The organism is Pseudomonas sp. JBR1, assembly GCF_028198185.1.
In the GTDB taxonomy this organism is placed as follows: Bacteria; Pseudomonadota; Gammaproteobacteria; order Pseudomonadales; family Pseudomonadaceae; genus Chryseomonas; species Chryseomonas oryzihabitans_E.
On the sequence record NZ_CP116340.1, the window covers coordinates 2,319,695 to 2,376,264 of the forward strand.

General features: G+C 64.6%; 47 protein-coding genes, 2 tRNA genes and 3 rRNA genes (2 of these 52 running past the window's edge). 21 read left to right on the forward strand and 31 right to left on the reverse strand.

Annotation, left to right across the window (positions count from 1 at the left end; all coding sequences use genetic code 11):
• Positions 1–285, forward strand: the final stretch of a protein-coding gene (locus PJ259_RS10740; RefSeq protein WP_271655734.1) for a PhoX family protein. 1,752 nt of this gene lie to the left of the window's left edge; the window shows 285 of its 2,037 coding nt (coding positions 1,753–2,037); its start codon lies off the left edge, out of view; it ends in the stop codon at positions 283–285.
• Between the two features lie 256 nt (positions 286–541).
• Here PJ259_RS10740 and gspK read toward each other — a convergent pair whose 3' ends face one another.
• From gspK to PJ259_RS10780, 8 genes are all read right to left on the reverse strand, one after another.
• Entirely contained in the window at positions 542–1,561 is a 1,020-nt protein-coding gene (gspK, locus tag PJ259_RS10745) for a type II secretion system minor pseudopilin GspK (protein WP_271655735.1), read from the reverse strand.
• A 490-nt stretch (positions 1,562–2,051) separates the two neighbouring features.
• A complete protein-coding gene (locus tag PJ259_RS10750) occupies positions 2,052–2,267 on the reverse strand; it encodes a TOBE domain-containing protein (protein WP_010795839.1) in 216 nt (71 codons plus the stop codon).
• A gap of 23 nt (positions 2,268–2,290) precedes the next feature.
• Positions 2,291–3,100: an aliphatic sulfonates ABC transporter ATP-binding protein gene (ssuB, locus tag PJ259_RS10755; RefSeq protein ID WP_271655736.1), complete on the reverse strand. Its 810-nt coding sequence runs from the start codon at positions 3,098–3,100 to the stop codon at positions 2,291–2,293.
• Positions 3,097–3,885 carry an aliphatic sulfonate ABC transporter permease SsuC gene (ssuC, locus tag PJ259_RS10760; protein ID WP_059315908.1) on the reverse strand — a complete coding sequence of 263 codons (789 nt, stop codon included), beginning with the start codon at positions 3,883–3,885 and terminating at the stop codon, positions 3,097–3,099. Before ssuC ends, ssuB begins: the two co-directional genes overlap by 4 nt.
• Positions 3,886–3,896: 11 nt before the next feature.
• Complete coding sequence (gene ssuD, locus PJ259_RS10765) at positions 3,897–5,045, reverse strand: FMNH2-dependent alkanesulfonate monooxygenase (protein WP_271655737.1); 1,149 nt, start codon at positions 5,043–5,045, stop codon at positions 3,897–3,899.
• A gap of 23 nt (positions 5,046–5,068) precedes the next feature.
• Positions 5,069–6,034 carry a sulfonate ABC transporter substrate-binding protein gene (locus tag PJ259_RS10770; protein WP_271655738.1) on the reverse strand — a complete coding sequence of 322 codons (966 nt, stop codon included), beginning with the start codon at positions 6,032–6,034 and terminating at the stop codon, positions 5,069–5,071.
• Positions 6,035–6,049: 15 nt separating this feature from the next.
• The gene (gene ssuE / locus PJ259_RS10775; RefSeq protein WP_271655739.1) at positions 6,050–6,637 is read right to left on the reverse strand and encodes an NADPH-dependent FMN reductase; all 588 of its coding nucleotides are present in this window, start codon (positions 6,635–6,637) and stop codon (positions 6,050–6,052) included.
• Positions 6,638–6,799: 162 nt separating this feature from the next.
• On the reverse strand, positions 6,800–7,438 hold the full coding sequence (locus tag PJ259_RS10780) for a peroxiredoxin (RefSeq protein ID WP_271655740.1): 639 nt from the start codon (positions 7,436–7,438) through the stop codon (positions 6,800–6,802).
• Positions 7,439–7,735: 297 nt separating this feature from the next.
• Here PJ259_RS10780 and PJ259_RS10785 point away from each other — a divergent pair, with 297 nt between their 5' ends.
• Both PJ259_RS10785 and mnmC read left to right on the forward strand, forming a co-directional pair.
• Entirely contained in the window at positions 7,736–7,951 is a 216-nt protein-coding gene (locus PJ259_RS10785) for a DUF6316 family protein (protein ID WP_059315913.1), read from the forward strand.
• Positions 7,952–8,006: 55 nt separating this feature from the next.
• Positions 8,007–9,944 (forward strand): bifunctional tRNA (5-methylaminomethyl-2-thiouridine)(34)-methyltransferase MnmD/FAD-dependent 5-carboxymethylaminomethyl-2-thiouridine(34) oxidoreductase MnmC, encoded by a 1,938-nt coding sequence (mnmC, locus tag PJ259_RS10790; RefSeq protein ID WP_271655741.1) that lies wholly within the window; start codon positions 8,007–8,009, stop codon positions 9,942–9,944.
• On the opposite strand, the gene PJ259_RS10795 is transcribed toward mnmC, so the two are convergent.
• Positions 9,941–10,774, reverse strand: a complete 834-nt coding sequence (locus PJ259_RS10795; RefSeq protein WP_059315914.1) for an aldo/keto reductase — start codon at positions 10,772–10,774, stop codon at positions 9,941–9,943. The two genes, mnmC and PJ259_RS10795, sit on opposite strands and share 4 nt — an antisense overlap.
• 168 nt (positions 10,775–10,942) lie before the next feature.
• Between PJ259_RS10795 and PJ259_RS10800 the strand changes: the two genes are divergently transcribed.
• Positions 10,943–11,926, forward strand: coding sequence for a DctP family TRAP transporter solute-binding subunit (locus PJ259_RS10800; protein ID WP_059315915.1), 984 nt, complete (start codon positions 10,943–10,945; stop codon positions 11,924–11,926).
• Here the strand turns inward: PJ259_RS10800 and PJ259_RS10805 are convergent.
• Entirely contained in the window at positions 11,923–12,234 is a 312-nt protein-coding gene (locus PJ259_RS10805; protein ID WP_271655742.1) for a hypothetical protein, read from the reverse strand. The two genes, PJ259_RS10800 and PJ259_RS10805, sit on opposite strands and share 4 nt — an antisense overlap.
• Between PJ259_RS10805 and PJ259_RS10810 the strand changes: the two genes are divergently transcribed.
• Complete coding sequence (locus PJ259_RS10810) at positions 12,233–13,342, forward strand: alpha/beta hydrolase (protein ID WP_271655743.1); 1,110 nt, start codon at positions 12,233–12,235, stop codon at positions 13,340–13,342. The two genes, PJ259_RS10805 and PJ259_RS10810, sit on opposite strands and share 2 nt — an antisense overlap.
• Positions 13,343–13,393: 51 nt before the next feature.
• On the opposite strand, the gene PJ259_RS10815 is transcribed toward PJ259_RS10810, so the two are convergent.
• From PJ259_RS10815 to PJ259_RS10835, 5 genes are all read right to left on the reverse strand, one after another.
• Positions 13,394–13,831: a DNA methylase gene (locus PJ259_RS10815; protein ID WP_271655744.1), complete on the reverse strand. Its 438-nt coding sequence runs from the start codon at positions 13,829–13,831 to the stop codon at positions 13,394–13,396.
• Between the two features lie 78 nt (positions 13,832–13,909).
• Positions 13,910–14,338, reverse strand: a complete 429-nt coding sequence (locus tag PJ259_RS10820; protein ID WP_271655745.1) for a group I truncated hemoglobin — start codon at positions 14,336–14,338, stop codon at positions 13,910–13,912.
• Positions 14,338–15,189, reverse strand: coding sequence for a DUF3034 family protein (locus PJ259_RS10825; protein WP_271655746.1), 852 nt, complete (start codon positions 15,187–15,189; stop codon positions 14,338–14,340). Before PJ259_RS10825 ends, PJ259_RS10820 begins: the two co-directional genes overlap by 1 nt.
• Positions 15,186–17,504 carry a putative bifunctional diguanylate cyclase/phosphodiesterase gene (locus PJ259_RS10830; RefSeq protein WP_271655747.1) on the reverse strand — a complete coding sequence of 773 codons (2,319 nt, stop codon included), beginning with the start codon at positions 17,502–17,504 and terminating at the stop codon, positions 15,186–15,188. The genes PJ259_RS10825 and PJ259_RS10830 overlap by 4 nt, the downstream gene beginning before the upstream one ends.
• Positions 17,488–18,153: a methylamine utilization protein gene (locus PJ259_RS10835; RefSeq protein ID WP_271655748.1), complete on the reverse strand. Its 666-nt coding sequence runs from the start codon at positions 18,151–18,153 to the stop codon at positions 17,488–17,490. Before PJ259_RS10835 ends, PJ259_RS10830 begins: the two co-directional genes overlap by 17 nt.
• 228 nt (positions 18,154–18,381) lie before the next feature.
• Here PJ259_RS10835 and lon point away from each other — a divergent pair, with 228 nt between their 5' ends.
• From lon to cmoB, 4 genes are all read left to right on the forward strand, one after another.
• A complete protein-coding gene (gene lon / locus PJ259_RS10840) occupies positions 18,382–20,772 on the forward strand; it encodes an endopeptidase La (RefSeq protein ID WP_271655749.1) in 2,391 nt (796 codons plus the stop codon).
• Positions 20,773–20,833: 61 nt separating this feature from the next.
• Positions 20,834–21,226, forward strand: coding sequence for a protease inhibitor I42 family protein (locus tag PJ259_RS10845; RefSeq protein WP_059315921.1), 393 nt, complete (start codon positions 20,834–20,836; stop codon positions 21,224–21,226).
• 63 nt (positions 21,227–21,289) lie between these two features.
• The gene (gene cmoA, locus PJ259_RS10850) at positions 21,290–22,027 is read left to right on the forward strand and encodes a carboxy-S-adenosyl-L-methionine synthase CmoA (RefSeq protein ID WP_059315922.1); all 738 of its coding nucleotides are present in this window, start codon (positions 21,290–21,292) and stop codon (positions 22,025–22,027) included.
• The gene (gene cmoB / locus PJ259_RS10855) at positions 22,024–22,992 is read left to right on the forward strand and encodes a tRNA 5-methoxyuridine(34)/uridine 5-oxyacetic acid(34) synthase CmoB (protein WP_271655750.1); all 969 of its coding nucleotides are present in this window, start codon (positions 22,024–22,026) and stop codon (positions 22,990–22,992) included. The genes cmoA and cmoB overlap by 4 nt, the downstream gene beginning before the upstream one ends.
• Positions 22,993–23,467: 475 nt before the next feature.
• Here the strand turns inward: cmoB and rrf are convergent.
• The 6 genes from rrf to PJ259_RS10885 all read right to left on the reverse strand — a co-directional run bounded on the left by rrf (position 23,468) and on the right by PJ259_RS10885 (position 29,598).
• A 5S ribosomal RNA gene (gene rrf, locus PJ259_RS10860) occupies positions 23,468–23,583 on the reverse strand.
• Between the two features lie 159 nt (positions 23,584–23,742).
• Positions 23,743–26,635: ribosomal RNA gene (locus PJ259_RS10865) — 23S ribosomal RNA — on the reverse strand.
• A gap of 278 nt (positions 26,636–26,913) precedes the next feature.
• Positions 26,914–26,989 (reverse strand) — tRNA-Ala (locus tag PJ259_RS10870).
• Positions 26,990–26,995: 6 nt separating this feature from the next.
• Positions 26,996–27,072 (reverse strand) — tRNA-Ile (locus tag PJ259_RS10875).
• Positions 27,073–27,169: 97 nt separating this feature from the next.
• Positions 27,170–28,706, reverse strand: a 16S ribosomal RNA gene (locus PJ259_RS10880).
• Together the 16S, 23S and 5S rRNA genes with 2 tRNA genes alongside form the textbook arrangement of a ribosomal RNA operon.
• Before the next feature lie 508 nt (positions 28,707–29,214).
• Positions 29,215–29,598 carry a hypothetical protein gene (locus tag PJ259_RS10885; protein WP_059315924.1) on the reverse strand — a complete coding sequence of 128 codons (384 nt, stop codon included), beginning with the start codon at positions 29,596–29,598 and terminating at the stop codon, positions 29,215–29,217.
• Positions 29,599–29,787: 189 nt separating this feature from the next.
• On the opposite strand from PJ259_RS10885, the gene PJ259_RS10890 reads away from it, so the two are divergent.
• The 7 genes from PJ259_RS10890 to copD all read left to right on the forward strand — a co-directional run bounded on the left by PJ259_RS10890 (position 29,788) and on the right by copD (position 36,657).
• Positions 29,788–30,585: an outer membrane protein OmpK gene (locus PJ259_RS10890; RefSeq protein ID WP_271655751.1), complete on the forward strand. Its 798-nt coding sequence runs from the start codon at positions 29,788–29,790 to the stop codon at positions 30,583–30,585.
• 121 nt (positions 30,586–30,706) lie between these two features.
• A complete protein-coding gene (locus PJ259_RS10895; protein WP_271655752.1) occupies positions 30,707–31,363 on the forward strand; it encodes a TetR/AcrR family transcriptional regulator in 657 nt (218 codons plus the stop codon).
• Positions 31,360–31,944, forward strand: a complete 585-nt coding sequence (locus tag PJ259_RS10900; RefSeq protein ID WP_271655753.1) for an IMPACT family protein — start codon at positions 31,360–31,362, stop codon at positions 31,942–31,944. The genes PJ259_RS10895 and PJ259_RS10900 overlap by 4 nt, the downstream gene beginning before the upstream one ends.
• A 195-nt stretch (positions 31,945–32,139) precedes the next feature.
• Positions 32,140–33,351 carry an ammonium transporter gene (locus PJ259_RS10905; protein WP_271655754.1) on the forward strand — a complete coding sequence of 404 codons (1,212 nt, stop codon included), beginning with the start codon at positions 32,140–32,142 and terminating at the stop codon, positions 33,349–33,351.
• Positions 33,352–33,562: 211 nt separating this feature from the next.
• Positions 33,563–35,353, forward strand: coding sequence for a SulP family inorganic anion transporter (locus PJ259_RS10910; protein WP_271655755.1), 1,791 nt, complete (start codon positions 33,563–33,565; stop codon positions 35,351–35,353).
• Between the two features lie 33 nt (positions 35,354–35,386).
• Positions 35,387–35,758: a copper homeostasis periplasmic binding protein CopC gene (copC, locus tag PJ259_RS10915; protein ID WP_271655756.1), complete on the forward strand. Its 372-nt coding sequence runs from the start codon at positions 35,387–35,389 to the stop codon at positions 35,756–35,758.
• Positions 35,759–35,760: 2 nt separating this feature from the next.
• Complete coding sequence (copD, locus tag PJ259_RS10920; protein WP_271655757.1) at positions 35,761–36,657, forward strand: copper homeostasis membrane protein CopD; 897 nt, start codon at positions 35,761–35,763, stop codon at positions 36,655–36,657.
• Positions 36,658–36,694: 37 nt separating this feature from the next.
• Here copD and PJ259_RS10925 read toward each other — a convergent pair whose 3' ends face one another.
• The 4 genes from PJ259_RS10925 to PJ259_RS10940 form a co-directional block, all read right to left on the reverse strand.
• A complete protein-coding gene (locus PJ259_RS10925) occupies positions 36,695–37,300 on the reverse strand; it encodes an outer membrane protein (RefSeq protein WP_271655758.1) in 606 nt (201 codons plus the stop codon).
• A gap of 161 nt (positions 37,301–37,461) precedes the next feature.
• Positions 37,462–38,472 (reverse strand): class 1 fructose-bisphosphatase, encoded by a 1,011-nt coding sequence (locus tag PJ259_RS10930; protein ID WP_059315932.1) that lies wholly within the window; start codon positions 38,470–38,472, stop codon positions 37,462–37,464.
• A gap of 164 nt (positions 38,473–38,636) precedes the next feature.
• On the reverse strand, positions 38,637–40,733 hold the full coding sequence (gene glgX, locus PJ259_RS10935; RefSeq protein WP_271655759.1) for a glycogen debranching protein GlgX: 2,097 nt from the start codon (positions 40,731–40,733) through the stop codon (positions 38,637–38,639).
• A gap of 234 nt (positions 40,734–40,967) precedes the next feature.
• Positions 40,968–43,409: a glycogen/starch/alpha-glucan phosphorylase gene (locus PJ259_RS10940; protein WP_059315934.1), complete on the reverse strand. Its 2,442-nt coding sequence runs from the start codon at positions 43,407–43,409 to the stop codon at positions 40,968–40,970.
• Between the two features lie 316 nt (positions 43,410–43,725).
• Between PJ259_RS10940 and PJ259_RS10945 the strand changes: the two genes are divergently transcribed.
• Entirely contained in the window at positions 43,726–44,472 is a 747-nt protein-coding gene (locus PJ259_RS10945; protein WP_271655760.1) for an SDR family oxidoreductase, read from the forward strand.
• 3 nt (positions 44,473–44,475) lie between these two features.
• On the opposite strand, the gene PJ259_RS10950 is transcribed toward PJ259_RS10945, so the two are convergent.
• The 4 genes from PJ259_RS10950 to ptsP form a co-directional block, all read right to left on the reverse strand.
• Positions 44,476–45,831, reverse strand: coding sequence for a chloride channel protein (locus tag PJ259_RS10950; RefSeq protein WP_059315936.1), 1,356 nt, complete (start codon positions 45,829–45,831; stop codon positions 44,476–44,478).
• A gap of 73 nt (positions 45,832–45,904) precedes the next feature.
• On the reverse strand, positions 45,905–47,662 hold the full coding sequence (locus PJ259_RS10955; RefSeq protein WP_271655761.1) for a PTS fructose-like transporter subunit IIB: 1,758 nt from the start codon (positions 47,660–47,662) through the stop codon (positions 45,905–45,907).
• Positions 47,659–48,627, reverse strand: coding sequence for a 1-phosphofructokinase (gene pfkB / locus PJ259_RS10960; protein WP_271655762.1), 969 nt, complete (start codon positions 48,625–48,627; stop codon positions 47,659–47,661). The genes PJ259_RS10955 and pfkB overlap by 4 nt, the downstream gene beginning before the upstream one ends.
• A complete protein-coding gene (gene ptsP, locus PJ259_RS10965; protein WP_271655763.1) occupies positions 48,624–51,506 on the reverse strand; it encodes a phosphoenolpyruvate--protein phosphotransferase in 2,883 nt (960 codons plus the stop codon). The genes pfkB and ptsP overlap by 4 nt, the downstream gene beginning before the upstream one ends.
• A 280-nt stretch (positions 51,507–51,786) precedes the next feature.
• Here ptsP and cra point away from each other — a divergent pair, with 280 nt between their 5' ends.
• Together cra and PJ259_RS10975 are read left to right on the forward strand one after the other, a co-directional pair.
• On the forward strand, positions 51,787–52,779 hold the full coding sequence (gene cra / locus PJ259_RS10970; RefSeq protein ID WP_059315940.1) for a catabolite repressor/activator: 993 nt from the start codon (positions 51,787–51,789) through the stop codon (positions 52,777–52,779).
• Positions 52,776–53,573: a TatD family hydrolase gene (locus PJ259_RS10975; RefSeq protein ID WP_059315941.1), complete on the forward strand. Its 798-nt coding sequence runs from the start codon at positions 52,776–52,778 to the stop codon at positions 53,571–53,573. Before cra ends, PJ259_RS10975 begins: the two co-directional genes overlap by 4 nt.
• Here the strand turns inward: PJ259_RS10975 and ampD are convergent.
• Together ampD and PJ259_RS10985 are read right to left on the reverse strand one after the other, a co-directional pair.
• Positions 53,570–54,130, reverse strand: coding sequence for a 1,6-anhydro-N-acetylmuramyl-L-alanine amidase AmpD (gene ampD, locus PJ259_RS10980; protein WP_271655764.1), 561 nt, complete (start codon positions 54,128–54,130; stop codon positions 53,570–53,572). The two genes, PJ259_RS10975 and ampD, sit on opposite strands and share 4 nt — an antisense overlap.
• The gene (locus PJ259_RS10985) at positions 54,130–54,606 is read right to left on the reverse strand and encodes an FAD/FMN-containing dehydrogenase (protein ID WP_174523147.1); all 477 of its coding nucleotides are present in this window, start codon (positions 54,604–54,606) and stop codon (positions 54,130–54,132) included. Before PJ259_RS10985 ends, ampD begins: the two co-directional genes overlap by 1 nt.
• A gap of 83 nt (positions 54,607–54,689) precedes the next feature.
• Here PJ259_RS10985 and PJ259_RS10990 point away from each other — a divergent pair, with 83 nt between their 5' ends.
• Positions 54,690–55,169 (forward strand): MOSC domain-containing protein, encoded by a 480-nt coding sequence (locus PJ259_RS10990; protein ID WP_068383365.1) that lies wholly within the window; start codon positions 54,690–54,692, stop codon positions 55,167–55,169.
• Between the two features lie 256 nt (positions 55,170–55,425).
• A protein-coding gene (locus PJ259_RS10995) for an NAD(P)/FAD-dependent oxidoreductase (protein ID WP_059315945.1) crosses the window boundary here: on the forward strand, positions 55,426–56,570 show its 5' portion. It continues 148 nt past the right edge of the window; 1,145 of the gene's 1,293 nt are visible here — the first part of the coding sequence; the start codon lies at positions 55,426–55,428; the stop codon falls past the right edge of the window.

Consider the following 56,570-nt stretch of genomic DNA (forward strand, 5'->3'; position numbering starts at 1 on the left):
GCGGTCATCCCGGCCCAGGTGGTGGACAGCAGCGGCAAGCAGGTCGCCATCTCGGCCAACAATCAGACCGCGTTGCGTCGCTTCCTGGTCGGCCCCAATGGCTGCGAGCTTACCGGCATCACCTGGACCCCGGACCTGACAACCATGTTCATCAACGTCCAGCACCCGGACAACTGGCCCTACAGCGAGGTCGCCACCGAGGCCACCCCGTCCGGGACCAAGGTCCGCCCCCGCGCCTCTACCATAGCGATCCAGAAACTCGACGGCGGCCCCATCGGCGTCTGATCGAGTCGGCGATAGCCAGGCTCCCCGGTCGGCGACGACCGCGGGAGCCTTTTACTTTGTAGCGGATTCGAAATCCGCCCTGTGGCGTTTTCACCTCCTGCCGCCAGATTGACCGTAGGTTGGGCTGAGACTGCTCCATCGTCGAAGCCCAACATTGCCGGCACCCAAGCCCCGCTACGTTGGGCTTCGCTACGCTCAACCCAACCTACGACGAGCTGAGAGAACGGCCGCTTCGGCACGCGCTGGCCGCGATCAGCTACTGCAACACCTCCGCCGCGCCCGGTCCAGGGACCCAGAGCGTAGTGTCCCGCGTCGCCAGCCAGCGCACCCGTTGCGCCGGTACCGCCGCGTGCCAGCGACTCACACCCTGGGCCGCCAGCTGCCGTACCTGGCGAAAGACCTGACCATCGCGTCGCACCTCCACCCCGAGCAGAAAATCCCCACTGTTGAGCATCAGGCGCGGGGTCAACAAGGTGAAGGTCTCCTCCCCTACTCCGGGCAGGGCCTCACGCAAGGCTTCGACGTTGGCGTACCCCTGCGCAGGCCGCGCGGTGATCAGCAGCTGCAGCGTCTCCCGCGGCACCTCGCCGAGAAACAGCGCCTCCAGCAGCGGCAGTTGACCCATCCCCAGGGCATTGGCATTGAGTCGCCAGCCACCGGTGTCGGGCAGCGCACAGAGTTCGCGCAGCTGCAGATGCCGTCCGGGCCGCGCCGGCACGATCAGATCCAGCTCGCCAATCTCGGCCAGCGGCAGATTGGGCACCAGCACCGGCGGCGCCAGCCGCAGAGCCTCAGCGGTCTCCAGACCGAATTCGTGGGCTTCGCCATCGGCATCGACCCAATCAGCGAGTCGCTCGGCAAAGGCCTGGGCCGTCAGCCCCGGCTCGCCCAATCCCCCAGGACGTTGCTCCAGCAACCATTTCAGCTGCCGCAACGCCAGATCGCGTTCCGGACCGGCCAGGGCGTTGATGTTGAAGCAGCCATGCAGATCGCGTAGCTGGGCGCGGACCGTAGCGCCCTCCACCTCATAGGCCAGCACCTCGCCTCTCAGGCTCTGCCAGAACTCCGGTCGCTGCCGCGCCCCGGCCTGCACCAGCCCCTGCGTGACCACCTGCTCGGCGCTCGCCGCCAGCGCCCGCGCCAGGGTCTCGTGCTCCAGTAACCGCGCTCGCTGCAATTCGGCTCGCCCTTCGGCCAGCAGCACCGGCAACAAGGCCGCCACCAGCGCCAGCGCCCAGAGCGCCATCAGCAGCGCCACGCCCCTTTGTCGCCGCACCCCTGTTCCTCCAGGCAAAAGCGGCATTGGAACCGACGCAGGTTGCAGATTCGTGGCAATACGTGGATCAGCCTCCCCGTTGGGCTTCGCTGCGCTCAACCCAACCCACAACTGCTGCCGTCATGTGGAGGCGCGTATGGTTACCCAAAGCAACAGGACGCCAATCAGAAGCGCAAACATCAGGAGTATCGCCAGGCATCCCACACCCTCTGGTAAATCCGATAGCCAAGCGTTCTTCTCTGGAAAGCGACCGCGGGTCAGTTTACGGAGCAGCCATGAGCCGAGGTTGGCGCATAGATAACTCCAGAGAAAGCTCAGTATCCATTCCATAGGTCACACCTGAAGCCGATCCTTCGGTTCCTTTTTCGGCCAGAAGATATCCAGCCCTCACACCTATCCTCGCTCATACCCTTGGCTCTTGGCGAAGGCAAAAGATGTACAACGAAAAAAACCCGCCACCATGGCGGGTTTCGTCACGGCCAGACCGCCCCTACAACTTGGCGATGGACACCTCGGTGGATTTGACGAAGGCGATCACCTCGCTACCCACCACCAGCTCCAGCTCCTTGACCGAGCGGGTGGTGATGACCGAGGTGACGATGCCGGCGGCGGTCTGGACGTCGATCTCGGAGAGCACCGAGCCTTCGATGATTTCCTTGATGGTGCCCTTGAACTGGTTGCGAACGTTGATGGCCTTGATGGTCATGGCAGAACTCCTCGGATGGACGATCAGTAGGCCCAGCGCAGTTGCGTGGGCAGGGGTTGCACGATTTCCGGTAGATCGGGATTGAGCGGGTGCTGCAGCACCCGGGCCAGCACCTCGGCTTCCAGGCGCGCCAGTTGGGCGTCACCGGCGGCTCGGGGGCGCGCCAGGGTGACGTCGAGATCCAGGCCGACATGGCCGTCTTCGATCAGGACCACACGGTCGGCCAGGGCCACCGCCTCGCCCACGTCATGGGTCACCAGCAGCACGGTGAAGCCGTGGCGCTGCCAGAGGCCTTCGATGAGTTGCTGCATCTCGATGCGGGTCAGGGCATCCAGGGCGCCCAGCGGCTCGTCCAGCAGGAGCAGGCGCGGCTGGTGGATCAAGGCGCGGGCCAGGGCCACGCGCTGCTTCTGGCCACCGGACAGCGCCGAGGGCCACTCCTGGGCGCGGTCGGCCAGGCCGACCGCCTTCAGGGCTTCCAGGGCGCGGGGTTTCCAATCGCCCTTGAGGCCCAGGCCGACGTTGTCGATGATGCGTTTCCAGGGCAGCAGGCGCGCGTCCTGGAACATCAGCCGGGTATCCTCGCGGTGCTCCGCCAGGGGTTCGTCCTGCCCCAGCAGGGTGCCGCCGCTGGCGCGGTCGAGACCGGCCACCAGGCGCAGCAGGGTGCTCTTGCCGCAACCACTGCGCCCCACTACGGCGACGAACTGGCCAGCCGGGATGTCCAGGTCGATCCCATGGAGCACGGTGCGCTCGCCAAAGGTCTTCACCACCTGTTGCAGCTTCAGGGCGATGCCGCGGGAGAGCGGCGGAACGGCTTGCAGACTGGTCATGCGTGGGCTCCCTTCTGATAGGCCGGGTGCCAGCGCAACCAGGCGCGCTCCAGGCCGCGGGCGGCGAGATCAGCCAGCTTGCCGAGGATGGCGTAGAGCAGGATGGCCAGCACCACGATGTCGGTTTGCAGGAATTCCCGAGCGTTCATCGCCAGGTAGCCGATGCCGGAGCTGGCGGAAATGGTCTCGGCGACGATCAGCGTCAGCCACATCAGGCCGAGGGCGAAGCGCACCCCTACCAGGATGGCCGGCAGGGCACCTGGCAATACCACGTGCCAGAACAGCCGCGCGCCGGACAGGCCGTAGCTGCGGGCCATCTCCACCAGCGCCGGATCGACGTTGCGGATGCCGTGGTAGGTATTGAGGTAGATGGGAAAGAACACCCCCAGGGCCACCAGGAACAGCTTGGCCGACTCGTCGATGCCAAACCAGAGGATCACCAGCGGGATCAGCGCCAGGTGCGGCACGTTGCGCACCATCTGCAGGGTGCTGTCGAGGAGGCGCTCGCCCCACTTCGAAAGCCCGGTGAGGAAACCCAGCGCCAGGCCGATGCCTCCGCCGATGGCGAAGCCAATGCCGGCGCGCCAACCGCTGATGGCCAGGTGTTGCCAGAGCTCACCGCTCTTGACCAGGCTCCAGCCGGCTTCCAGCACCGCCGCCGGTGACGGCAGGATGCGGCTCGACAGCAGGCCGCTGCTGACCGACAGCTGCCAGGCAACGAGCAGGGCCACGGGTACCAGCCAGGGTGCCAGCCGCTGCAAGAGGCGTTCGGTGGTGCTGCTCATGCCGGCCTCCCTCAGCTCTGCGCCGCTTTCTGCGGCAGGATGTCGTTGGCCACCATCTCGCCGAAGGGGCTCACGTAGTTGGCGCCTTCCACTCGGGTCGGGCGCTTGACCGGCAGGTGCGGGAACAGCAGTTCGGCCACCCGGTAGGATTCCTCCAGATGCGGGTAGCCGGAGAAGATGAAGGTGTCGATGCCCAGGGCGGCGTATTCCTTGACCCGCGCGGCCACGGTGGGACCGTCACCGACCAGCGCCGTCCCGGCACCACCACGCACCAGGCCGACACCGGCCCAGAGGTTGGGCGCGATCTCCAGCTTGTCACGCCGGCCCCCGTGCAGGGCCGCCATGCGCTGCTGGCCGACGGAATCGAAGCGGGCGAAGGCGGCCTGGGCCTTTTCGATGGTGGCGTCGTCCAGGTTGGCGATCAGCCGGTCGGCGGCCCGCCAGGCTTCCTCATTGGTCTCGCGGACGATCACGTGCAGGCGGATGCCGAAGCGCACCGTGCGGCCCTGGGCGGCGGCCTTGGCCCTGACCGCCTCGATCTTCTCGCGCACCGCATCCAGGGGCTCGCCCCAGGTCAGGTAGAGCTCCACCTGCTCGGCGGCCAGGTCCTGGGCGGCATCGGAGGAACCGCCGAAGTACAGCGGCGGGCGCGGTTGCTGCAGCGGCGGATAGAGCAACTTCGCGCCCTTCACCTGGATGTGCTTGCCGTCGTAGTCCACCGTCTCGCCTTCCAGCACGCGACGCCAGATGCGAGTGAATTCCACCGAGGCTTCGTATCTTTCGCTGTGGGACAGGTGCAGGCCGTCACCGGCCAGTTCGTCCGGATCGCCGCCGGTGACCAGGTTGAACAGCGCCCGGCCGCCGGAGAGGCGATCCAGGGTGGCCGCCTGCCGCGCTGCCACGGTGGGCGAGATGATCCCGGGGCGCAGGGCTACCAGGAACTTGAGTTTCTGGGTGACCGGGATCAGCGAGGCGGCCACCAGCCAGGAATCCTCGCAACTGCGGCCGGTGGGGATCAGCACCCCGCCAAAGCCCAGGCGGTCGGCGGCCTGGGCGACCTGGGTCAGGTAGCCGTGGTCGACGGCGCGGGCGCCTTCGGCGGTACCCAGGTAATGGCCATCGCCGTGGGTCGGCAGGAACCAGAAGATGTCGAGACTCATGGGGCGTTCTCCAGGAAGCGGGATCAGGGTTGGGCAGTGGCGGTCTGCAGGCTGGCGGGTGGCGTCCACACCACGTCGCGGATCGTCAGCGGCTTGGGAATCAACTTGAGGGCGGTGAAGGCATCGGCGATCTTCTGCTGCTGCGCGGCCACCTCGGGGCTGATGAACTGGGCGCCATAGCCCTGTCGCTTGACCACTCGTTCGGCGGTGTCCAGCGGCAGGTTCAGCAGCGGTGCCACCTGGGCGGCGACCTCATCCGGGTGGGCCTTGGCCCATTCGCCCACCGAACGCACCTCGTCGACGATGGCGCCGACCTGCTCGGGATGGGCCTTGGCGAAGCTGCGGGTGGCCAGATAGAACTGGTGGTTGTCGGCCAGCCCGGTGGCATCCGTCAGGGTGCGTGCCTGCAACTGGGTCTCGGCGGCGGCCTGGTAGGGATCCCAGATCACCCAGGCGTCCACCGCTCCGCGTTCGAAGGCGGCGCGGGCATCGGCCGGCGGCAGGTACACCGGCTGGATGTCACGGTAGGGAATGCCGGCCTTGGCCAGTGCCTGTACCAGCAGGTAGTGGACGTTGGAGCCCTTGTTCAGGGCGATCTTCTTGCCCTTGAGATCGGCCAGCGTGCGGATCGGCGAATCCTTGGGCACCAGGATGGCTTCGCTGGTGGGCGCCGGTGGCTCATGGGCCACATAGACCAGATCGGCACCGGCTGCCTGGGCGAACACCGGTGGCGTCTCGCCGGTCACGCCGAAGTCGATGCTGCCGACGTTGAGGCCTTCCAGCAGCTGGGGGCCGCCGGGGAATTCGGTCCATTGCACCTTGACGCCGTCCTTGGCCAGCCGCTGTTCCAGGGTGCCGCGGGCCTTGAGAGTGATGAGGGTGCCGTACTTCTGGTAACCGATACGGACCGTCTCCTGCGCCTGCGCCAGGCCGGTGGCCAGGGTCAGCAGGGAAACGGCGAGCAGCGAACGCTTGAAGGAGAACTGCATGGTTGAGGCTCCGGGTCAGATGCCCCAGCGTGCCTGGCCGATACGATCGGCCAGGAGCTCGGGGGTCAGGGGCTGGGGACGCCGCGCCAGGGCCGCGTGAAATTGTTCGAGGGATTCGTAGAGACGCTGCTCCAGCGCCGGGGTCAGGACGACGCCGGTCTCGGTGTAGCTGACCTGGCTGTCGTCGGCGAAGACGCCGTTGAGGATTTCCTGGGCCTTGAGCGCCGAGAGCACCGGCTTCAGCGCATAGTCAATGGCCAGGAGATGACCGCTGGAGCCGGCGGTGGCGAGGGGCAGCACCACCTTGTGGCTCAGGGCGCGCTCGGGCAGCAGGTCCAGCAGGGTCTTGAGGGCGCCGGCCAGGGAGGCCTTGTAGACAGGAGTGGCGATCACCAGGCCATCGGCGGCCTGCAGCTGGGCGATCAGCTCCACCACCGGTGGGCTGTCGAAGCGGGCACCGATGAGGTCGGCAGCGGGAAAGTCCTGGATACGCCAGCGCGACAACTCCACGCCGCGTGCTTGTAGCCAGTTCGCCGCCAGATCCAGCACGCCGGTGGAGCGCGACCGCGCTCCCGGACTGCCCGCCAAAGTCACCACCTGCATCGCCGCCTCCAGGATAAAAGGAGCGGTGTCGCGCCGCTCGAAAAGGATTGAGCGGACCTTAGCAAGGGCTACTTATTCCCTAAAAATATCCTTTAGGCACTTGGTTATAACCAGAAAAACAAAACCCCAGCCTGAGCCGGGGTTTTCTTGTCACCCGAGATGTCAGCGATTGGGCTGGGGGGTCAGGCGGAGATAAGGTTTGACCGCGGTATAGCCCTTGGGAAAGCGCCGCTTGAGTTCTTCCTCGTCCTTGAGCGACGGCACGATGACCACGTCATCGCCATCCTTCCAGTTGCCCGGGGTCGCAACCTTGTGATTGTCGGTGAGCTGCAGGGAATCGATCACCCGCAGGATCTCGTCGAAGTTGCGACCGGTGCTGGCCGGATAGGTGATCGACAGCCGCACCTTCTTCTGCGGATCGATGATGAACAGCGAACGCACCGTCAGGGTGTCGTTGGCATTGGGATGGATCATGTCGTAGAGGGTCGACACGCTGCGGTCGGCGTCGGCCAGGATCGGAAAGCCTACGGCGGTGACCTGGGTTTCCTCGATGTCCTTGATCCAGCCCTGGTGCGATTCCAGGCCGTCCACCGAGAGGGCGATCACCTTGACGTCGCGCTTGGCGAATTCGTCCTTGAGCTTGGCGGTGAGGCCCAGCTCGGTGGTGCACACCGGGGTGAAGTCGGCGGGATGGGAGAAGAGCACGCCCCAGCTGTCGCCCAGCCACTCATGGAAGCGGATGCGGCCCAGGCTGGAATCCTGTTCGAAATCGGGGGCGATATCGCCCAGACGGATGGTCATTGGCAGTTCTCCTGATGCAGGTAGGGATAGCGGCACTATGCCGCTCGCCAGAGCGAGCGGGAAAGATCGGATCACGCTGTGGTTATAACGCGAAAGCCACCTGGTTCAGGGCTATCTCCACCCGGCGAGGTCCTGTGCCGCGTGACCACTCTCACAATTTCGGCGGGCTTTTTCCACCCAAGCGCAGCGGCCGCTAGGGTGCTACACCTAAGGAAGACCAACGGACAGGAAATCGGCCGAGCGGGGCAACCCGCAGCGCTCGGCATGGTCTGTTGGCAAGACGAGGAGGAGATTCTCATGTTCGGCAAACGCAATGACGACCCCGGTGCCAGCACCCATTTCCGTAGCGAGCGCGTCAGCGTGGTCAACGGTCAATTCTTCTTCACCACCCGCGAGGGCACCCTGGAAGGCCCCTTCTTCAGCCGCGAAGAAGCCCTCAACCAGATCGACCGCTATGTCGAGCGGCTGCAAACCGCACAGGGGCTCATGCGCCAATCCGTCAGCAACGTCTGACCGGCTGTCTCTGATCCATTAGACTGCGCGCCCTGAATTCCAGGCCGCGCCGCTCATGACCGATTTCCAGCACGCCCAGCTCGACTGGGATGCCTCCGGGCAACCCCTCTCCCGCGCCTATGGCGATGTCTATTTCTCCCGCGCCAGCGGCCTGGAAGAGACCCGCTACGTCTTCCTGCAACAGAATCGGCTGCCCGAGCGCTTCGCGGCGCTGTCGGCGGGCGACGTTTTCACCATCGGCGAGACGGGCTTCGGCACCGGCCTCAACTTTCTATGCGCCTGGCAGCTGTTCGAGGCCCTGCCCCCCCAGGGTGCGCGCCTGCATTTCGTCAGTGTCGAGCGCTTTCCGCTGACCGCCGCCGATCTCGCCCAAGCCCTGACCCTCTGGCCGGAACTGGCGGCCTACAGCACGGCGCTGCAGCAACAGTACCAGGCGATCCACCCAGGCTTTCAGCGACTGATTCTGGGCAACGGCCGTATCACCCTCACCCTGCTGATCGGCGATGTACTGGAGCGCCTGCCCGAACTGGATGCCCGTTGTGACGCCTGGTTCCTGGATGGCTTCGCTCCAGCGAAAAATCCCGAAATGTGGACACCTGCGCTGTTCGCCGAGCTGGCGCGGCTGTCCCACGCCGGCACCACCCTGGCCACCTTCACCTGCGCCGGTTTCGTCCGCCGAGGCCTCAACGAAGCGGGCTTCGCCATGGCCAAGGTGCCGGGTTTCGGCCACAAGCGGGAGATGCTGGCCGGCGCGCTGGAGCGTCCTGCCGTCGGCGCGAGCGTTCCCTGGTATGGACGTCCGCCGCGGTGCCAGGGTCCGCGAACGGCAATCGTGATAGGCGCGGGACTCGCCGGGTGCGCCACCGCGGCCAGCCTTGCCCGCCGCGGTTGGCAGGTCAGGGTCATCGAGCGCCACGGGGCACCCGCGCAGGAGGCCTCCGGCAATCCCCAGGGCGTGCTCTACCTCAAGCTGTCGGCCCATGACACCCCGCTCAGCCGGCTGATCCTGGACGGGTTCGGCCTGACCCTGCGCGAGCTGCAGGCCCTGCCGCCGGGAGCGGCCTGGTCGCCCTGTGGGGTGTTGCAACTGGCGCTGACCGCCAAAGATGCCCAGCGCCAGGCCCAGTTGGCGGCGCACTTTCCCAGCGATCTGCTGCAACCGCTGGACCGCGACGCCGCCAGCGCCCGTGCAGGGATCGGCCTGACCGCAGGCGGCCTGTTCTTTCCAGAAGGCGGCTGGGTCCATCCACCGGCGCTGTGCGCGCACTGGCTGGCGCATCCCAACATCGAGCTGATCACCGGGACCGTCGTGACCGCGTTGCAGCAAACCGCGACCGGTTGGCAGGTAGTCACTGATCGTGCGGACCTGCAGGCGACGGTCGTCGTGGTGGCCAGTGCCGCCCAGGCCAGAACACTGCTACCCGAGCTGCCGCTCAAGGCGATTCGCGGACAGTTGTCCAATCTGCCAGAAACCCCAGCCAGTCAAGCGCTGGCAACCGTAGTGTGTGGCGAAGGCTATCTTGCCCCGGCGCGTGAAGGCCGCCACTGTCTGGGCGCCAGCTTCGTTTTCGATCGCGACGACACCGAGCCCAGTCAGGCGGAGCACCTCAGCAACCTGCAACTGCTCGCCGAGCTGTCGCCAGAACTGGCGGCCAGTCACGAGGCGCACGCCCTGGAAGGCCGCGTCGCTTTCCGCTGCACGTCGCCGGACTACCTACCCCTGGTGGGCCCGGTCGTGGACGAAGCGCTTTTCGCCCAGCGATACCAGGCGCTGGCCTACGATGCCCGCCAGGTACCCGAGCAGGCGGCTCCCTGGCACGCGGGCCTCTATCTCAATCTGGCCCACGGCTCGCGCGGTCTGGTCACCACTCCACTGGCGGCCGAACTGCTGGCGGCCTGGCTGGACGACGAACCCCTGCCCGTGGCACGGCGGGTGGCCGAAGCCTGCCACCCCAACCGCTTTCCCCTGCGTCGGTTGATCCGCGGCGGCTAGATGATCGCCAGCGGCGTCTTGCTCTGAGGTGGCGGGAAGGCACCATCGAGCAGCGCCAGATCGTCATCGGTCAGACGCAGATCCAGGGCGCGGGCGTTTTCCTCGAGGTGACCGGCATCGCCCGCCTTGGGAATGGCGATCACCCCCGGTTGGCGCAACACCCAGGCCAGGGCGATCTGCGCAGGCGTGGCCTGGTGTCGCTCCGCCAGGGTGGCCAACGTAGGATGGCGCAGGAGGTCACCGCCCTGCCCCAGCGGACAATAGGCCATCACCGGCATCTGCTGACGTTGGCACCAGGGCAGCAGGTCATGCTCGATGCCACGCTGCTCCAGGTTGTAGAGCACCTGGTTGGCGCTGCAACGGTCGTCGCCCAGCTCCAGCATGTCGCTGGTATCGAGATTGGAAACACCCCAGTGGCGGATCTTGCCTTCGTCGCGCAGCTTCTCCAGCGCCATCACCGTCTCGATCAGCGGCACCTGACCACGCCAGTGCAGCAGATAGAGATCGATGACATCGGTGCCCAGCCGCTTGAGGCTACGCTCGCAGGCCAGCGGCACCCCTGCCTCGGTGGCGTTCTTGGGATAGAACTTGCTGACCAGGAAGACCTCGTCACGCCGCCCGGCAATGGCCTCGCCGACCAGTTCTTCGGCGCGGCCTTCGCCGTACATTTCAGCGGTGTCGATCAGGGTGAGCCCCAGGTCCAGGCCCTGACGCAGGGCGCTGACCTCCTGACGATGCAGGTCGGCGTTCTCGCCCATGCGCCAGGTACCCTGTCCCAGCGCCGGAACGGTAGTGCCATCGGGCAAACGAACGGTTTGAGCGGTATTCATGGACGCATCCTTCTTATGGGTGTGCCTTGTTGGAACGTCAGCGCGCCGCCGATTCTCCCGGTCATCCGCCAAACGGCAGCCAGAGGCTTCCCACAGGCCCTGCGACCTGACGTCGCACTGGTAAAGTACGCTCCGACAAGGAATCCAAAACAGCCTCCAGGAGCTCTCATGAAGTCGTCTATCCTGGGCCTCTGCGCCCTGCTGTCCGTTGCCCTGCCCCTGACGGCCGCTCAGGCCGACGTCATCACCCTGAGGTTTTCCCATGTGGTAGCGCCGGACACGCCCAAGGGCAAGGGCGCCCTGCTGTTCCAGCAGCTGGTGGCGCAGCGCCTCGCCGGTCAGGTACAGCTGGAGGTGATGCCCAGCGGCACCGCTTTCACCGATGCCAACGAACTGCAGGCCCTGCAGGACGGCAAGGTGGACATCCTGGCACCGGCGATCAGCAAGCTCACTGACCTCAGCCCCAAGCTCAAGCTGTTCGACCTGCCCTTCCTCTTCGAGAGCCGTGCCGCCCTCGACCACTTCCAGTCCCGGCCCAGCGGCCGGCAACTGCTGCTGAGCCTGGAACCAAGCGGCATCATTGGCCTGGCCTATTGGCCCAACGGCCTCAAGCAGTTGTCGGCGCGCAAGCCACTGCGTGAACCCGGTGATGCCAAGGGCCTGGTGTTCCGCATCCAGAATTCCGATGTGCTGCAGAGCCAGTTCGAGGCGCTCGGCGCCACGGCGGTCAAGCTGCCTTTCAACCAGACCCCGAAGGCAATGGCCAGCGGCACCGTCAACGCTACCGAGAACACCTGGTCCAACTACTGGAGCCAGCGCCTCGATCAGCAGCAGCGCTACTTCACCGAAAGCAACCATGGTGCTCTGGACTACATGCTGATCGTCAAGGCCGACCGCTGGCGTACCCTGCCCTTCGCCGTGCGCAGCGCCCTGGAAGAAATCATCGACCAGGTGACCTTCGAAGTGAAGAAGCAATCCGAGGCGGAAAACCAGCGTGATCGCGCGCGCCTGGTCGCCGCCGGCAGCAGCGAGATCCTGACCCTCACCCCCGAGCAGCGGGCGCGCTGGCGCGAGGCCATGCGTCCGGTCTGGCAGCACTACGAAGGTGAGATCGGCGCCTCGCTGATCAAGGCAGCGGAAAGCTCGAACTAGAATCGCTGTTGCGGTGGCTCCGTCCAACGGCGCAGCGACACGCTACCCGGTTCACGGCATTGCAGGTCGCGAAAGGGCCCCGCCACCTTTATCCACCCCGGACCCGGCGGGGTCTGGGTGCAGAATTCCTGATTGTCCGTGGTGCTGCGCCAGCGCCAGTAGGCAGCCGGCCCGGCCAGGACGTCCGTCGCCAGCAGTCCCAGCAGCGCGATGGCCAGCGTCTTGCCAGCATTCCGCCGGAACCTCTCGCGCGCTAACCCTGTCGGTTTAGAGGTAAGCCTCTCGAATTCGCACAGGATTTCCGCCATGCCGCTTTCCGTCTTGCGTAGCAAACCTACCCTCCTCGCCCTGGCCCTGGTGGGCGCCGGCATCGCCCTGGCCGGCTGCGCCCGTGATCCGGATAAACGTTCGCTGGGTGCCGAGGCGGTCAGCAATGCCAAGAGCATGGCACGTACCGATGCCGACATGCAGAAGGTACTGAACAAGTACGCCAGCTTCGATCCCAAGGCGATCGAAAAGCTGACCGCCCAGCAGGCCCGGCAACAGCCTACCATCGCCGATGCCGTCAAAGGCGTCCTGCAGGACGAAGGCCGACCCACCCAGGCCGAGGCACTAGTGCCTGGCGTGACCAGCGTCGACCGCGCCGTGGACGGCGCTGCTGGCGTGCTGCCCGCTCGCATCTATACCCCTGAAGGTCAGGGCCCCTTCCCGGTCATCCTCTATTTCCACGGTGGCGGCTGGGTCTTCGCTGACCGTAACGTCTACGATGCTGGCGCCCGCGGCCTGGCCAAGCAGGCCAATGCCATCGTGGTCTCGGTGGACTATCGCCAGGCCCCGGAATACAAGTTTCCTGCCGCTCACGATGATGCCCTGGCCGCCTATCGCTGGGTGACCACCCACGCCGGCTCGCTCAATGGCGATCCCCAGCGCCTGGCGCTGGCGGGCGAAAGCGCTGGCGGCAACCTGGCGGTGGCGACCGCTGTCGTCGCACGCAAAGCCGGTCTCACCGCGCCCAAGCACGTGCTGTCGGTCTATCCGGTGGCCCAGACCAACACCCATACCCAATCCTACGAGCAGTACGACGACGGCAAGCCGCTCAATCGCCCCATGATGCTGTGGTTCATCGATAAGGTGACCCGGTCGTCCGATGACCTCAAGGACCCGCGCCTGGACCTGACCAAGGCCGATCTCAACGGGCTGCCGCCGGTCACCATCGTCAACGCCGAGATCGACCCCCTGCGTGATGACGGTGGCTTCCTGGAAACCGCCCTGCGCCAGGCCGGAGTCCAGGTGGAGCGCAAGGTCTATCCAGGCGTCACCCACGAGTTCTTTGGTACCGCTGCGGTCGTGCAGAAGGCCAAGGACGCCCAGGCCTATGCCGGCAGCCGACTCAAGGCCGACCTGGATAAGAAATAGCGCTGACCTGCTCGTCTCGACCACCGCCGGCCCTGTGCCGGCGGTGTACCTTCAGCCGGGAAACAGCAAGTGTCCCACCTCGCGCATGAAGATCTCGCAGGTCTTGGGGCCTACGCCCTTCAGTGTCTGCAGGCGCCGCTCGAAATCTGTCCGGTCAGCACTGGCATCACGCAGCCGAGCGAAGCTGCCGCCATGTTCCTCCTGCAACCAATGGCAGGCGTCCAGCAAGCGCGTCGCGGTGCTCTCGTCATAACGCCGGTAGTGACCTTCCCCCAGATAGTTGACCAGTTGCTGCCAGCTCAGGTTGAGCAGCTTGCGCGGTGTATCGCGGCCGTATTTGCGATAGAGCACTGACCACGCCTGGGCGGCGATGCTCTGGGAAATGCGCTTGCCGAACAGATAGCTCGCCAGAAACCAGCCGAAGAACGCCTGTTCATCGTCAGCGGTGAGGGTCAGGCCGAGGTCGGCCGCCGAAGTCGTCTTGCTCAAGAAGCATCTCTCCCGAGGGTGTATAGCCTAGGGAGGACTCCGAGCAGGCCTGGTTCGAAACCGGCGACGACTGGCAGGCTACTGGCGAATCACCTGGCCGCGCTGCGGCGCGAGTCGCGCCAGCAGGGCATTCTGCGCCCACTCCGCAATACCCTCGTGCTGCATGGCCAGCTGCAGGTCTTCCACCAGCGCATTGAAGTCGGCTGGTTGCAGATTTAGCCCCTTATGACTTTCCTCCATGCTTGCCCCGGTATAGCGACAGGGACCGCCAGCGTCAGCGCAGAATTTCTGGATCAACTGACCACGCAGCCGGGCGATGTCGACTCGGACGAAGTAGTGCCGGATTCGGTCATCACGAGCCACATTGAGCAGCATCCCCTCGACGATCCGAGTGATGCCCGGTTGGCCGCCCAGCTCCTGATAGAGCCGATCACCTGAGGGTTGCTGGGGCGTGCACCCCAGCAGCGTCAGCAGCAGGGCCAGCAGTGCCAAGGGGCTCGCCTTCATCAGTAGCTCCCCTGCAGCGACAGATAGAGGCCCTGCTGACGGTCGAGGGTGGCGATCTCGCCCAACCAGGCGTAGGCCAGCACCACCGATAGATGCTTGTTGGGGAAGTAACCGACGAAGGTATCCACCCAGTCGCTCTCCCCGGTGAAAGACAGATTGTGCGGCTTCTGGCGATATTCCGCCCCAGCCGCCCAGCGCGGATTGAAGAACACCGCGGCCGAGCCTTCCTTGAGCCACTGACGATGATCGCTGCGATCGCCACCGAAGCCCAGCAGGCCCATCTCGTTGGCGCGGCTGTATCTGAGTCCGGCATTGACCAGCAGGTTGTAGCCGAAGGCACCGCCCAGAAACAGCCGGCTGGCGCCCAGGTAGCCTTCGACGTCGCTGTCGCGGCGGGCACCCACCGCGGCAGGAATGGCGAAATCGCGCTGGTGCTTGTACTGGATCCCCAGCGCCAGCTGTGGCAACCGGTCATAGATCAGGTCACCGGCGAGACGCACCTTGGCGCCGACAACGTCCTGGCTGAGGCTGTCCTCGGCAAGGTTCAGGCGCCGGCGCAGGGTCGGCATCTCCAGTCGCTGCCGCGCGTAGGACAGTTCCACCCGATTGTCGTAGGCCACCGCTGCGCCCGCCACATCCAGGCGGTAGTCACCGGTCCAGACCCGCGTGGCGAAGGCCGTCGCGCCGGGCTGACCGCTTTCCCCATAGCCACCAATCACCGCCCAGGGGGTAATGCCACCGCCTGCCGCGCCTTCCAGACTGCTGGCCCCGCCGGTGGCCAGCAACTTGCCGCCATCGGCCTGCGCCCCCGCGGCGAGCAGCAACAAGCCAACGCCCCAGGCACGGGTCACGAGAGCAGCTCCGCCACCGGTACGCTTTGCCGCTCCATCCAGGCTTCGAACTCCGCAGCCGGCACCGGGCGGCTGATGTAGTAGCCCTGAATCACATCGCACCCCCAGTTGCGCAACAGGGCCAGCGCCTGCGCCTCTTCGACGCCCTCGGCGACCACCTCCAGGCCCAGGTTATGGCCCATCTCGATGGTCGAGCGGACGATGACGGCATCGTCGTTGTCCGGCGCCAATTCCTTCACGAAGGACTGGTCGATCTTCAATTCGTCCACCGGCAGTCGCTTGAGGTGGGCCAGGGATGCCTGGCCGGTTCCGTAGTCGTCCACCGACAGCCTTATGCCCAGAACGGACAGCCGGGTGAGCAAGGCGATGGCGGCCTCGGGATCGGCCATGATGGCGCTCTCGGTGATCTCGAAGGTCAGTTGCCGCGCCGAGACGCCGGCGTCATCGAGCCAGCCGATCACCCGCTCGGGCAGGCGGTTATCGGCCAGGTCGACGGCGGACACGTTCAACGACACCTTTACCTCGCGTCCCTGGGTCTGCCAAAGCGCCAGCTGCCGGATCGCCGCCTGGATCACCCAGCGGGTGAGACCGGCCATGCTGCCGCTCCGCTCGGCCAGGGGAATGAACTCGCCCGGCGAGACCATGCCCAGTTCGGCGTGGCGCCAGCGCAGCAGGACCTCGGCTTGATAGGGGCCGCTGCCATGCAGGGCAATCTTGGGCTGGAACACCAGCATCAATTCGCCCCGCTCGCCCGCCAGCGGCAGATCGTGTACCAGCTGGAGCCGTCGCTGCTGGGCCGCATCCCGACCTTCATCATAGACCCGCAGGCGATCCGGCATCTGGCCGGCATCGAGCATGGCGCTACGCGCCCGCTCGATCAGCTGGGTCGGGTCGTCACTGTGGCGCGGATACTCGGCGAGGCCGATGCGGCAACTGAGGCGGAACAGCTGCCCTTCCCACTCGATCGGCTCCGCCAGCGATAGCCGCAGCTGCTCAGCGAGCCCCACCGCGCCCTCCAGCCCCATACGGCAGACCTGAACGAGAAACTCGTCGCCCACCGGGCGCGACACGCAGCCACGACCGGCCAGCAGGACCTGTGCCCGTTCGGCTACCATCCTGAGGATCCGGTCGCCACCGGCCACCCCGGCGGACTCGTTGATCGCCTGGAAACCGTCCAGCCCCAGGTACAGCAGCGACACCTGGGACTGGCTAGCGATGAAGACCCGCAGTCGTTCCTCGGCCAGGATGCGATTGGGCAGCCCGGTCAGGGGATCGTGCAGGGCGTTGTGCTTGAGTCGCTGCTCACGCTCGGCGATCCCCTGGCGCATGTCCTCGAGCACCTGCGCCAGCCGCCCGAACTCGTCCTGCCGCTGTACATCCACCTTGACCCCATAGTCGCCCTGGCCGATCCGCCAGGACACCACGGAAAGCTGACGCAGCGGCTGGACCAGATTGCGAGCCAGCCACAGCGCGCCCAGCAAGGCCGCCAGCAGCGCCCCGCAGGCGATCAGCGCAAGCTGCCTGAGCAGGGGTTCGAATTCGGCCAGGGCCACGTCGAGGGAACGTAACAGATAGACGTAGACCGGGCTGTCGCTGGTACCCAGGGTCAGGCGCTTGACCTGATAGAGCCGACCGCCCAGCGTCATCTGCCAGGTGTCGCCTGCCTGGGTTGAACTCGTCAGCTCCTTCACCAGCAACCGCCCTTGCTCGTCCGGCAGCGTGCTGGCCATGATCGTAGCTTCGCCAAGAAAGACCACGTCCAGGTTGATCAGCGAGCGAAATTCCCGGGCCATGGCCTGATCCATGACGAAACTCATCACCACCTGGGCGATGGGCAGCGGCGCCCGCACCGGAACGGTGACCCGCAATTGGGGCAAGCCGGTACCTGCCAGCACGCAGCTGCCGTCATTGGCCGCCGGTACCGACGCGGGCAAACGCTCGCCCTCGCTATGGGCCGCAACGGTGCTGGCGATCAGTCGACCGTCCATATCCAGCAGATAGGTATCGCCCGCGCCGACCCGCGCGCCATGGTTGGCCAGCACCGACCTCAGGGTTGGCACATCGCCATTGGCCACCGCATCGCGAAAGCCGAAGTCGGCGGCGAGCACGCGCACGGCATCGTTCAGCCGGCGGCAACGACCGTCCAGCACCTGGCGGAACACCCGGGCGCCGGTGTCGAGCTGATCGTAGGACTGACGGATCGCACTGGCCTCGGTGGCGGCCTTGACCGTCAGATAGACCAGGGTGATCACCACCAGCATCAGCAGGAAGAGGCTGCCGGCGATGCGGGTCTGGAAACTATGGATGAGCTTCATCGTGCGCCGCCTTGTGGAAGGCGTCCTCGAATGCCGTGTTTGCCGGTTCCGCGGACTGAGGCTTCGGCTGGACCGCCAGCTGGAGTGCCAGGGTCACGGGCTGGCCCTTCACGTCCAGGTCGGGCTGGGCTACTTCCTGCTTGTCACTGAGGTCGGGATGCCAGAGCGCCAGCCGATAATGACCCTCCGGCGCCTCCAGCCGCGCCTGACCCTGACTGTCGGTCACGGCAGAACGTCCCGCAGCGGTCACATAGATATAGCCCACCATCCAGTCGTGGATGTTGCAGCCGACCACCACCACGCCGGGCTGGTCGAATACCACCGGCGCGCTGGGAATGCCGTGATACAGCGGCAGCTCGAAGTGCTTGGGCGAGGAAAAGGAATAGACCTGGTGACGGATATCGTCGGAATTGGGAAAGCTCACCGCCGTCCCGGCAGACACGGCCAGGACATGGGGCACGAAGCGACGATTCTGCTGGTCGATGGCCGCCGGCTGTCGCTCGGGTACCAGGCCCTGCCCTGACAGCATCACCACTGCATCGACCAGGGGCGCGCCCTGGCTATCAGTTACCTGGACCTTGATCTCTGCCGCCTGCGCGGTCCCCAGCCCCAAGGCCAACAATCCCGCCACTACCCGTTGCTTGTTCACCCACTGCTCTCCACCGCGTGACCTTCGGATCTCTCGCCGGCTTCGCGGCGTGACTTCAGCTTTAGCGGCAGTCACGAACGAATCTTTATCGTGGCAGAGCCTTCTCGTTTGCCCGGTCGTCGCACTTCGAGTGGTACCTGGCGGTCAAGAAGGACAGGTCCATGCCTGCGTTGAAAAAGCGGCGCCCTCGCCCCATGTTGGCTTCACATCCAAGCCCAAGGTACGCCAATGAGCGATCAGGACAATCAAGCGGACATCCTCAGCGAAGAAGCCGGCCAGACCGGTCTGGTGCTGCCTGGCCAGAATCTTCCCGACAAGCTCTACGTCATCCCTATCCACAACCGGCCCTTCTTCCCGGCACAGGTCCTGCCGGTCATCGTCAACGAAGAGCCCTGGGCCGAAACTCTGGAGCTGGTGGCCAAGACCGATCACCACTGCCTGGCGCTGTTCTACATGGATCAGCCGCCCGAGGATCCCGAAGGCTTCGATCCCGACCAGCTCCCTCAGCATGGAACCCTGGTACGTATCCACCATGCCACTCGTCAGGACGGCAAGCTGCAGTTCGTCGCCCAGGGGCTGTCGCGGGTACGCATCCGCGGCTGGCTCCGTCGCCAGCGCCCGCCCTATCTGGTGGAAGTCGAACACCTGCGCCCCAACCCCGATCCCAGCGACGAGGTAAAGGCCTACGGCATGGCGCTGATCAACGCCATCAAGGAGCTCTTGCCGCTCAATCCGCTCTACAGCGAAGAGCTGAAGAACTATCTCAACCGCTTCAGTCCCAACGATCCCTCGCCGCTGACCGACTTCGCCGCCGCCCTCACCACCGCCCCAGGCGATGAACTGCAGCAGGTGCTCGATACCGTGCCCATGCTGCAACGCATGGAAAAGGTCCTGCCGCTGCTGCGCAAGGAAGTCGAGGTCGCTCGCCTGCAGAAGGAGCTCTCCGCCGAGGTCAATCGCAAGATCAACGAACGCCAGCGCGAATTCTTCCTCAAGGAACAGCTCAAGCTGATCCAGCAGGAGCTGGGCATCACCAAGGACGATCGCAGCAGCGATATCGAAAGCTTCCGTCAACGGTTGGAACGCAAGCTTCTGCCCGAAGCAGCGCAGAAGCGTATCGACGACGAGCTGAACAAGCTGTCCATCCTCGAAACCGGCTCGCCGGAATACGGTGTTACCCGCAACTACCTGGACTGGGCCACCGACCTCCCCTGGGGCGTCCATGGTCAGGACAAGCTCGATCTCAAGCACGCACGCAAGGTGCTGGATCGCCACCATGCCGGGCTAGACGACATCAAGAACCGCATCCTCGAATTTCTCGCCGTGGGTGCCTTCAAGGGTGAAGTAGCCGGCTCCATCGTGCTGCTGGTGGGCCCGCCCGGCGTGGGCAAGACCAGCATTGGCAAATCCATTGCCGAATCCCTCGGCCGCCCCTTCTATCGCTTCAGTGTCGGCGGCATGCGCGACGAGGCGGAGATCAAGGGTCACCGACGCACCTACATTGGCGCCATGCCCGGCAAGCTCGTCCAGGCCCTGCGCGACGTCAAGGTCATGAACCCGGTCATCATGCTCGACGAGATCGACAAGATGGGCCAGAGTTACCAGGGCGATCCGGCCTCAGCGCTATTGGAGACCCTGGATCCGGAACAGAACGTCGACTTCCTCGACCACTACCTGGATCTGCGCCTGGATCTGTCCAAGGTGCTGTTCGTCTGCACCGCCAACACCCTGGACTCCATCCCCGGCCCCCTGCTGGATCGCATGGAGATCATCCGCCTTTCCGGCTACATCGCCGAAGAGAAGCAGGCCATCACCAAGCGCCATCTCTGGCCCAAGCAGCTGGACAAGGCCGGGGTACCCAAGGACCGCCTGACCCTGACCGACAGCGCCCTCAAGGCGCTGGTGGAAGGCTATGCCCGCGAGGCCGGCGTGCGCCAGCTGGAGAAGCAACTGGGCAAGCTGGTGCGCAAGGCGGTGGTCAAGCTCATCGAGGAACCCAAGCTCAAGATCAAGATCGGCGCGTCGGACCTCGAGGACTATCTGGGCAAGCCGCCCTTCCGCAAGGAGCAGCTGCTGTCCGGGGTCGGTGTCATTACCGGGCTGGCCTGGACCAGCATGGGCGGGGCTACCCTACCAATCGAGGCGACGCGCATCCATACGCTGAATCGGGGCTTCAAGCTCACCGGCAAGCTGGGTGATGTCATGAAGGAGTCCGCCGAGATCGCCTATAGCTACGTTACCGCGCATCTCAAGGACTTCAAGGGCGATCCGAACTTCTTCGACCAGGCCTTCGTTCATCTGCATGTCCCTGAAGGCGCTACCCCGAAGGACGGGCCCAGTGCCGGTATCACCATGGCCTCCGCCCTGCTGTCACTGGCCCGCAACCAGGCCCCGAAGAAGAACGTGGCCATGACCGGTGAGCTGACCCTGACCGGCCAGGTGCTGCCCATCGGCGGGGTACGGGAAAAGGTCATCGCGGCACGGCGGCAGAAGATCAGCGAGCTGATCCTGCCAGAGCCTAACCGTGGTGACTTCGAGGAGTTGCCGGCCTATCTCAGAGAGGGCCTGACCGTGCACTTCGCTCGCCGCTTCGCCGACGTGGCCAAGGTGCTCTTCTAGTCTGACCGTTCGACCTCTTGGGGTATGCTCTGCGTTTTGCCGTCATACCCTGGAGGTTCCCATGTCCCCGCGTCTTCTGTTCTGCAGCTGCCTGTTGCTGGCCGGTTGCAGCAGTACCCAGCCGAGCGGCAACCTGGTTCTCGGAGATGACAGCGACTGCACGCCGCTGGCCATGCATACCGGCCAGGAACTGACCCTGACCCTGCCCAGCGACCCTACCAGCGGCTACCGCTGGGCCATCCTCCAGCGCAGCGACAACCTCAGGCAGCTCGGCCCGGAAGTCTTCCGCGAAAGACGCCAGGACCAGGGCGGCATCGGTAGCGCCGGCCAGTCCCTCTGGCGTTTCCGCGCCGAGAGCGCCGGCAGCGCCCACCTCGAACTCCAGGCCCGCCAACCCTGGGATGCCGAGGCCGAGCCCCAGGCGCGCTTCGACTGCCGCATCGAAATCCGCTAAAGCCGCGTCCCGCACTACCTGCCGGGGGTACAATGCCCCCTTTCGATTTTCCAGGTACCGCCCATGAGCGAAGCCGACCGCCTGTTCGCGTCGCCGCAGCCTCCTGCCGACTTCACTTTCAACGAAGATGTAGTGCGTGTCTTTCCCGACATGATCAAGAGATCCGTGCCGGGCTACCCCACCATCGTCGAAAACCTCGGCGTCATCGCCGCGCGCTTCGCCCAGCCCAACAGCCGTCTCTACGATCTTGGCTGTTCCCTTGGCGCCGTCACCCAGGCACTGCGCCGCCATGTCCGCGTCGAAGGCACCCGCGTGGTAGCCATCGATAATTCCTCCGCCATGGTCACCCGCTGCCGCGAATACCTGAGCGCCCAGGATTCCATGCATGAGGAGTTGCTACCGGTTGAGGTGGTGGAAGCCGACATCCTTGAGGCTCCGCTCGAAGCGGCTTCGGTGATCGCGCTCAACTTCACCCTGCAGTTCATCCCACCGGAACAACGGCTGGACCTGCTCAGCCGCCTGCGTGCCAGCCTGCTGCCCGGTGGCGCCCTGCTGCTGTCGGAAAAGATCCGTTTCCCGGAAGCGACCAACCAGGAGCTGCTCAATGGCCTGCACCTGGATTTCAAGCGTGCCAATGGCTACAGCGAACTGGAAATCGCCCAGAAACGTACCGCGCTGGAAAACGTCATGCTGACCGACACCCTGGACGAACACCGGGCGCGCCTGCAGGCCGCCGGCTTCGCCACCGTCGTCCCCTGGTTCCAATGCCTCAACTTCACCTCCCTGATCGTCCTGCCATGACCCAACCGGCCTATCTCGCAACACTGCAACAGGCGCTGGCAGATACGCCACTGGCCCCCTGGTCTCGAGACCTCGAAGGCGTCCTTGCCGCCAAATACGCGCGCGGCCATGGCGACCTCCAGCGCTGGCAAGCCGGTGTCGATGCCCTGCCCGACATCAAGGTGGAAGGCGTCGCGCTGCATGAGGCCGTGCGCCTCGATGGCACTCCATCGATGGAGCAACAGCAGGCGCTGCGCGAAGCGCTGCTGCAGCTGCGGCCCTGGCGCAAGGGCCCCTTCAAGTTGTTCGACGTGCACCTGGACACCGAATGGCGTTCGGACTGGAAATGGGATCGGGTCGCCCCCCACCTGGATCTGCAGGGTAAACGTGTCCTGGACGTCGGCAGCGGCAACGGCTACTACCAGTGGCGCATGCTCGGCGCCGGAGCTGATGTAGTGATAGGTGTCGATCCCAACTGGCTCTTCCACTGCCAATTCCAGGCCCTGCGCCGCTATCTACCCCAGCTGCCCACCTGGCACTTGCCGCTGACTCTGGAAGAGCTGCCACCACTGGAAGGTGGCTTCGATACGGTCTTTTCCATGGGCGTGCTCTATCACCGTCGCTCGCCCATCGACCATCTCCTGGACCTGAAGAACTGCCTCGACAGCGGTGGCGAGCTGGTCCTGGAAACCCTGGTCGTCGACGGCGATGCCACTACCGTCCTGGTGCCCGAGGACCGTTACGCTCAGATGCGCAATGTCTGGTTCCTGCCCTCCGCTGCCGCCCTACAACTCTGGCTGCAACGCGCTGGCTATCGTGATATCCGTCTGGTGGACCTTACCCCGACGACCGTGGACGAACAGCGCTCCACCGAGTGGATGGGCTTTCAGTCACTACCCGACTTCCTCCATCCCGAGGATCCCAGCCGCACCGTCGAAGGCCTTCCCGCCCCCTTGCGCGCGACCCTTATAGCTCGCAAACCCTGAACGCAAAAAGCCCGGCACATGCCGGGCTTTTTATTGCTCTGTTATTTGATCTCGTAACGCTGCCGTAGATTGGGCTGAGCACAGCGAGGCCCAACATCCAGCTATATGATCAGGGCCATGGCGGTCCGCCGATGCGGCCGCTCCTACGGTATGACTTCCTGTAGGAGCGGCCCATGGCCGCGAGGGCCACAACAGCCCGGCGTAGCCGGGCTGTTTTTGCTTTTGCTCTTGCAGACCTCAAGCCGCACCTGATCCAGCAAGCGACACTTAAGCCTCAGCTGCACGGCTTCTAGGCCCCTCCCCCCTGGGAGAGGGTTAGGATGAGGGCAGCCTCAACCGCATGGCTTACCAGCTTTCCAGCTTCCGCCTGCAGGCCCCTCCGCCCAAGTCCCTTGGCACTCCCGCCAAAACGTTTCCCGCCCCAAAGACAACACCCCCGCCAGAGTGATCTGAGCGGGGGTGCTGGGTGTTAGGCGCTTGACGATGACCTACTCTCACATGGGGAAACCCCACACTACCATCGGCGATGCATCGTTTCACTTCTGAGTTCGGGAAGGGATCAGGTGGTTCCAATGCTCTATGTTCGTCAAGCAATTCGGTTGGCTGGCCAGGCAATAAGACTGCCTGGCTGGCCCAATTGGGTCTGTGATCGAAGTAGACAATTCGTCTTGGGTCTTGCGAACCCACGCGCCCGTTTTCGGCGTCGTCTTCCTCACGCTCTGACCTGCGGTCAGATTGTTTGGGTGTTATATGGTCAAGCCTCACGGGCAATTAGTATCGGTTAGCTCAACGCCTCACAGCGCTTACACACCCGACCTATCAACGTCGTAGTCTTCGACGGCCCTTCAGGAAGCTCAAGGCTCCAGTGAGATCTCATCTTGAGGCAAGTTTCCCGCTTAGATGCTTTCAGCGGTTATCTCTTCCGAACATAGCTACCCGGCGATGCCACTGGCGTGACAACCGGAACACCAGAGGTTCGTCCACTCCGGTCCTCTCGTACTAGGAGCAGCCCCTCTCAAATCTCAAACGTCCACGGCAGATAGGGACCGAACTGTCTCACGACGTTCTAAACCCAGCTCGCGTACCACTTTAAATGGCGAACAGCCATACCCTTGGGACCGGCTTCAGCCCCAGGATGTGATGAGCCGACATCGAGGTGCCAAACACCGCCGTCGATATGAACTCTTGGGCGGTATCAGCCTGTTATCCCCGGAGTACCTTTTATCCGTTGAGCGATGGCCCTTCCATACAGAACCACCGGATCACTAAGACCTACTTTCGTACCTGCTCGACGTGTCTGTCTCGCAGTCAAGCGCGCTTTTGCCTTTATACTCTACGACCGATTTCCGACCGGTCTGAGCGCACCTTCGTACTCCTCCGTTACTCTTTAGGAGGAGACCGCCCCAGTCAAACTGCCCACCATACACTGTCCTCGATCCGGATAACGGACCAGAGTTAGAACCTCAAGGTTGCCAGGGTGGTATTTCAAGGATGGCTCCACGCAGACTGGCGTCCACGCTTCAAAGCCTCCCACCTATCCTACACAAGCAAGCTCAAAGTCCAGTGCAAAGCTACAGTAAAGGTTCACGGGGTCTTTCCGTCTAGCCGCGGATACACTGCATCTTCACAGCGATTTCAATTTCACTGAGTCTCGGGTGGAGACAGCGCCGCCATCGTTACGCCATTCGTGCAGGTCGGAACTTACCCGACAAGGAATTTCGCTACCTTAGGACCGTTATAGTTACGGCCGCCGTTTACCGGGGCTTCGATCAAGAGCTTCGCTTGCGCTAACCCCATCAATTAACCTTCCGGCACCGGGCAGGCGTCACACCCTATACGTCCACTTTCGTGTTTGCAGAGTGCTGTGTTTTTAATAAACAGTCGCAGCGGCCTGGTATCTTCGACCGGCATGAGCTTACGGGGTAAACCCTTCACCCTCACCGGCGCACCTTCTCCCGAAGTTACGGTGCCATTTTGCCTAGTTCCTTCACCCGAGTTCTCTCAAGCGCCTTGGTATTCTCTACCCGACCACCTGTGTCGGTTTGGGGTACGGTTCCTAGTTACCTGAAGCTTAGAGGCTTTTCCTGGAAGCATGGCATCAACCACTTCTCCTTCTAAAAGAAGGATCGTCATCAGTTCTCGGCCTTAACTGTCCGGATTTACCTAAACAATCAGCCTACCACCTTAAACTTGGACAACCATCGCCAAGCTGGCCTAGCCTTCTCCGTCCCCCCATCGCAGTAACTAGAAGTACGGGAATATTAACCCGTTTCCCATCGACTACGCCTTTCAGCCTCGCCTTAGGGACCGACTCACCCTGCGTCGATTAACGTTGCGCAGGAACCCTTGGTCTTTCGGCGTGCGAGTTTTTCACTCGCATTGTCGTTACTCATGTCAGCATTCGCACTTCTGATACCTCCAGCAAGCTTCTCAACTCACCTTCACAGGCTTACAGAACGCTCCTCTACCGCATCACCAAAGGTGATACCCGTAGCTTCGGTGCCTGGTTTGAGCCCCGTTACATCTTCCGCGCAGGCCGACTCGACTAGTGAGCTATTACGCTTTCTTTAAAGGGTGGCTGCTTCTAAGCCAACCTCCTAGCTGTCTAAGCCTTCCCACATCGTTTACCACTTAACCAGGACTTTGGGACCTTAGCTGACGGTCTGGGTTGTTTCCCTTTTCACGACGGACGTTAGCACCCGCCGTGTGTCTCCCATGCTCGGCACTTCTGGGTATTCGGAGTTTGCATCGGTTTGGTAAGTCGGGATGACCCCCTAGCCGAAACAGTGCTCTACCCCCCAGAGTGATACATGAGGCGCTACCTAAATAGCTTTCGAGGAGAACCAGCTATCTCCGAGCTTGATTAGCCTTTCACTCCGATCCACAAGTCATCCCCTGCCTTTTCAACGGAAGTGGGTTCGGTCCTCCAGTCAGTGTTACCTAACCTTCAACCTGCTCATGGATAGATCGCCCGGTTTCGGGTCTATTCCCAGCGACTAGACGCCCTATTAAGACTCGCTTTCGCTACGCCTCCCCTATTCGGTTAAGCTCGCCACTGAAAATAAGTCGCTGACCCATTATACAAAAGGTACGCAGTCACCCAACAAAGTGGGCTCCCACTGCTTGTACGCATACGGTTTCAGGTTCTATTTCACTCCCCTCTCCGGGGTTCTTTTCGCCTTTCCCTCACGGTACTGGTTCACTATCGGTCAGTCAGGAGTATTTAGCCTTGGAGGATGGTCCCCCCATATTCAGACAGGGTTTCTCGTGCCCCGTCCTACTCGATTTCATTGATAAGAGCGTTTCGCGTACAGGGCTATCACCCACTATGGCCGCACTTTCCAGAGCGTTCCGCTACTCTCAAATCAACTTAAGGGCTGGTCCCCGTTCGCTCGCCACTACTAAGGGAATCTCGGTTGATTTCTTTTCCTCAGGGTACTTAGATGTTTCAGTTCCCCTGGTTCGCCTCTTAACCCTATGGATTCAGGTTAAGATACCTAGCTTATGCTAGGTGGGTTCCCCCATTCAGAGATCTCCGGGTCACAGGTCATTTGCCACCTCACCGAAGCTTATCGCAGGCTATCACGTCTTTCATCGCCTCTGACTGCCAAGGCATCCACCGTATGCGCTTCTTCACTTGACCATATAACCCCAAGCAATCTCGCTGACGTCCAAGGACGTTACCGATCTGCAAAGCGTTAGATGAGTGAAGACGACATTTCGCCGAAAACTTGCGCTTGAGTTCGCAAGATTTTACCTTGACGACACTAACTGCCAGTGAAAACAGTTAATGCAGTCTACTTCTATCACTTTCCCAATTTTTTAAAGAACAGTTCTGATCAAAGACCAGAAGTCAGGATTCGCTTTAGCGAACACTCACTTCTGAGCTTTTCAAGCAATTGCGTTAGCGGTAGGTGGAGATGGTGGAGCCAAGGAGGATCGAACTCCTGACCTCCTGCGTGCAAGGCAGGCGCTCTCCCAGCTGAGCTATGGCCCCATCGATTGGTGGGTCTGGGCAGATTCGAACTGCCGACCTCACCCTTATCAGGGGTGCGCTCTAACCAACTGAGCTACAGACCCAATCGTCTTACCTTGAGTCTAACTAACTCAATTGCTCTTCTATCAGTGAATCAAGCAATTCGTGTGGGTGCTTGCCAGCAAGCTGACATCTTTCGATTAAGGAGGTGATCCAGCCGCAGGTTCCCCTACGGCTACCTTGTTACGACTTCACCCCAGTCATGAATCACTCCGTGGTAACCGTCCTCCCGAAGGTTAGACTAGCTACTTCTGGAGCAACCCACTCCCATGGTGTGACGGGCGGTGTGTACAAGGCCCGGGAACGTATTCACCGTGACGTTCTGATTCACGATTACTAGCGATTCCGACTTCACGCAGTCGAGTTGCAGACTGCGATCCGGACTACGATCGGTTTTATGGGATTAGCTCCACCTCGCGGCTTGGCAACCCTTTGTACCGACCATTGTAGCACGTGTGTAGCCCTGGCCGTAAGGGCCATGATGACTTGACGTCATCCCCACCTTCCTCCGGTTTGTCACCGGCAGTCTCCTTAGAGTGCCCACCATAACGTGCTGGTAACTAAGGACAAGGGTTGCGCTCGTTACGGGACTTAACCCAACATCTCACGACACGAGCTGACGACAGCCATGCAGCACCTGTGTCTGAGTTCCCGAAGGCACCAATCCATCTCTGGAAAGTTCTCAGCATGTCAAGGCCAGGTAAGGTTCTTCGCGTTGCTTCGAATTAAACCACATGCTCCACCGCTTGTGCGGGCCCCCGTCAATTCATTTGAGTTTTAACCTTGCGGCCGTACTCCCCAGGCGGTCAACTTAATGCGTTAGCTGCGCCACTAAGATCTCAAGGATCCCAACGGCTAGTTGACATCGTTTACGGCGTGGACTACCAGGGTATCTAATCCTGTTTGCTCCCCACGCTTTCGCACCTCAGTGTCAGTGTTAGTCCAGGTAGTCGCCTTCGCCACTGGTGTTCCTTCCAATATCTACGCATTTCACCGCTACACTGGAAATTCCACTACCCTCTACCACACTCTAGCCAGACAGTTTTGGATGCAGTTCCCAGGTTGAGCCCGGGGATTTCACATCCAACTTATCAAGCCACCTACGCGCGCTTTACGCCCAGTAATTCCGATTAACGCTTGCACCCTTCGTATTACCGCGGCTGCTGGCACGAAGTTAGCCGGTGCTTATTCTGTTGGTAACGTCAAAACTCACAGGTATTCGCTATGAGCCCTTCCTCCCAACTTAAAGTGCTTTACGACCCGAGGGCCTTCTTCACACACGCGGCATGGCTGGATCAGGCTTTCGCCCATTGTCCAATATTCCCCACTGCTGCCTCCCGTAGGAGTCTGGACCGTGTCTCAGTTCCAGTGTGACTGATCATCCTCTCAGACCAGTTACGGATCGTCGCCTTGGTAGGCCGTTACCCTACCAACTAGCTAATCCGACCTAGGCTCATCTAATAGCGTGAGGTCCGAAGATCCCCCACTTTCTCCCGTAGGACGTATGCGGTATTAGCGTTCCTTTCGAAACGTTGTCCCCCACTACTAGGCAGATTCCTAGGCATTACTCACCCGTCCGCCGCTGAATCAGAGAGCAAGCTCCCTTCATCCGCTCGACTTGCATGTGTTAGGCCTGCCGCCAGCGTTCAATCTGAGCCATGATCAAACTCTTCAGTTAAGTAGACTGATCGGGTTTTGAGAAAACCCTAAACTTGGCTCAGCAATCGCAAAAAACTCATGAATTCACGAGTTACTTGTGTTGCTGATAATCTTGCGACATCAGACTTATCTCACAAGCACCCACACGAATTGCTTGATTCAACTTGTTAAAGAGCAGTGGTTGCGACCGTGTCGCTAACCGAGGCGCGCATTCTACGCTAGCCTCACATCCTGTCAAGCGTTGATTTGAACTTTTTCGTTTCAACTCAACCACTTGCGCTTGCCTGACTGGTTCAACCAATCTCGGCAGCGGGAGGCGAATCCTACAGCATCCTGAGACGCTGTCAACCCCTCCGTTTCACTCTGTTATCGCCCGGAGGCGTTAACCTAGCGGCGAGGACTCCGTAGACCCCTCGCCCGACTCAGACCTAAGTGCTTGATTTTCAAGCCGCTTCAGCATCTGCGCCGGAAGTGGGGCGCATTATAGGCGAGTTTCAGAGGGCGTCAACAGCTAATTTCAAACTATTTCAATACAGGGGCATGGGTGCCAGGTAATAGCCACCCTCGGTGGCCACGATGCGGTACTGCTTGATCTCACCAGGCGCCAGCAAGATGGACTGGGAAGGAGTGGTCGCCATGGGCGCAGCGCAGTAGCCCTGCCCTGCCGACGTCAGACTGACGACGACCTCTCCCGGTGGCAGATTGTAGGAGGCGCTTTGCCCGGGCATCAGCGTTCCCATGAGTCGACCCTGCACTCTCACCCCGACATCACATCCGGAGGCGGAATAGGTATCGCCGCGCGTGATCATGAGGATACCGGGCGCGGCACCACTGGTGGCGGGTGGTACCTGCGCCTGCACCTCAGCCATGCCGAAGAGAAAACCGAGCAGACAACCTGCAACTCGCTTCATATCGTATTCCTGCTGATGAAGCCCAACCTTAACACTCCTGCAGCGCCCTGCTAGCCAGGCGCACCTGGCCAATCCTCTGTCCTTATCGATAAGAGGTCTAGCCAGGACAGGGAAAACTCCTAGAATGCGCGCCCCTGTACGAATCGGTAGCGGATATCGGGATTCGTGTGTGCGCTTTCAGGAGAACGAATGAACAAGAGCTTCACGGCTGCAGCCCTGGCAGGCAGCGTCATCATGAGCAGTCAGGCGATTGCGGCGGATAGTCCATTGCTGTGGCACGGCGAAAGCCTCACCTATCTATATGGCAAGGACTTCAAGGTCGATCCGCGCATCCAGCAGACGGTGACCTTCGAACATGCCAGCGCCTGGACCTGGGGGGACCTTTTCCTGTTCGTCGACAGCATCTGGTTCAACGGGGCCACCAATGCCAATGATGGCCACCACGGCTTCTATGGCGAACTCAGTCCGCGTCTGTCCTTTGGCAAGCTATCGGGCCGGGACCTGTCGCTGGGGCCGATCAGCGATGTGCTGCTGGCCACCACCCTGGAATACGACCAAAACGACGGCTCAGGCGCTGGACGGGATCAGCGCAACTATCTCGTGGGCCCAGGCTTCGACCTGAAGGTACCCGGCTTCGACTATTTTCAGCTGAACTTCTACTACCGCAAGCCCGATGGCGGCAGCGCGCCTTCCGGTGCCTGGCAGGTGACGCCGGTGTGGGCCTATACCCTTCCCGTTGGAAACTCGGATGTGCTCATCGACGGCTATGTGGACTGGGTGATCAACAACAAAGGCAGTTATCACGCCAACCTGCACGTCAATCCGCAGATCAAGTATGACCTGGGCAAGGCGCTGGGCTATGGCGCCAAGCACCTCTATGTGGGTACCGAATACGATTACTGGTCGGACAAGTACGGCATCAAGGACAGCCAGGCCTTCCATACCGACCAGAGCGTCTTCAGTTTTCTGGTCAAATACCAGTTCTGATCCAGGCGGGATGGCGGATCCGCCCAGGACGCCCCGCACGCTCTGACCCGGGACGACTTGTGTCGCGGGTCGGGGGTGCGCTATTGATGCCCGTCCGTGCCTTCAGACCTTGCAGTGGCCAATGACCCTACTCGTACCCGCGCACCATGCTGGCCAGGACAAGCCGGCCGGACGCATCCGGCAGAAGAATGAGGAGGCGATCCTGAGCGCGGCGGAGGAGGAATTCGCCCGCCATGGCTTCAGGGGCACCAGCATGAACACCATCGCGCAACGTGTCGGGCTGCCCAAGGCCAATCTCCATTACTACTTCACCAACAAGCTCGGCCTCTATATGGCGGTGCTGGGCAATATCCTCGAGCTCTGGGACAGCACCTTCAACCACCTGACCGTCGATGACGATCCGGCCGAGGCCCTGAGCCGTTATATTCGCGCCAAGCTGGAATTCTCGCGACGCCAACCGCTGGCCTCGCGGATCTTCGCCATGGAGATCATCGGCGGTGGCCACTGCCTGTACGAGTATTTCGATCAGGACTACCAGACCTGGTTTCGCAGCCGGGCGGCAGTGTTCGAGGCCTGGATCGCCGCCGGCAAGCTAGATCCGGTGGATCCGGTCCATCTGATCTTTATGCTGTGGAGTAGCACCCAGCACTATGCCGACTTCGCCAGTCAGATCTGTCAGGTGACGGGGCACGCGCGCCTGACCCGACGGGATTTCGACGAGGCGGCCCAGACCCTCACCCATATCATCCTCAAGGGACTGGGTCTCAAGGCACCATGACTTTTACCCTGACTCAGGACGCCTCTTTCGAAGAAGAGGTACGCAAGAGCCGTTTCCTCGCCCTCGCCGCCCCAGTCGCGACTGCGGAAGCGGCCATGGCCTTCATCGAGCGCGTGAGCGTGCCGACCGCGACCCACAACTGCTGGGCCTGGAGGCTCGGCAATCAATACCGTTTCAATGACGATGGCGAACCCGGAGGTACGGCTGGCCGGCCCATTCTGGCCGCCATCGAAGGGCAGGATTGCGACCAGGTGGTAGTGGTGGTCATCCGCTGGTACGGCGGCATCAAGCTGGGTACCGGCGGCCTGGTACGGGCCTATGGCGGTTGCGCCGCCCGCTGTCTACAGCAGGCGGACAAGCAGCCGCTAGTGGTGCGGCAGGACTATGGCTTTGCCTGCACCTATGCGGAATGGCCGCTGATCAAGGCGCGCCTGGCGGGCCTGGCGGTGCTGGTGCTCGAAGAGGATTACCAGGCGCTGGAGATCGCCCTGCGGATTGCGGTGGAGCCACAGCGTCGGGATGAAGTGGCGACGCTGCTGACCAATCTGAGCAGCGGTCGTATCGTCCTGCGCTCGCTCTAGCGGCACGACCTTTGCTGTCTGCTGGTGCACGCCCTTCCGTTTCGCACCGCCCCGGCGCATCCCTGCGCCAAATCCACGTTGCGTTTCGCCTGGCGGCAAGACTGAACCTGCCGAGAGCTGCCACGCGCCCCAAAAGCGCGCACCAAGCAGCCGCCAGGCATGTTTTTGGTGCAACCCTTTCAGACGACTGCCCTGATGAACGAATTGCCTTCTGCCGTGGCGACCCTGGTCCACAGTGCCAATACCCTCTTCCTCCTGCTCGGCGCCGTGATGGTGCTGGCCATGCACGCCGGCTTCGCCTTTCTCGAAGCCGGTACCGTGCGGCACAAGAACCAGGTGAATGCCCTGTCCAAGATCCTCGCCGACTTCGCCATTTCCACCCTGGTGTACTTCTTCGTCGGCTACTGGATCGCCTATGGCGTGACCTTCTTCGCTCCGGCCCAGGTGCTGACCGCCGACAGTGGCTATGGACTGGTGAAGTTCTTTTTCCTGGCGACCTTCGCCGCGGCCATTCCGGCGATCATCTCCGGCGGCATCGCCGAGCGGGCGCGCTTCGTGCCACAGCTGTGCGCCACCGCGCTGATCGTGGCCTTCGTCTATCCCTGCTTCGAGGGCCTGATGTGGAACAACAACCTGAGGCTGCAAGACCACTTCGAGAGGCTGTTCGGCGCACGTTTCCATGACTTCGCCGGCTCCGTGGTGGTGCATGCGGTGGGTGGCTGGCTGGCGCTGGCCGCGGTGATGTTGCTGGGCCCGCGCCAGGGCCGCTATCGCGAAGGCCGACTGGTGGCCTTTCCGCCTTCGAACATTCCCTTCCTGGCGCTGGGTTCCTGGATCCTGATCGTCGGCTGGTTCGGCTTCAACGTGATGAGCGCCCAGAGCCTGGCGGGCGTCAGCGGTCTGGTGGCGCTGAACTCGCTGATGGCCATGGTCGGCGGGACGGCTGCCGCCCTGCTGCTGGGACGCAATGACCCTGGCTTCCTGCACAACGGCCCTCTGGCCGGGCTGGTCGCCATCTGTGCCGGTTCCGATCTGATGCACCCCATCGCCGCGCTGGGGACCGGCCTGGTCGCGGGAGCCCTGTTCGTCTGGGCCTTTACCGCAGTGCAGACACGCTGGAAGCTGGACGACGTCCTGGGGGTCTGGCCGCTGCACGGCCTCTGCGGTGCCTGGGGCGGCATCGCCTGCGGCCTGTTCGGCCAGACCGCGCTTGGAGGTCTGGGCGGTGTGAGCCTGCTGGCGCAGCTGGCCGGCACCGCGCTGGGTATTACCGTTGCCCTGCTTGGTGGCCTGGCGGTGTACGGGCTGCTCAAGGCCGTGCTGGGACTGCGCCTGAGTCAGGAAGAGGAATACCAGGGCGCCGACCTGTCGATCCATCGGATCGCCGCCAACAGCCACGACGGCTAGTCGCTCAGGTTACCCACAGGGACCGTGTACAGTGATGTGGATAACCCGTGCATGAAGTCACGAGAACGCCACAGAGACCGGGCTGGCGGCGACTGGTGAAGAAATGAACACGCTACCGATGTCGTGGGGGCAACCGGAGACGGCGGGACTCAGGTAGCCCACTGGCAACCGGAATCGGTAGAGTGGGCGACCCTTATCCCAGGAGCGCTCCATGCCCGCCCTTTCGACCCTGCTGCCCTGGCTCCGTGAGGTGGACCGCACCACCCTGAAGGCGGATCTGGGTGCGGGTCTGCTGGGGGCGGTCCTGGCACTGCCCCAGGGCGTCGCCTTTGCCACCCTGGCCGGACTGCCACCGCAATATGGCGTCTATGGCGCTGTGGTGCCCTGCATCGTTGCTGCCCTGGCGGGCTCCAGTCGCCATGTGGTGACCGGGCCAACCAATGCCAACTCCCTGGCCCTGCTGGCGGCGCTGTCGCCACTGGCGCTAGCCGGCTCTGGCCCCTATATCGATCTCGCCCTCGCGGTGACCCTGCTGGTCGGTCTCCTGCAATTGACCGTGGGCGCCCTGCGGCTCGGCGCGGTGGCCAACTTCATCTCACCCTCGGTGCTGCTTGGCTTCATGAGTGGTGCCGCCGTGCTTATCGGGCTCTATTCGCTCAAGGACCTGTTCGGGCTGTCGCCGCCGCTGGGCACCTCGGCTTTCGGCGTGCTCGGTTACGTGCTCGCTCATCCCCTGGCGATCCATTGGCCCTCACTGATGATCGGTGTGGTGACCCTGGTCGCCACCCTGCTGCTGCGCCGGCTGCGCCCGCGCTGGCCGACCATGCTGCTGGGCCTGCTGGCCGGCTGCCTGAGCGCCTGGGTGCTGGAGCGCAGCGTGCCGGGTGCGGCCCAGGGGATCGCCACGGTCGGCCGCATTCCTTCGGCGCTGCCGCCCTTTCATCTGCCCAACGTCACCCTGCAGGACCTGGGCAATCTTTCCGGGATCGCCGTGGCCCTGACGCTGGTGGCACTGGGGCAGTCGCTGTCGATCGCCAAAGCGGTGGCCCAGCGCTCCGGGCAGCGGCTGGACGTCAATCGTGAATTCCGTGGCCAGGGCCTGGCCAACCTGGTGGGCGGCTGCTTTTCGGCCTATGTCTCCTGCGGCTCGCTGAACCGCTCCATGCCCAATTTCGAAGCCGGCGCCCGCACCCCACTGGCGGCGGTGTTCGCTGCCCTGCTGGTGGTGGCCCTGGTGGCCTTCGGGGGTGCCTTGATCGCCGCCATTCCCCTGGCAGCCATCGCCGCTACCCTGCTACTGGTGGCGCGCGGCCTGCTGGATCTGGGGCGCTGGCGCGAGGTCCTGAGGGTCAGCCGCACCGAGGCCCTGGTCGCGGGAGTGACCTTTCTGGCGACCCTGACCATTGCCCTGGACCGGGCCGTGCTGCTGGGCACCCTGGTCTCCCTGGTGGCCTATCTCTATCGCACTTCGCATCCGGCCATTCGTCCTCTGGTACCGGATCCGCGCACGCCCGAGCGCCGTTTCACCCCGCTGGACGAACTGGGCCAGCCGGCGCAGGAGTGTCCGCAACTCAAGCTGGTGCGGGTGGAGGGCTCGGTATTCTTTGGCGCCGTACCCCATGTCGGGGATCAGTTGGACGGTTTTCGCAGTGCCCAACCCGGCCAGAAGCATGCGTTGTTCATGACCAAGAGCATGAACTTCATCGACCTGGCCGGTAACGACCTGTGGCGCCGCGAGTGGCGCGAGCGCCGGGCCCTGGGCGGCGATCTCTATTTCCACCGTCCTCGTACCCCAGTGCTGCAGCTGTTCGCCAAGACCGGCTTTCTCAAGGAGCTGGGCGAAGGCCATGTCTTCTCGTCCAAGGATCAGGCCTTGCGCAGCATCTATCCACGTCTGGATCCGGAGGTCTGCCGGACCTGCACCGCCCGGACCTTCGTCGAGTGCGCGGCGCGTGCCGCGGAACAGGCTCCAGGCGCGGACGCCGCCCGGACGGACTGCTAAGCTGGCGGTTTCCTTCTGCCGCTGGAGATCTCCATGACCGCTGTCATGCGTCACGCTCGTCGCCTCGCTCTGACCTGCCTGCTGTTGCCGGGGCTGGCCCTGGCCCATGGTCATCTCAAGACCGCCGAGCCTGCACCCGACAGCACCAGCCAAGCGCCGAAACAGTTGAGCCTGAGCTTTTCCGAAGGCATCGAGGCGTCCCTGAGCCAGGTGCAGCTGCAACGTCTGGATGGTCAGGCCAGCACGGCCATCACCACGGGCAAGGTCATTTCCGGCCGCGACGAACGCACCCTGGACGTTCCGCTGGAGGCGCCGCTGGCGCCGGGCCGCTATCAGGTGAAATGGCGCGTACTGGCCAAGGATGGGCACAAGACCCAGGGCGACTACCGCTTCACCGTCCAGTAACGATGGATGGCGGACTGGCAACGCCCGACGCCTGGCGTCCGCTCGCCCGTGCCCTCTTCCTGTTGCCGCTGCTGCTGGCCTGGGGCTATCTGGCGCTAGCGCTCTGGCTCGGTCGCCCTAGACTGCGCACCTGGCTGTTGGAACGCGCGCGAGCCAGCGCCCGTCTGCTGGGGGCGCTGTTGCTCCTCGGGGTACTGAGTCAGCTGCCCTTGCAGGCGGCGCTGGTGGGTGATGGCTGGGGAGATGCCTTCAACCTGCCCTTGTGGCAACTCTACCTGGGCACGGCGGCCGGCCACAGCTGGCGCTGGCAACTGCCTCTGGGCTTGTTGCTGTCTCTGTGGCTGCTAGTGGGGCCATGGGTCCGCGGCAGCCGCTGGCTGTGGGGATTCAATGGCCTGCTGCTGGCCAGTCTGGCCCTGGGTGGCCATGCCGCCGCGACGGCCGGCTGGCTTGGCGGAGTGCATCAGCTGAATCAGGCGCTGCATCTGCTGACCACGGGTCTCTGGTTAGGCAGTCTGCCCGGGGTGCTGCTGTGTCTGCAGCGACCGCCGAGCGCCCTGCGCGATGACGTTCAGCAGCTGCTGCGCAGCTACTCCCTGCCCGGTCAGATCAGCGTGGCGCTGGCGCTGCTCAGCGGTGCCTTCAACAGCCTGTTGATCCTGGGCCCGGATGGCCTGCTGCAGCTGACGCCCTACTCCGGCCTGCTGCTTGGCAAGGTGCTGGTGGTGGCGGCGATGGTTGCCCTGGCCCTGGCCAATCGTTATCTGCTGGTACCCCGCCTGAGGCGGCAGGCGCCTGCCTTGACGCTGTTGCGCCGGGCCACCGCCGCGGAGATCGTTCTGGGCGTGGTCGCCGTGGCGCTGGTGGCAATTTTCTCGGGCCTGGACCCCTACGGCTGAAGAAGACCGGGACGACCGCTGTCGCCCCGGCGGCGCTTTAGAAATAGACGTTCATACCCACATAGATTTCCTTGCTGCTGTCGAGCCGGCTGGAACCGAGCTTGGCGCCGTCCTGGTCGATGTCCGGCTTGGCGTTGCTGCGCAGATAGCGGTAGCCGGCTTCCAGGGAGGTGCGCTCATTGACCTGCTGCAGAATGCCCGCCTGGACGCCGGCCACATAGCCGGTGTCGCTCTCGTGTCCAAAACTGGAGCCGTCCTGGGTGACCCGGGCGATGCCCAGGGTGCCACCGCCGAACAGCTTGGTACTGCTGCCCAGGGGGTAGAAGGCATCGTAGCTCCCCGTGAGATCCTGCTGCTTCAGCCTTAGGCCATCGCTGCTGCCGCTCGCCTGGTCGAGGGTGGCGTAGTAGCGACCGGCAGCGTTCTGCTGACCGACGCGCAGCCCCCAGGTGTTGCTGCCATCGATGGCGCCATCGGTGTCAGGGCTGTTCAGGTTGCCATCGAGGGCGTGGCTGTTGCTGAAGTTGTCGTAGCTCTTGCCATAGGTGAGGCCGGCGAAATTCTGGGTATCGGCGGCAAAAACCTGGTGGCTGGCCAGGGCCAGCAGGCCGAAGAGGAAAACACGGGATTTCAGGGCGTTCATGGTGAAAATATCCTCACGCGATTCGAATACAGCCCGACCGGCTGCGCGGCCATCTTTGGCGGACGCGGATTAGCAGCGGATTAAGGGGACTGAATCGGAGCTGAACGGGTGAGGCGACAAGCGAACCGGACCGCCCATTGCAGGCGGCCCGGCAGGAGGGATCAACGCTGACGGTGGTACTCGGTCACGCGCTGGACTTCTTCCTTGGAGCCCATGAACACGGCCACGCGCTGGTGCAGGCCGTCGGGCTGGACGTCGAGGATGCGCTGGTGACCGTTGGTGGCGGCACCACCGGCCTGCTCGACCAGCATGGACATGGGGTTGGCCTCGTACATCAGGCGCAGCTTGCCGGGCTTCTCCGGCTCACGGGCATCGCGGGGGTACATGAAGATGCCGCCGCGGGTAAGGATGCGATGGACGTCGGCCACCATGGAGGCGATCCAGCGCATGTTGTAGTTCTTGCCCAGGGGGCCTTCCTTGCCAGCCAGCAGCTCGTCCACGTAGCGCTTGACCGGGGCTTCCCAGTGACGCTGGTTGGACATGTTGATGGCGAATTCGGCGGTGGACTCGGGAATGGTGATGTCTTCGTGGGTCAGGACGAAGCTGCCCAGCTCGCGATCCAGGGTGAAGCCCTTGACGCCGTCGCCCAGGGTCAGCACCAGCATGGTCTGGGGACCGTAGATGGCGTAGCCGGCAGCGACCTGCTCGGTACCCTTTTGCATGAAGGCTTCTTCGGTCACATCACCGGTGGTGCTGCTGACGAAGTCCTTGCGCAGGATGGAGAAGATGGTGCCGACGGAAACGTTGACGTCGATGTTGGACGAGCCGTCCAGCGGGTCGAACATCAGCAGGTAGGCGCCCTTGGGGTAGTGACCGGGGATCTGGTGAACCTGGTCCATTTCCTCGGAGGCCATGCCGGCCAGGGTGCCGCCCCACTCGTTGGCTTCCAGCAGAATCTCGTTGGACAGCACGTCCAGCTTCTTCTGCACCTCGCCCTGGACGTTCTCGGTGCCCATGCTGCCGAGCACGCCACCCAGCGCCCCCTTGGACACCTCGTAGCTGATGCGCTTGCACGCCCGTGCCACGACTTCGATGAGGAAGCGCAGGTCGGCCGGGGTCTTGTGGCTGCGGGTCTGCTCGATGAGGTAACGACTGAGGGATATCCGGGACATCGCGGTGCTCCTTGTAATGATGGGCGCGAGTGTAGCGCCAAAGCTCAAGCTCCGTCTCAAGCAGAGCGGACCGACAGGCCGGGTCTGCCAGCCAGTGCCGATTTGCTGCTTCCTCGACCAGGTGAGAAAGCGATCAGCGCTGACGACCGACCGGGAACGGGCGCCTAGGGCGCGTCCGGGGTCTCCACGGCCAGCAGTACGCCTCGGCCAACACGGAGGTTTTCGGCGCTGGGATAGACTGCCGAGTCCGGTTCCAGTTCAGGCCGACGGCTGTCCAGCTGTATCACCCAGTGATGTCCGTCACGTGACGGGGGCAGACGCAGCTCGATCTCCTCCTGGCGCGGCTGGAAGGCCAGCCAGATTCGCGCCGACTCGGGCTGATCCTCGCCATCGAGGGATTCCAGGGTGAGCGCAAGCGGCAAGCGGCCCCCGGCTTGCCAGCGACCGTCATCCATCGACACGCCATCGGCATCGAGCCATTCGATCCTCACCCAACCACGGGAATCAGGGCGGCCCAGCAGCCGCTGTGCCTGCAAGGCCGGCAATTCCTGGCGTAGCGCCATGAGGCGGCCGACGAAGGCGCTCTGCCGTTGCCCGGCGGGGCTGGCGGCCTGCCGCCAATCCAGCCAGGACAGTTCGTTGTCCTGCACGTAGGCGTTGTTGTTGCCCTGCTGGGTACGACCGAATTCGTCGCCAGCGGTGAGCATGGGTTCACCCCCGGCGAGGATCAGGGTCGCCAGCAGGGCGCGCTGATCGGCGGCACGGGCCTCTTGGATGGCGGGATCGTCGCTCGGGCCCTCCGCGCCGTTGTTCCAGCTCTTGTTGTCGGTGGTGCCGTCGCGATTGTCTTCGCCGTTGGCGTCGTTGTGCTTTTCGGCGTAGCTGACCAGGTCGGCCAGGGTGAAGCCGTCGTGGGCGGTGATGAAGTTGACGCTGGTGCGCAGTGGGCGATCGCCCGTGCCGAACAGATCGGCACTGCCGGCCAGACGGGTCGCCAGGGCACCGCGCAGGCCTTCGTCGCCGCGCCAGAAACGGCGGACGTCATCACGAAAGGCGTCGTTCCACTCCTGCCAGGGCGCGCGGAAGGCACCGACCTGATGACCACCGGGGCCGATGTCCCAGGGCTCGGCCACCAGTCGCACCTGGCGCAGGACCGGATCCTGGGCCAGCGCCTGGAGCAGTGGTGCGTCACGATCGAAACCGCTTTCCAGGCGACCCAGCGCCGGTGCCAGGTCGAAGCGGAAGCCGTCAACGCCGGCGGCGGTGACCCAGTGGCGCAGGCTGTCCAGGGTCAGGCGCAGCGCCGGCGGGCTGTAGAGTGCCAGGCAGTTGCCGCAACCCATGTCGTTGATATAGCGGGCCGGATCGTCTGGCTGCAGGCGGTAGTAGCCGGCGTTGTCCAGGCCACGGAGGTTGAAGGTCGGGCCCAGTTCATCCCCTTCGCCGGTATGGTTGAAGACCACGTCGAGCAGCACCTCGAAGCCGGCCGCCTGCAGGGTGGCCACGGTCTCGCGCAATTCGCCCAGGGCATCGCGCCCGGCCAGGCGAGGATCGACGGCGGCCATGACCACCGGGTTGTAGCCCCAGTAATTGGCCAGCCCAAGGGCCGGCAGGTGACGGTCGTCGGCCCAGGCGGCGATGGGCAGCAGTTCCAGGGTGGTGACGCCGAGACGCTGCCAATGCTCGATCAGCGCAGGATGCCGCAACGCCGCCAGGGTCCCACGCTGACGGGTCGGAACCTTGGGATGCAGCCGGGTCTGACCGCGGACGTGCAGCTCGTAGATCAGCCCGGCGTCGCGACGCTTGGGTGCGGGCGTCAGGGCGTCGAGCGAAGGCAGGACGATGGCCTTGGGGACATGGGCGCCGCTGTCGCGCTCGTCCGGGCGGTTGGGGTCTTCGGGGTGGAAGCCATAGGTACTGGGGTGCAGCTGGAACGGCCGGTCCACCGCCAGGGCCCAGGGATCCACCAGCAATTTTTGGGCATTGAATCTGAGCCCATCCTGGGGCCGATAGGCGCCCTGGGCGCGCAAGCCGTACCTCAGGCCTGGCTTGGCGCCAGGTAGAAAACCATGCCAGACGCCGCCCTCATGTTCGCGAAAGGCCAGGCGCTGGGTCTCGGCCTCACCCTTGGCATCGTAGAGGCAGAGTTCGACGGCTTCGGCGGCAGGGGACCAGACGGCGAAGTTGATCCCGCCGTCGACGACGGTGGCACCGTAATGGGCGGGATTGCCCGCTTCGAGGCGGGTGAAGGTACGGGGCATGGGGGCTCCAGATGAACGCTTGCGAGGCGGAGGCTGCAAGGATGTAGACGTCGTGGAAGGCGGGGGTTCTCAACCGGGGGTAGTTGATCGCGGCCATGGCCGGCCCCCGTAGGTTGGGTTGAGCGTAGCGAAGCCCAACGTCGCCTCGGGGAGCGGCAATGTTGGGCTTCGACGATGGAGCCGTCTCAACCCAACCTACGGTCTATCGCCGCCATGGCCGCGAAACGTACTCGGCTACAACGCCCTCCAGATCTCCGTGGCGTATTCGCGGATGGTACGGTCCGACGAGAACCAGCCCATGCTGGCGGTGTTGATCACCGCCGATTGCCACCACTTGTCCGGCTGCTGCCAGCGGGTTTCGACCTGGCGTTGGGCATCCCAGTAGGCGTCGAAGTCGGCGCAGACCAGGAAGCGGTCGTGCCAGGTCAGGACGTCCAGCAGGCTGTTGTAGCGCGCCGGCTCCTCGGGCGAGAACTGCCCGGCGCGCAGCCCTGCCAGTACCTGGGCAAGCCGGGGCGAATTCTCGATGATGTCCGAGGAGATGCCACCACTGCGTTGGCGCTCCTCCACCTCGGCTGCCTTGAGGCCGAAGATGAACATGTGCTCCTCACCGATCAGCTCGCACATCTCCACGTTGGCGCCGTCCAGGGTGCCGATGGTGAGGGCGCCATTGAGGCCGAACTTCATGTTGCTGGTGCCGGAGGCTTCCATGCCGGCAGTGGAAATCTGCTCGGACAGATCCGCCGCCGGGATGATGACCTCGGCGAGGCTGACGTTGTAGTTGGGCAGGAAGACCACCTTGAGCAGGTCGCGGGTCAGGGGATCGTTGTTGACCACCTTGGCCACGTCGTTGGCCAGCTTGATGATCAGCTTGGCCTGGTGATAGCTGGCCGCAGCCTTGCCAGCGAAGATCTTCACCCGCGGCGTCCAGTCGCCATTGGGGTTGTCGCGGATTGCCTGGTAGAGGGCAATGGTCTGCAGCAGATTCATCAGCTGCCGCTTGTACTCGTGGATACGCTTGATCTGGACGTCGAACAGCGCGCCGGGATCGAGATCGATCTCCATCCGCTGCTTCACCAGACCGACGAAGGTGTCCTTGTTGCGCTGGCGCTGCAGGGCGAAACGCTCGCGGAAGTTGCTGTCGTTGGCATAGGGCTTGAGGTGCGGCAGGGTCTTTTCGGGGTCGTGCAGCACGCCCTGACCGAGGGTATCCACCAGGAGGTCGGTGAGCGCCGGATTGGCCTGGTGCAGCCAGCGGCGGAAGGTGATGCCGTTGGTCTTGTTGTTGATGCGATCCGGATAGAGCCGGTGCAAGGAGCGGAAAACCGTCTTGCGCATCAGGTCGGTATGCAGCCCGGACACGCCGTTGATGCTGTGGGAGCCGAGGAAGGCCAGATTGCCCATGCGTATCCGGCGGCCCTGGCTTTCGTCGATCAGGGAGACATAGGAGATCATGGCGCCATCCGTCTCGCCGCGGGCGCGCAGGGAGTCAAGGAACTGGGCGTTGATCAGGTAGATGATCTGCATGTGCCGCGGCAGCAGACGCTCCATCAGCTGCACCGGCCAGGTCTCCAGCGCCTCGGGCAGGAGGGTATGGTTGGTGTAGCTGAGGGTGCCGACGGTGGTGCTCCAGGCGGCGTCCCAGGGAATGCCGTGGACGTCCACCAGCAGCCGCATCAGCTCAGCCACGGCGATGGCCGGGTGCGTGTCGTTGAGCTGGATGGACACGTGCTCGGGCAGGCTGAGCAGGTCGTTGTGCTGCTTGAGATGGCGGCGGGTCAGGTCGGCGAGGGAGGCGGCGACGAAGAAGTACTCCTGGCGCAGGCGCAGCTCCTGGCCGGCTTCGCTGCTGTCAGCCGGATAGAGCACCCGCGAGATGCTCTCGGCGCGGGCCTCGTTGGCCACGGCACCGACGTGGTCGCCAGCGTTGAAGGTTTCCAGGTGGAGGATCTCCAGCGGCCGCGCACGCCAGAGTCTCAGGGTATTTGCGCCCTCCCCGCCCCAGCCGATCACCGGGGTGTCATAGGCCACCGCACGGATGCGCTCGCCGGGCGTCCACACCTGGCGCCGCGGATCGCCTTCGCCATAGGGGGCGACATGGCCGCCAAAGCCGATCTCGTACACCACCTCGGCGCGTTCGAATTCCCAGGGGTTGCCGAAATCCAGCCAGTTTTCCGGTTGCTCCAGCTGGAAGCCATCGGCGATCACCTGGCGGAACAGGCCGTGCTCGTAGCGAATGCCGTAGCCATGGCTGGCGATGCCCAGGGTGGCCATGCTCTCCATGAAGCAGGCGGCCAGGCGACCCAGGCCGCCGTTGCCCAGGGCGGCGTCCGGCTCCAGCCCGCGGATACGCTCCAGGTCGACACCCAGGTCGGCCAGGGCGCGGCGGGTCTCTTCGAGGATGCCGAGGTTGGACAGGCTGTCGATCAGCAACCGACCGATGAGGAATTCTAGGGAGAGGTAGTAGACCCGCTTCTGGCCGGTGCGATAGGCGTCGCGGGTGCGACTCATCCAGCGATCGACGATGTAGTCGCGGGCCGCCAGGGCGGTGGCCTGGAACCAGTCGTGGTCGAGGGCGTTGTCGGGGTCCTTGCCGACGGCATAGGTGAGCTTGGAGAGGATGTTGGTACGGAGCGCGGAAACTTCGTTGGGCGAGATGAAGCGGGGTCTTGTCATCAGGATTGACCTCTGCAAGCGCTTGAGCTTTGTCTGAAAAGTACCTGCGCATCGGTGACGCTGCGTTAAAAATCAACTCAGAATGCTCATTTACCGCTCGTAAACTGCGCTTCTTCGCTGATTTTTGCCTTGCCTCACCTTCACTCGGTGACTTTTCAGACAAGCCTGGGAATCAGATCTCGAAGTGGCCGCGGATAATGCGGCGCGTGCCGTTCGCCTTACTTTTAGGCGAAACGAAGGGGACGTCCAAGCTTTTTTCGACCCATCAGACGGTTAGACGTTACCCCTCTCCTCTCTCTAGACCGAGGTTTCCATCATGCGCAAGACCCTGCTCATCACCGGTGCGAGTCGCGGTATCGGCCGTGCCACGGCCATTGGCGCCGCCGCTCGCGGCTGGAATGTCGCCTTCAACTATCGTCAGGATGAGGCCGCGGCCCAGGCCACCCTGGCCGAGATCGAAGCCCAGGGTGCGGAAGGGTTGGCCTTGCGTGCCGACGTCGCCGATGAAGCCGAGGTGGTGGCACTGTTCGAGCACACGGTGGCGCGCTTTGGCGGGCTGGACGGCTTCGTCAACAACGCCGGTATCGTCGACCGCTCGCAGCCGCTGGTGGAGATGAGCGCCGAGCGGTTGCGGCGGATGTTCGAGGTCAACGTCTATGGCGCCTTTCTCTGCGCCCGCGAGGCGGCCCGCCACCTATCCCGCGAACGGGGCGGTCGCGGTGGCGCCATCGTCAACGTCTCGTCCATCGCCGCGCGCCTGGGCTCGCCCAACGAATATGTCGACTACGCCGCCAGCAAGGCGGCGCTGGATACCCTGACCCTTGGCCTGGCCAAGGAGCTCGGGCCGCACGGGGTGCGCGTCAATGCCGTGCGACCGGGCGTCACCCTCACCGACATCCACGCCAGTGGCGGCCAGCCGGGACGCGCCGAGCGCCTGGGCGTGACTACTCCGCTAGGCCGCGCGGGTGAGGCCGAAGAGATCGCGGCCGGCATCCTCTGGCTGCTGACGGATGAAGCCTCCTACACCACCGGCGCGCTGCTGGACATCGGTGGTGGGCGCTAGGGCCTAGTTCCGCCGGGGCGTGAGGGCATTGAGCACCTGCTGCGACAGCGCATGGTAAAGCGGCACCGGCATCAGCCAGCCGGAAACGGCAGCGGCCAGCAGGCAGGCCGCCAGCACCGGCAACGCCATGTCCGGGCTATGGGCCAGCTCCAGGGTGATGACGGTGGCGGTCAGCGGCGTGCGGGTGACGCCGGCGAGATAGGCGGCCACCCCCAGCAGGGCGCATTGCGCCAGGCTGATACCGGGCAGCCAGTCGACCAGCCAGGGCCCCAGGGCCGCACCGACCGCTAGCGAGGGCGAGAACAGGCCACCCGGCACCCCGGCCAGATAGGAAACGACGTTGGCGAGGAATTTCCATAGCAGGAAGTCGCCCCCGGTCACGGGTTCGCCGGCCAGGATGGCATGGGTCTCGGCATAGCCGGTACCGAACACATGCTGACCGGAGATCAGCCCCAGGGCCGCCAACACCAGCCCGCAGCCTGCGGCGAAGGCGACCGGGCGTCGACCACGCAGGGCGTTGAGGCGACCGAGCCAGCCCTGGTCGGTGGGCAGCACCAGGCGACCGTAGCAGCCACCCAGCAGTCCACCGACGACCCCGATGACGGCTACCCCGATCCAGCCCAGGCCCCAGGTCAGGCGCAGATCCAGGGCGCCGAGGTAGCTGTAGGGGCCGACGATACCCAGGGTGACGATGCCGCCGAGCAGTACGGCGGTGAGCACCAGGCCGCTGAAACGCTGCTCGAAGGTGTGAGTCAGCTCCTCGATGGCGAAGACCACCCCGCCCAGGGGCGTGTTGAAGGCCGCGGCGATTCCGGCGGCGCCGCCGGCGAGGATCAGTCCGGACAGGGTTCTGCGCCCGTGCAACCCGAGGCGCTTGCCGAAGCCATAGAGCAGGGCCGCGCCGACATGCACGGTGGGCCCTTCACGCCCCACCGAGCCGCCCACCAGCAGGGCACCGGCGGTAAGCAGCAGCTTGGCGAGGGCGATGGGCGGCGCCAGCAGGCGCGCACGCAGGTCCGCTTCGGGTCGTTCGAGGGTGGCGATGACCTGGGGAATGCCGCTGCCGCGGGCATCGCGCAGCGCGCCTTGCGTCAGCCAGACCAGCAGCGCAAAACCCAGGGGTGTCACCAACCAGGGCCAGATCGCACTGTGCTGCAACATCTTCTGAAAGAGGCCGAAGGAGGCATCGGCCAGCCAGGCGAAGGCCAGACCGGCCAGACCCACCAGCACCGCGCCGACCCAGAAGGCGATGCGCTGGCGCCACTGGCGCAGCCGACGCCGTCGGCGATGGCGCAGCAGATGCAACCGACGCCGGGCGGCGACTTCGGGATCGGTATCGGGAAAGACGGGATCGGACATGGAAACGAGGGCACCAGGAGGCGGAAGCCTCCCAGTGTAACCTCTTGTTACCGCGGTATTACCAGCGCCTGGATCAGGCGGCGGGCACCAGCTCCGTTGCCGCTTCGTTGCGCTTGAGCACCGCGTAGATGACGCCGGTCACCAGACTGCCGGCGGCGATGGCGCCCAGGTACAGCCAGGCATGGCTGATGGCATTGGGGATCAGCAGCACGAAGAGGCCGCCGTGCGGCGCCATCAGCTTGCAGTTGAACAGCATCACCAGGGCACCGGTAAGGGCCCCGCCGATCACGCTGGCCGGGATCACCCGCAGTGGGTCCTTGGCGGCGAAAGGAATCGCGCCTTCGGAGATGAAGCACAGGCCCAGCACCGAGGCCGCCTTGCCCGCCTCGCGCTCGCTCTGGGCGAACTTGTGCCGCGCCAGCAGGGTGGCGATACCCATGCCGATGGGCGGCACCATGCCGGCGGCCATGGTGGCGGCCATCGGCCCGTAGGTCTTGGACGCCAGCAGGCCGACAGTGAAGGCATAGGCCGCCTTGTTGATCGGGCCACCGAAGTCGATGCACATCATGGCGCCGAGGATCAGGCCGAGCAGCACGGCGTTGCTGGTGCCCAGGTTGTTGAGGAAGTCGGTGAGACGACTCAGGGCGCCGGCCACCGGGGTGCCGACCAGATAGATCATCACCAGGCCGACGATGAGGCTGGCGAACAGCGGGATGATCAGGATCGGCTTGAGCGCCTCGACGCTGGCGGGCAGGCGAACGTGCTGGGCGATGGCCTTGGCCACGTAGCCGGCCAGGAAGCCGGCGATGATGCCGCCAATGAAGCCGCTGCCCAGACTGGCCGCCAGCCAGCCGCCGATCATGCCGGGTGCAAGCCCCGGGCGGTCGGCGATGGAATAGGCGATGTAGCCGGCCAGTACCGGCACCATCAGCTTGAAGGCCGAGTCACCACCGATCTGCATCAGGGCCGCCGCCAGGGTGCCCTGCTCCTTGAAGGCCTCGATACCGAAGACGAAGGACAGCGCGATCAGCAGACCGCCCGCCACCACCATCGGCAACATGTAGGACACCCCGGTGAGCAGGTGCTTGTAGACACCCGCACTCTCTTTCTTCGCGGGCTTGGCGCCCTCGCCCGCTGCCGTCGCGGCGCTGCCGGCCAGGGTCTCGCCTTCGGCCAGGGCCTTCTTGATGGTCGCCTCGGGTTGCTTGAGCGCCACACCAGTCCCACAGCGATAGACGCGCTTGCCGGCGAAGCGCTCGACGTTGACCTCGATGTCGGTGGCCAGCAGCACCACGTCGGCCTCGCGGATGGCCTCGGCCGGCAGCGGATTGCGCGCCCCCACCGAGCCCTGGGTTTCCAGATGCAGGCGATAACCAAGCTTCTTGGCCGCGTTCTGCAGCGCCTCGGCGGCCATGAAGGTATGGGCGACCCCGGTCGGGCAGGCGGTGATGGCCACCAGCCGTGGCGTCTCGCTGGCAGTGGCCGACGCGCTCGGCGCAGCGCCAGTGGCGGCCGGTGCCTGCTCCAGCACCTTGGCTTCGCTGGTGGCACGTTGCAGGAAGGCATCGACGTCGCGCAGGGCCTCTGCCGGGGCGGCGCGGTAGACACGCTTGCCGACGAAGCGCGACAGATCGACTGCGCCGGTGTGGACCACCACCACCAGTTCGGCGCGGGCCACCTGGTCGTCGGTCAGCAGGGTGGCCTCGGGGCCGTCATGGATCTCGACACTGGTGGTCCAGCCGCGGCGCTGGGCGGCGGCGTCCAGCAGACGTGCGCTGAGCACGCTGGTGACCATGCCGGTCGGGCAGGTCGTGACGATAGCGATGTTCATGGGGTTACCCCTGATTCTTGTTCTAACGGAAAGTCGGGAAGGACACGCACCTGCACCTGCTCTTCAAAGATGGCGAGTTGCGCGGGATCGTTAATGCCGAAGCCGATCTGGGTGACCGCCAGGGCCGCGATGGCGGTGGCCGTGGTCAGGGTGCGTTCGGGCGACTGGCCGGTGAGCAGGCCGTGCAGCATGCCGGCCAGCAGGGAATCCCCTGCGCCAACGGTGCTGGCCACGGTGACGGTGGGCGGCTGCGCCTCCAGGGTCTGGGCGCCATACCAGCGCACGCCGTCGGCACCCTGGGAGATCACCAGGTGCTCGATGCCCAGGGCGCGCAGCTGTTCGACCAGCAGCGCCTGCTCGGTAGCGGTCTCGGCCGGGGCACCACAGGCTTCGGCCAGCTCTTCGGTATTAGGCTTGATCAGCCAGGGGCCGGCGGCCAGGGCGGCACGCAAGGCGGCGCCACTGGTATCCAGCGCCACCGGCAGGCCCAGCGACTTGAGGCGCCCGACCAGGGCGGCCAGCCACTCGGGGGTCACCCCGCGCGGCAGGCTGCCCGCCAGCACCACGGCGTCATGGCCGGGGGCCAGGCGATCCAGGGTTTCCAGCAATTCCTGCTGGGCGGCAGCGGACACCTCCGGGCCAGGCCCGTTGATGTCGGTGATGCGGCCAGCCGCCTCGGCCAGCTTGAGGTTGCTGCGGGTCTCGCCGGGCACCCGGACAAAGGCGTCGGTGAAGCCGCGACGGGCGAACAGGGCCTCGAAGGCCGACGCGTTGTCGGCGCCGAGAAAGCCGCTCACCGTCAGTTCGTGGCCAAGATCGGCCAGCACCTGGGCGACATTGATGCCCTTGCCGGCGGCATGGACGATCACCGCCTCGCTGCGATTCACCGCGCCAGGCTTGAGCGCCGGCAACTGCACGGTGAGGTCCAGCGCCGGGTTGAGGGTCAGGGTGAGGATGCGGCTCATCGCAGGGCCTCCACGCTTTGCCGGACTTCGTCGGCGGTGGCCAGCTCCAGGGCTCGCGCAGCGCAGGACTGCACCAGGCGCAGTTCCAGTTCGCGCACCCGGGCCTTGACCAGCGGCACACTACGCGCCGAGACCGACAGCTCGTCCACGCCCAGGCCGACCAGGACCGGCACCGCCAGAGGATCGGCCGCCAGCTCGCCACAGACACCCACCCACTTGCCATGGGCATGGGCGGCGCGCACCGTCATGTCGATCAGGCGCAGTACGCTGGGGTGCAGGCCATCGGCCTCGCCGGACAGCAGCGGATGGCCACGGTCGATGGCCAGGGTGTACTGGGTGAGGTCGTTGGTGCCGACGCTGAAGAAGTCCACTTCCGGGGCCAAGACCGGCGCCAGCAGCGCGGCCGAGGGCACCTCGATCATGATGCCGACCTGCAGATCGGTGGTGGGGATCTCCTGGCGCAGGCGGTCGAGCACGTCGCGCGCCTGGCGCCACTCCTCCACCCGCCCGATCATGGGGAACATGATCCGCAGCGGCCGACCATCGGCGGCCTTGAGCAGGGCGCGCAGCTGGGTTTCCAGCAGTTCCGGGCGGCGCAGGGTCAGGCGGATGCCGCGAATGCCGAGGAAGGGATTCTCTTCCGGCGGCAACGGCAGATAGGGCAGCGGCTTGTCGCCGCCGACGTCCAGGGTACGGACCACCAGCGGCTTGCCGGCGAGACCATCCAGCGCGCGGCGGTATTCCTGCTCCTGGGTCGCCTCATCGGGCGCAGCGTCATGGCTCATGAACACCAGCTCGGTACGCAGCAGGCCGACGGCTTCGGCGCCCTGCTCCACTGCGGCGGCGGCCTGGGCGGTGTCGCCCAGGTTCACGGCGATCTCGACCTGATGGCCGTCGCGGGTGGTGGCGCTTTCGAAACGGCGGGCCTCGGCGGCGCGACGGCGCTCGGCCTGGACCTCGCGCTCACGCTGCACGGCCTCGATACGACTGGCATCCGGAGCGATTTCCAGGGTGCCCTTGTCGCCATCCAGCAGCAGCACGCTGCGTGGCGCCAGATCCAGCACGCGGCGCCCAGCGCCGACGATGGCCGGAATGCCCAGGGCGCGGGCGACGATGGCGCTGTGGGAGCTGGCGCCGCCGCGGGCGGTGAGGATGCCGCAGACGCGCTCGCGATCCAGTCGGGCGACATCACCAGGGCCAACCTCGTCCATCACCAGCACATAGGGTTCTTCGGGTTCGCGGGCGGATTCGACGCCACACAGCTGGGCCAGCACCCGGCGACCAACGTCGCGCAGATCGGCGGCGCGTTCGGCGAGCAGCCGATCGTGCAAAGCCTCCTGCTGGCTGGCCGCCGCTTCGATCTGGGCATCCCAGGCAGCCGCGGCGCTGGCGTTGGCCTTGAGCCGGGCCGTGATGCCCTGCTGCAGGTCCGGGTCTTCCAGCATCTCCAGGTGGGTCAGGAAGATCTCGCGCAGGGCACTGGCCTCGCTGCGTGCGATAAGCGCTTCAATATCGGTGCGCACCACGGCCAGGGCGGTATCCAGCCGCTGCCGTTCGGCGGCGGCGCCTTCCCCGGTGGTGGGATAGTCGAATTGCTGGGGCGCCACCACATGGGCTGGCCCCACGGCCAGGCCCGGTGCGGCGGCCACCGCCTGGGCGTGATCGCCCGGGGCCAGCGGCAGTTGTTCGGAGGGGTCCACCAGGCTGATGGCGGTGACCCGGGAGGCAGCGGCCGTTGCCGGGGCGCTGGCGGTGACCGGCTCGACCTCTTCGCCAAGACCAGCCTGCACCGCGCCGATCAGATCGTTGAGCGCGGCTTCGGCCGGGGTACCGGGTTCGACCAGGAATTCCAGGGTCTGGCCGCGCCGAGCGCCCAGGGCCAGCAGGCGCGACAGGCTCTTGGCCGAAACCGGGGCGCCCGCGTCGACGCGCACGCGGATCTCGCCGTCATAGGCCTTGGCCAGCCGCGCCAGCTCCTTGGCCGGACGGGCATGCAGGCCATGGGCGTTGGCCAGCACCACCTGGGCGCTGGGCCAGTCGGGGGCCACTTCGCCCCCCAGAGCCTGGAGCACGGCACGACGCGAGGTGGCCTGGGCCAGTTCCTGACCACGGCCGGCGACGAGCAGATCGCAGAGACGTTCGAGCAGTGCGCGATGGCCCTCGCCGAGGCTGGCCAGGCAGAACAGGCCACGCACCGGCTGGTCCTCGAGTTGCAGGGTCTGGAGCGGGGTGACGAACGCCAGACCGGGACGCTTCACGGCGGTTTCGCTGTTCAGCCACCAGAGGCCATCGCCCAGGGGCAGCGGCTGGCTGGCCTGCAACGCACCGGCAAAACCGGCGCCCACGCATTCCATGTGCTTGAGCATGCGCGCACCCTGCCAGGCCAGGTCTTCCAGGTCCTCGGCGTCGATGGCCAGCTGGACCAGTTCTTCGTCCAGCGCCAGCGCCTGAGGCGCGCCCTGCAGCAGATCGAGGATCTGCTGGGGCTCGCGGGCATCGCGCAAGGCCTGTTGCAGGTCGCTTTCGCCCAGGGCGCGGGTCAGCAGCTGCAGGATGCGCAGGTGTTCGTCGGATTTGGCGGCGATGGCGATGGCGAGGTAGGTCAATTGACCGTCGCCCCAGTCCACCCCGTGCGGAAACTGCATCATCCGTACGCCGGTGACATGCACCTGGTCGCGGGTCTGAGGCGTACCGTGGGGAATGGCGATACCCTGGCCGAGGTAGGTGGAGCCCTGGGCCTCGCGGGCCTTGAGCCCCTCGAGATAACCCGGGGCGACCAGGCCATCGGCCACCAGGGACTCGGCGAGCATGGCCAGGGCGGTCGCCTTGTCCGGCGCCTGCTGGGCCATGCGGATATGCTGGGCATTGAGTTCGAACATGGAAGGATACCTCCGGCGCCGCGCGCCCGATCCTGGCGCCGTGCCTTTCTTGTAATAGATGCTTGCCGGCTCGCTCAGCCCTGCAATCGCGTCGGGAGAGGCGTGGCAGGGCCCTTGGCAGATTCGTGCCAGCCCTCGGACAACAGAAAGCTGAAACGTTTCACCCAATGGGACTGGAACGTTACTCGATAATCGCCGATCCTTGAAGCACAACACACAATAAAGACCGTCTCGTTCATGGCGTACAGCACAGGCGATTCAGGTCCGATGAGGAACAGGCGTGAAACTTAGCGACATCGCCCAATTGGCCGGCGTATCCCTTACCACCGCCAGCTATGTCATCAATGGCAAGGCAGCGCAAAGGCGCATCAGTGCCGCGACCGTGGCGCGAGTCATGGCCGTGGTCGAGGCCCACGGCTATCAGCCTGATCAACGCGCTGCCGGCCTGCGCCGCGGGGCGACCCACACCCTGGGCTTTCTGCTGCCCGACCTGGAAAACCCAAGCTACGCCCGTCTGGCCAAACAGCTGGAGCGACGTGCGCGAGCGCGTGGCTATCAGTTGCTGATCGCCTGCACCGACGACAATCCCGACAGCGAACGCCAGCTCATCGCGCTGTTTCGCGCCCGTCGCTGCGATGGCCTGTTCACCGCCAGTAGCCTGGCCGAGGACGACGCGCCCTACCGACAGCTGCAGGAACACAACATCCCGATCATCGCCATCGATCGCCAGCTCGATCCCGCGCAGTTCTGCTCGGTGGTCAGCGACGACCACACCGCCGGCCGCCAGCTGGCGGCCACCCTGCTGACCCCGGACACCCACAGCATCGCCCTGATCGGCGCCCGCCCGGACCTGGTCATCAGCCGCGAGCGCGCCGCCGGTTTCGCCGCCGCCCTTGCCGATCACCCGGCGCGCCACTGGGAGCGTCATGCCCCTCACTACAGTCGCGACGGCGGCCGCGCTCAGGCCCAGGCGATGATCGAGGAACTCGGCCACTGGCCCGACGCCCTGCTGGCCACCTCCTATGTGCTGCTGCAAGGCGTGCTGGACGTGCTGCGCGATCATCCGCTGGCCGAGGGCAACACCTTGCGCCTGGCGACCTTTGGCGACACCCAGTTGCTCGACTACCTGCCGTTCAAGGTCAACGCCATTTCCCAGCAACACGAGGTCATCACCGAGCGGGCCTTGGAGCTGATGCTGGACGCCCTGGAAAACGACCACTACCTGCCCGGTGTCCAAGCCATTCCAAGGGTTCTCAAACGCCGCCTGTCATGAGCCTGCTGATCGACACCCACAACCACCTGGACTACCCGGGCTTCGACGCCGAGCGGCCCGCGCTGCTGGCCGAATGCGCGCGAATCGGCGTGGTGCGCCAGGTACTGATCGGTGTCGAGCGTAGCCAGTGGCCGCAACTCTGGAGGGTTGCAACAGCCCATGACGGCCTCTATGCGGCCCCAGGCCTGCATCCGCTATACCTGCACCGCCATCAGGAGGCCGATATCGAGGCGCTCAGGACCTTCTGCCTGGACCATCGGCCAGATCCCCGCCTCTGCGCAATCGGCGAGATCGGTCTGGACTATTTCATCGAGACACCGGACAAGCCGCGCCAGGCCTGGTTCTTCGAGCAGCAGGTGCGCCTGGCCATGGAGCTGGAGTTGCCGGTGCTGCTGCACGTGCGCCGCGCCCATGCCGATGTGGTCAAGATTCTGAAACGCCTCAAGCCGCCACGCGCCGGCATTGCCCATGCCTTTTCCGGCAGCTACGAAGAAGCCCGTGAATACCTGCGCCTGGGTTTCAAGATCGGTCTGGGTGGCGCCCCCACCTGGCCCCAGGCCAGACGGCTGCAGCGCGTGCTACCGCAGCTGCCACTGGATGGCATCGTGCTGGAAACGGACGCGCCCGATATGCCGCCGGCCATGCACCCGGACGTGCGCAACAGTCCAACCCATCTGCCAGCCATCTGCGCCGCCCTGGCGCCGCTGTGGCAGGTCTCTGCCGAGACCCTGGCCGCCGCCACCACGCGCAATGCCTGCGCGGTGTTCGGCTGGGAGGCAGACCCGCCGGCCTAATCCTCGCCAGGCTGCAACTCGGCCTCCAGGCGCTGCCAGTCGAAGGCTGGCCCCGGATCGGTCTTGCGCCCCGGCGCAATGTCGCTGTGGCCCTGGATACGCTCGGCGGTGATCGCCGGATAGGTCCGCTGCAACGCCCTCGTCAACCGCCCCAGGGCACGGTACTGAGCATCGGTGTAGGCCAGCTCATCGGTGCCTTCCAGTTCGATGCCGAGGGAAAAGTCATTGCAATTCTCACGACCGTCGAAGCAGGACACCCCGGCGTGCCAGGCCCGCTGTTCGCAGGACACGAACTGGGTCACCACCCCGTCGCGCTCGATGAGAAAGTGAGCAGCCACCTTCAGCTCGGCGATTTCCGCAAAGAAGGGATGGGCCGAGTGATCCAGGCAGTTCTGGAAGAAGGCCTGGACGCAACCGGTGCCGAACTGCCCAGGCGGCAAGCTGATGTTGTGGATCACCAGCAGGGACATCTCCGTCCCGGGCGGTCGTTCGTTATGGTTGGGCGAAGGGCAGAGTCGCGCCTCGCGATACCAGCCATCGACGAACACCCTGTCCATCAGCGCGCCTTGGCCTTGAGCGCGTCGCGCAGGGCATTGGCGTCGCTGAATTCGCGCTGGCTGACGAAGCGGCCATGGTCGAGGGTCACCCAGAGCACCTTGTCGGCATCCCCCGGGAAGCGTGGCACGACGCGCGATTCGCGATCGAGCAGCACCCGGTAGCCGTACTTGCGCATGGCCGGCACGGCGAACATCCGGGTAATGGCAGCCGGCATGCTGCTGATGTCGGCGATATAAGCCACCCGGGTGCCGTCGATATAGTTCGCGGGCTGGTCGCGCATGGCTTCCTTTACCAGCCCGGAGCCACTCATGCTGCGGGCGACCAGCAACACCTGCAGCTGATCGTCGAAGGTATAGGGCTGATCCCGCTGGTCGAGCAGGGTGAAGGGCGAGACACGTTCGCCCGGCTCGAGCGCCAGGGCGGACAGCGGCAGCAGCAGACACGACAGCAACAACGCCAGAACTCTTGCGCGCATGGCATCCTCTCTTGAGCGATCTATCAGGGCCGCTATCCTGCCCTACCGCTCAGGCTGGCACCACCCATCGCATCGAGGAACCCATGATTCCGCTCAAAGAACTGCTCGCCCAGGTTCCCCAGTCCGGCGAGGTGCGCTGGATCGGTGTGCGACCCGCCTCGCGCGCGCCCATGGTCGAGATCGAGGCGGTGGAAGCGCGCCGGGATGCGGGTCTTACCGGCGATCATGCCCGCCCTACCCCACGCAACCAGCGCCAGGTCACCCTCATTCAATGGGAGCATCTGCCAGTGGTCGCGGCCCTGATCGGCACACCCGTGGCGCCGGCCGATCTCAGACGCAACCTGGCCATCGCCGGAATCAATCTCTTCAGCCTGAAGAATCGCCGCTTCCGCATCGGCCAGGCGGTGCTGGAAACCACCGGCTGGTGCCAGCCCTGCGCACGTCTGGAAGAACGCCTGGGCGCAGGTACCTTCCAGGCCATGCGGGGTCATGGCGGACTCACCGCCCGGGTGCTGGAGAGCGGCATCATCCGCCTGGGTGATCGAGTACAGGTGCTGGATTGACCCCAGTTTCCCTAGGGTCGAATGGCCGGGCCAGCCCGGTTAAACTAGCGCCACCTCTCGTCGCCGCGGACATCGCCACCTGGGTAGATGCAGGCTGTTTCCCTTGAAAACCACCAGTTCTCGCCCATCTTCCTCTTCAGATACCGCGATCCCCATACGGCGCGACGACCCCTGATTTCGTCCGGCCCGGGGCTGCGCCCGCTTGCGGCGACGCGCCCGGACCGGCCAAGGCTTTCCTTCTCCAAGAGTGCTCTCCATGACCCATCGCATCGTTATCGTCGGCGGCGGCGCCGGCGGCCTGGAACTGGCTACCCGCCTGGGCCGTAGCCTGGGCAAGCGCGACCAGGCGCAGATCGTGCTGATCGACGCCAACGCCACCCACCTGTGGAAACCCCTGCTGCATGAGGTGGCCGCCGGCTCGCTCAACTCCACCGAGGACGAGCTGAGCTACGTCGCCCAGGCCAAGTGGAACCACTTCGACTTCCAGCTCGGGCGCATGACCGGCCTGGATCGCGAGCGTCGCAAGGTGCAGCTGGCGGCGATCGAGGACGACGGCGCCATCCTGGTCCCGGAGCGGGAGATCGGCTATGACTCCCTGGTGCTGGCCATCGGCAGTACCACCAACGATTTCGGCACCCCGGGCGCTGCGGAAAATTGCATCTTCCTCGACACCCGTGCCCAGGCCGAACGCTTCCACCGCAAGCTCCTGACTCACTACCTGCGCGCCCACGTCAGCGAGCAGCCGGGTGAATTCATCGAGGTGGCCATCGTCGGTGCCGGCGCCACCGGCGTGGAGCTGGCCGCCGAGCTGCGCAATGCCGCCGAAGAGCTGCAGGCCTATGGCATGGACCGCATCCGCCCCGAAGACCTGCGCATCACCCTGGTCGAGGCTGGTCCGCGCATCCTGCCGGCCCTGCCGGAGCGCCTCGCCGGCCAGGCGCAGCGGACCCTGGAAAAGCTCGGTGTCCGGGTGCTGACCAGCTCAGCGGTCAAGGAAGTCCGGGCCGACGGCCTGCAGACCGCTGGCGAATTCGTCCCGGCCAGTCTCAAGGTCTGGGCCGCCGGTATCCGCGCACCGGCCTTTCTCAAGGACCTGGCTGGCCTCGAGACCAATCGCATCAACCAGCTGGTGGTGAATTCGACGCTGCAGACCACCCGCGATCCCGATGTCTTCGCCCTCGGCGACTGCGCGGCCTGCCCCCTCACCCCGGGCGACACTCGTACCGTACCGCCCCGCGCCCAGTCCGCCCACCAGCAGGCCTCGCTGCTGGTCAAGACCTTCAAGGCGCGCCTGGAAGGCAAGCCGTTGCCCGACTATGTCTACAAGGACTACGGCTCGCTGATCTCGCTGTCGCGCTTCAGCGCGGTGGGCAATCTCATGGGTGGCGCCCTCGGCAGCCT

What these genes read in the sequence shown, in the direction of transcription:
- PJ259_RS10750 (WP_010795839.1), bottom strand. Translation starts at nt 2,267, where the DNA reads ATGACCATCAAGGCCATCAACGTTCGCAACCAGTTCAAGGGCACCATC.
- ssuB (WP_271655736.1), bottom strand. Translation starts at nt 3,100, where the DNA reads ATGACCAGTCTGCAAGCCGTTCCGCCGCTCTCCCGCGGCATCGCCCTG.
- ssuC (WP_059315908.1), bottom strand. Translation starts at nt 3,885, where the DNA reads ATGAGCAGCACCACCGAACGCCTCTTGCAGCGGCTGGCACCCTGGCTG.
- ssuD (WP_271655737.1), bottom strand. Translation starts at nt 5,045, where the DNA reads ATGAGTCTCGACATCTTCTGGTTCCTGCCGACCCACGGCGATGGCCAT.
- PJ259_RS10770 (WP_271655738.1), bottom strand. Translation starts at nt 6,034, where the DNA reads ATGCAGTTCTCCTTCAAGCGTTCGCTGCTCGCCGTTTCCCTGCTGACC.
- ssuE (WP_271655739.1), bottom strand. Translation starts at nt 6,637, where the DNA reads ATGCAGGTGGTGACTTTGGCGGGCAGTCCGGGAGCGCGGTCGCGCTCC.
- PJ259_RS10780 (WP_271655740.1), bottom strand. Translation starts at nt 7,438, where the DNA reads ATGACCATCCGTCTGGGCGATATCGCCCCCGATTTCGAACAGGATTCC.
- PJ259_RS10785 (WP_059315913.1), top strand. Translation starts at nt 7,736, where the DNA reads ATGTTCGGCAAACGCAATGACGACCCCGGTGCCAGCACCCATTTCCGT.
- mnmC (WP_271655741.1), top strand. Translation starts at nt 8,007, where the DNA reads ATGACCGATTTCCAGCACGCCCAGCTCGACTGGGATGCCTCCGGGCAA.
- PJ259_RS10795 (WP_059315914.1), bottom strand. Translation starts at nt 10,774, where the DNA reads ATGAATACCGCTCAAACCGTTCGTTTGCCCGATGGCACTACCGTTCCG.
- PJ259_RS10800 (WP_059315915.1), top strand. Translation starts at nt 10,943, where the DNA reads ATGAAGTCGTCTATCCTGGGCCTCTGCGCCCTGCTGTCCGTTGCCCTG.
- PJ259_RS10810 (WP_271655743.1), top strand. Translation starts at nt 12,233, where the DNA reads ATGCCGCTTTCCGTCTTGCGTAGCAAACCTACCCTCCTCGCCCTGGCC.
- PJ259_RS10805 (WP_271655742.1), bottom strand. Translation starts at nt 12,234, where the DNA reads ATGGCGGAAATCCTGTGCGAATTCGAGAGGCTTACCTCTAAACCGACA.
- PJ259_RS10820 (WP_271655745.1), bottom strand. Translation starts at nt 14,338, where the DNA reads ATGAAGGCGAGCCCCTTGGCACTGCTGGCCCTGCTGCTGACGCTGCTG.
- PJ259_RS10830 (WP_271655747.1), bottom strand. Translation starts at nt 17,504, where the DNA reads ATGAAGCTCATCCATAGTTTCCAGACCCGCATCGCCGGCAGCCTCTTC.
- lon (WP_271655749.1), top strand. Translation starts at nt 18,382, where the DNA reads ATGAGCGATCAGGACAATCAAGCGGACATCCTCAGCGAAGAAGCCGGC.
- PJ259_RS10845 (WP_059315921.1), top strand. Translation starts at nt 20,834, where the DNA reads ATGTCCCCGCGTCTTCTGTTCTGCAGCTGCCTGTTGCTGGCCGGTTGC.
- cmoA (WP_059315922.1), top strand. Translation starts at nt 21,290, where the DNA reads ATGAGCGAAGCCGACCGCCTGTTCGCGTCGCCGCAGCCTCCTGCCGAC.
- cmoB (WP_271655750.1), top strand. Translation starts at nt 22,024, where the DNA reads ATGACCCAACCGGCCTATCTCGCAACACTGCAACAGGCGCTGGCAGAT.
- PJ259_RS10885 (WP_059315924.1), bottom strand. Translation starts at nt 29,598, where the DNA reads ATGAAGCGAGTTGCAGGTTGTCTGCTCGGTTTTCTCTTCGGCATGGCT.
- PJ259_RS10890 (WP_271655751.1), top strand. Translation starts at nt 29,788, where the DNA reads ATGAACAAGAGCTTCACGGCTGCAGCCCTGGCAGGCAGCGTCATCATG.
- PJ259_RS10895 (WP_271655752.1), top strand. Translation starts at nt 30,707, where the DNA reads ATGACCCTACTCGTACCCGCGCACCATGCTGGCCAGGACAAGCCGGCC.
- PJ259_RS10900 (WP_271655753.1), top strand. Translation starts at nt 31,360, where the DNA reads ATGACTTTTACCCTGACTCAGGACGCCTCTTTCGAAGAAGAGGTACGC.
- PJ259_RS10905 (WP_271655754.1), top strand. Translation starts at nt 32,140, where the DNA reads ATGAACGAATTGCCTTCTGCCGTGGCGACCCTGGTCCACAGTGCCAAT.
- PJ259_RS10910 (WP_271655755.1), top strand. Translation starts at nt 33,563, where the DNA reads ATGCCCGCCCTTTCGACCCTGCTGCCCTGGCTCCGTGAGGTGGACCGC.
- copC (WP_271655756.1), top strand. Translation starts at nt 35,387, where the DNA reads ATGACCGCTGTCATGCGTCACGCTCGTCGCCTCGCTCTGACCTGCCTG.
- copD (WP_271655757.1), top strand. Translation starts at nt 35,761, where the DNA reads ATGGATGGCGGACTGGCAACGCCCGACGCCTGGCGTCCGCTCGCCCGT.
- PJ259_RS10925 (WP_271655758.1), bottom strand. Translation starts at nt 37,300, where the DNA reads ATGAACGCCCTGAAATCCCGTGTTTTCCTCTTCGGCCTGCTGGCCCTG.
- PJ259_RS10930 (WP_059315932.1), bottom strand. Translation starts at nt 38,472, where the DNA reads ATGTCCCGGATATCCCTCAGTCGTTACCTCATCGAGCAGACCCGCAGC.
- glgX (WP_271655759.1), bottom strand. Translation starts at nt 40,733, where the DNA reads ATGCCCCGTACCTTCACCCGCCTCGAAGCGGGCAATCCCGCCCATTAC.
- PJ259_RS10940 (WP_059315934.1), bottom strand. Translation starts at nt 43,409, where the DNA reads ATGACAAGACCCCGCTTCATCTCGCCCAACGAAGTTTCCGCGCTCCGT.
- PJ259_RS10945 (WP_271655760.1), top strand. Translation starts at nt 43,726, where the DNA reads ATGCGCAAGACCCTGCTCATCACCGGTGCGAGTCGCGGTATCGGCCGT.
- PJ259_RS10950 (WP_059315936.1), bottom strand. Translation starts at nt 45,831, where the DNA reads ATGTCCGATCCCGTCTTTCCCGATACCGATCCCGAAGTCGCCGCCCGG.
- PJ259_RS10955 (WP_271655761.1), bottom strand. Translation starts at nt 47,662, where the DNA reads ATGAACATCGCTATCGTCACGACCTGCCCGACCGGCATGGTCACCAGC.
- pfkB (WP_271655762.1), bottom strand. Translation starts at nt 48,627, where the DNA reads ATGAGCCGCATCCTCACCCTGACCCTCAACCCGGCGCTGGACCTCACC.
- ptsP (WP_271655763.1), bottom strand. Translation starts at nt 51,506, where the DNA reads ATGTTCGAACTCAATGCCCAGCATATCCGCATGGCCCAGCAGGCGCCG.
- PJ259_RS10975 (WP_059315941.1), top strand. Translation starts at nt 52,776, where the DNA reads ATGAGCCTGCTGATCGACACCCACAACCACCTGGACTACCCGGGCTTC.
- ampD (WP_271655764.1), bottom strand. Translation starts at nt 54,130, where the DNA reads ATGGACAGGGTGTTCGTCGATGGCTGGTATCGCGAGGCGCGACTCTGC.
- PJ259_RS10985 (WP_174523147.1), bottom strand. Translation starts at nt 54,606, where the DNA reads ATGCGCGCAAGAGTTCTGGCGTTGTTGCTGTCGTGTCTGCTGCTGCCG.
- PJ259_RS10990 (WP_068383365.1), top strand. Translation starts at nt 54,690, where the DNA reads ATGATTCCGCTCAAAGAACTGCTCGCCCAGGTTCCCCAGTCCGGCGAG.